The sequence below is a fragment of the Acidimicrobiales bacterium genome (genome assembly GCA_016794585.1).
Taxonomy (GTDB): domain Bacteria; phylum Actinomycetota; class Acidimicrobiia; order Acidimicrobiales; family DATDAH01; genus JAEUJM01.
On record JAEUJM010000031.1, the window covers coordinates 1 to 56,476 of the forward strand.

General features: G+C 72.3%; 55 protein-coding genes and 1 pseudogene (1 of these 56 cut by a window edge). 17 read left to right on the forward strand and 39 right to left on the reverse strand.

Annotated features, from left to right (window positions below):
- Positions 1–1,684, forward strand: a 1,684-nt coding sequence (locus tag JNK12_15370; GenBank protein MBL8777321.1) for an ATP-dependent helicase, incomplete at its 5' end; no start/stop codon positions are given.
- An 18-nt stretch (positions 1,685–1,702) separates the two neighbouring features.
- Here the strand turns inward: JNK12_15370 and JNK12_15375 are convergent.
- The 4 genes from JNK12_15375 to JNK12_15390 all read right to left on the reverse strand — a co-directional run bounded on the left by JNK12_15375 (position 1,703) and on the right by JNK12_15390 (position 4,033).
- Positions 1,703–2,140: a helix-turn-helix domain-containing protein gene (locus JNK12_15375; protein ID MBL8777322.1), complete on the reverse strand. Its 438-nt coding sequence runs from the start codon at positions 2,138–2,140 to the stop codon at positions 1,703–1,705.
- A 97-nt stretch (positions 2,141–2,237) separates the two neighbouring features.
- Positions 2,238–2,519, reverse strand: coding sequence for a type II toxin-antitoxin system RelE/ParE family toxin (locus JNK12_15380; protein MBL8777323.1), 282 nt, complete (start codon positions 2,517–2,519; stop codon positions 2,238–2,240).
- 58 nt (positions 2,520–2,577) lie between these two features.
- Positions 2,578–2,811, reverse strand: coding sequence for a type II toxin-antitoxin system ParD family antitoxin (locus tag JNK12_15385; protein MBL8777324.1), 234 nt, complete (start codon positions 2,809–2,811; stop codon positions 2,578–2,580).
- Between the two features lie 142 nt (positions 2,812–2,953).
- Positions 2,954–4,033 carry a hypothetical protein gene (locus tag JNK12_15390; GenBank protein ID MBL8777325.1) on the reverse strand — a complete coding sequence of 360 codons (1,080 nt, stop codon included), beginning with the start codon at positions 4,031–4,033 and terminating at the stop codon, positions 2,954–2,956.
- 420 nt (positions 4,034–4,453) lie between these two features.
- Between JNK12_15390 and JNK12_15395 the strand changes: the two genes are divergently transcribed.
- Positions 4,454–5,347, forward strand: coding sequence for a sulfite exporter TauE/SafE family protein (locus tag JNK12_15395; GenBank protein MBL8777326.1), 894 nt, complete (start codon positions 4,454–4,456; stop codon positions 5,345–5,347).
- 27 nt (positions 5,348–5,374) lie between these two features.
- Positions 5,375–6,556: a hypothetical protein gene (locus tag JNK12_15400; GenBank protein ID MBL8777327.1), complete on the forward strand. Its 1,182-nt coding sequence runs from the start codon at positions 5,375–5,377 to the stop codon at positions 6,554–6,556.
- A 30-nt stretch (positions 6,557–6,586) separates the two neighbouring features.
- Here the strand turns inward: JNK12_15400 and JNK12_15405 are convergent, their stop codons facing one another.
- Positions 6,587–7,519 (reverse strand): hypothetical protein, encoded by a 933-nt coding sequence (locus JNK12_15405; protein MBL8777328.1) that lies wholly within the window; start codon positions 7,517–7,519, stop codon positions 6,587–6,589.
- A 121-nt stretch (positions 7,520–7,640) separates the two neighbouring features.
- On the opposite strand from JNK12_15405, the gene JNK12_15410 reads away from it, so the two are divergent.
- The gene (locus JNK12_15410) at positions 7,641–8,819 is read left to right on the forward strand and encodes an acyl-CoA dehydrogenase family protein (protein ID MBL8777329.1); all 1,179 of its coding nucleotides are present in this window, start codon (positions 7,641–7,643) and stop codon (positions 8,817–8,819) included.
- Positions 8,820–8,873: 54 nt separating this feature from the next.
- Positions 8,874–9,944, forward strand: a complete 1,071-nt coding sequence (locus tag JNK12_15415) for an acyl-CoA dehydrogenase family protein (GenBank protein MBL8777330.1) — start codon at positions 8,874–8,876, stop codon at positions 9,942–9,944.
- A gap of 65 nt (positions 9,945–10,009) precedes the next feature.
- Here JNK12_15415 and JNK12_15420 read toward each other — a convergent pair whose 3' ends face one another.
- Complete coding sequence (locus JNK12_15420) at positions 10,010–10,360, reverse strand: type II toxin-antitoxin system PemK/MazF family toxin (protein ID MBL8777331.1); 351 nt, start codon at positions 10,358–10,360, stop codon at positions 10,010–10,012.
- The gene (locus tag JNK12_15425; GenBank protein ID MBL8777332.1) at positions 10,357–10,575 is read right to left on the reverse strand and encodes a ribbon-helix-helix protein, CopG family; all 219 of its coding nucleotides are present in this window, start codon (positions 10,573–10,575) and stop codon (positions 10,357–10,359) included. Before JNK12_15425 ends, JNK12_15420 begins: the two co-directional genes overlap by 4 nt.
- A 102-nt stretch (positions 10,576–10,677) precedes the next feature.
- On the opposite strand from JNK12_15425, the gene JNK12_15430 reads away from it, so the two are divergent.
- Together JNK12_15430 and JNK12_15435 are read left to right on the forward strand one after the other, a co-directional pair.
- Entirely contained in the window at positions 10,678–10,914 is a 237-nt protein-coding gene (locus JNK12_15430) for an antitoxin MazE5 (GenBank protein MBL8777333.1), read from the forward strand.
- The gene (locus JNK12_15435) at positions 10,911–11,237 is read left to right on the forward strand and encodes a type II toxin-antitoxin system PemK/MazF family toxin (GenBank protein ID MBL8777334.1); all 327 of its coding nucleotides are present in this window, start codon (positions 10,911–10,913) and stop codon (positions 11,235–11,237) included. Before JNK12_15430 ends, JNK12_15435 begins: the two co-directional genes overlap by 4 nt.
- 49 nt (positions 11,238–11,286) lie before the next feature.
- On the opposite strand, the gene JNK12_15440 is transcribed toward JNK12_15435, so the two are convergent.
- Positions 11,287–11,946 (reverse strand): MOSC domain-containing protein, encoded by a 660-nt coding sequence (locus JNK12_15440; GenBank protein ID MBL8777335.1) that lies wholly within the window; start codon positions 11,944–11,946, stop codon positions 11,287–11,289.
- A 185-nt stretch (positions 11,947–12,131) separates the two neighbouring features.
- Between JNK12_15440 and JNK12_15445 the strand changes: the two genes are divergently transcribed.
- Positions 12,132–12,770, forward strand: a complete 639-nt coding sequence (locus tag JNK12_15445; GenBank protein MBL8777336.1) for a TetR/AcrR family transcriptional regulator — start codon at positions 12,132–12,134, stop codon at positions 12,768–12,770.
- A 17-nt stretch (positions 12,771–12,787) separates the two neighbouring features.
- Positions 12,788–13,951: a hemerythrin domain-containing protein gene (locus JNK12_15450; protein MBL8777337.1), complete on the forward strand. Its 1,164-nt coding sequence runs from the start codon at positions 12,788–12,790 to the stop codon at positions 13,949–13,951.
- A gap of 105 nt (positions 13,952–14,056) precedes the next feature.
- Here the strand turns inward: JNK12_15450 and JNK12_15455 are convergent, their stop codons facing one another.
- A complete protein-coding gene (locus tag JNK12_15455) occupies positions 14,057–14,599 on the reverse strand; it encodes a hypothetical protein (GenBank protein ID MBL8777338.1) in 543 nt (180 codons plus the stop codon).
- Positions 14,600–14,788: 189 nt separating this feature from the next.
- Here JNK12_15455 and ppsA point away from each other — a divergent pair, with 189 nt between their 5' ends.
- Positions 14,789–17,371, forward strand: a complete 2,583-nt coding sequence (gene ppsA, locus JNK12_15460; GenBank protein MBL8777339.1) for a phosphoenolpyruvate synthase — start codon at positions 14,789–14,791, stop codon at positions 17,369–17,371.
- A 60-nt stretch (positions 17,372–17,431) separates the two neighbouring features.
- Here ppsA and JNK12_15465 read toward each other — a convergent pair whose 3' ends face one another.
- The 10 genes from JNK12_15465 to glsA form a co-directional block, all read right to left on the reverse strand.
- Positions 17,432–18,148: an MBL fold metallo-hydrolase gene (locus JNK12_15465; GenBank protein MBL8777340.1), complete on the reverse strand. Its 717-nt coding sequence runs from the start codon at positions 18,146–18,148 to the stop codon at positions 17,432–17,434.
- Between the two features lie 132 nt (positions 18,149–18,280).
- The gene (locus JNK12_15470) at positions 18,281–19,549 is read right to left on the reverse strand and encodes a hypothetical protein (protein MBL8777341.1); all 1,269 of its coding nucleotides are present in this window, start codon (positions 19,547–19,549) and stop codon (positions 18,281–18,283) included.
- Positions 19,512–19,862: a hypothetical protein gene (locus JNK12_15475; protein ID MBL8777342.1), complete on the reverse strand. Its 351-nt coding sequence runs from the start codon at positions 19,860–19,862 to the stop codon at positions 19,512–19,514. The genes JNK12_15470 and JNK12_15475 overlap by 38 nt, the downstream gene beginning before the upstream one ends.
- A 132-nt stretch (positions 19,863–19,994) precedes the next feature.
- The gene (locus tag JNK12_15480) at positions 19,995–21,188 is read right to left on the reverse strand and encodes an acyl-CoA dehydrogenase family protein (protein ID MBL8777343.1); all 1,194 of its coding nucleotides are present in this window, start codon (positions 21,186–21,188) and stop codon (positions 19,995–19,997) included.
- 130 nt (positions 21,189–21,318) lie between these two features.
- Complete coding sequence (locus JNK12_15485; protein ID MBL8777344.1) at positions 21,319–22,908, reverse strand: sulfatase-like hydrolase/transferase; 1,590 nt, start codon at positions 22,906–22,908, stop codon at positions 21,319–21,321.
- Positions 22,909–22,994: 86 nt separating this feature from the next.
- Entirely contained in the window at positions 22,995–23,690 is a 696-nt protein-coding gene (locus JNK12_15490) for a hypothetical protein (GenBank protein MBL8777345.1), read from the reverse strand.
- Between the two features lie 88 nt (positions 23,691–23,778).
- The gene (locus JNK12_15495) at positions 23,779–25,146 is read right to left on the reverse strand and encodes an MFS transporter (protein MBL8777346.1); all 1,368 of its coding nucleotides are present in this window, start codon (positions 25,144–25,146) and stop codon (positions 23,779–23,781) included.
- Between the two features lie 57 nt (positions 25,147–25,203).
- Positions 25,204–26,220: a TauD/TfdA family dioxygenase gene (locus tag JNK12_15500; GenBank protein ID MBL8777347.1), complete on the reverse strand. Its 1,017-nt coding sequence runs from the start codon at positions 26,218–26,220 to the stop codon at positions 25,204–25,206.
- A gap of 189 nt (positions 26,221–26,409) precedes the next feature.
- Positions 26,410–27,273, reverse strand: a complete 864-nt coding sequence (locus JNK12_15505) for an alpha/beta hydrolase (protein MBL8777348.1) — start codon at positions 27,271–27,273, stop codon at positions 26,410–26,412.
- A gap of 44 nt (positions 27,274–27,317) precedes the next feature.
- On the reverse strand, positions 27,318–28,343 hold the full coding sequence (gene glsA, locus JNK12_15510) for a glutaminase A (GenBank protein ID MBL8777349.1): 1,026 nt from the start codon (positions 28,341–28,343) through the stop codon (positions 27,318–27,320).
- 74 nt (positions 28,344–28,417) lie between these two features.
- On the opposite strand from glsA, the gene JNK12_15515 reads away from it, so the two are divergent.
- Entirely contained in the window at positions 28,418–29,161 is a 744-nt protein-coding gene (locus tag JNK12_15515) for a hypothetical protein (protein MBL8777350.1), read from the forward strand.
- An 81-nt stretch (positions 29,162–29,242) separates the two neighbouring features.
- Here the strand turns inward: JNK12_15515 and JNK12_15520 are convergent, their stop codons facing one another.
- From JNK12_15520 to JNK12_15555, 8 genes are all read right to left on the reverse strand, one after another.
- On the reverse strand, positions 29,243–30,466 hold the full coding sequence (locus JNK12_15520) for a cytochrome P450 (protein MBL8777351.1): 1,224 nt from the start codon (positions 30,464–30,466) through the stop codon (positions 29,243–29,245).
- A 10-nt stretch (positions 30,467–30,476) separates the two neighbouring features.
- On the reverse strand, positions 30,477–31,490 hold the full coding sequence (locus tag JNK12_15525) for an alcohol dehydrogenase catalytic domain-containing protein (protein MBL8777352.1): 1,014 nt from the start codon (positions 31,488–31,490) through the stop codon (positions 30,477–30,479).
- Between the two features lie 25 nt (positions 31,491–31,515).
- Positions 31,516–32,274, reverse strand: a complete 759-nt coding sequence (locus tag JNK12_15530; protein MBL8777353.1) for an SDR family oxidoreductase — start codon at positions 32,272–32,274, stop codon at positions 31,516–31,518.
- Complete coding sequence (locus JNK12_15535; protein MBL8777354.1) at positions 32,274–33,515, reverse strand: MBL fold metallo-hydrolase; 1,242 nt, start codon at positions 33,513–33,515, stop codon at positions 32,274–32,276. The genes JNK12_15530 and JNK12_15535 overlap by 1 nt, the downstream gene beginning before the upstream one ends.
- Positions 33,515–34,768 (reverse strand): sulfotransferase, encoded by a 1,254-nt coding sequence (locus tag JNK12_15540; GenBank protein MBL8777355.1) that lies wholly within the window; start codon positions 34,766–34,768, stop codon positions 33,515–33,517. The genes JNK12_15535 and JNK12_15540 overlap by 1 nt, the downstream gene beginning before the upstream one ends.
- A 112-nt stretch (positions 34,769–34,880) precedes the next feature.
- Complete coding sequence (locus tag JNK12_15545) at positions 34,881–35,993, reverse strand: nitronate monooxygenase (protein MBL8777356.1); 1,113 nt, start codon at positions 35,991–35,993, stop codon at positions 34,881–34,883.
- Positions 35,994–36,065: 72 nt separating this feature from the next.
- The gene (locus JNK12_15550; GenBank protein ID MBL8777357.1) at positions 36,066–37,202 is read right to left on the reverse strand and encodes an FAD-dependent oxidoreductase; all 1,137 of its coding nucleotides are present in this window, start codon (positions 37,200–37,202) and stop codon (positions 36,066–36,068) included.
- A 92-nt stretch (positions 37,203–37,294) separates the two neighbouring features.
- Positions 37,295–38,047, reverse strand: a complete 753-nt coding sequence (locus tag JNK12_15555) for an alpha/beta hydrolase (protein MBL8777358.1) — start codon at positions 38,045–38,047, stop codon at positions 37,295–37,297.
- A gap of 50 nt (positions 38,048–38,097) precedes the next feature.
- Between JNK12_15555 and JNK12_15560 the strand changes: the two genes are divergently transcribed.
- Entirely contained in the window at positions 38,098–38,868 is a 771-nt protein-coding gene (locus tag JNK12_15560; protein MBL8777359.1) for a glucose 1-dehydrogenase, read from the forward strand.
- Between the two features lie 40 nt (positions 38,869–38,908).
- Here the strand turns inward: JNK12_15560 and ppk2 are convergent, their stop codons facing one another.
- Together ppk2 and JNK12_15570 are read right to left on the reverse strand one after the other, a co-directional pair.
- Positions 38,909–39,718, reverse strand: coding sequence for a polyphosphate kinase 2 (gene ppk2 / locus JNK12_15565; GenBank protein ID MBL8777360.1), 810 nt, complete (start codon positions 39,716–39,718; stop codon positions 38,909–38,911).
- A 96-nt stretch (positions 39,719–39,814) separates the two neighbouring features.
- Positions 39,815–40,396: a TetR/AcrR family transcriptional regulator gene (locus JNK12_15570; protein ID MBL8777361.1), complete on the reverse strand. Its 582-nt coding sequence runs from the start codon at positions 40,394–40,396 to the stop codon at positions 39,815–39,817.
- A gap of 91 nt (positions 40,397–40,487) precedes the next feature.
- Here JNK12_15570 and JNK12_15575 point away from each other — a divergent pair, with 91 nt between their 5' ends.
- Positions 40,488–41,339, forward strand: a complete 852-nt coding sequence (locus JNK12_15575) for an alpha/beta hydrolase (protein MBL8777362.1) — start codon at positions 40,488–40,490, stop codon at positions 41,337–41,339.
- Between the two features lie 3 nt (positions 41,340–41,342).
- Here JNK12_15575 and JNK12_15580 read toward each other — a convergent pair whose 3' ends face one another.
- The 6 genes from JNK12_15580 to JNK12_15605 form a co-directional block, all read right to left on the reverse strand.
- Entirely contained in the window at positions 41,343–42,794 is a 1,452-nt protein-coding gene (locus tag JNK12_15580) for a serine/threonine protein kinase (GenBank protein ID MBL8777363.1), read from the reverse strand.
- 189 nt (positions 42,795–42,983) lie between these two features.
- Positions 42,984–43,949 carry an alpha/beta hydrolase gene (locus JNK12_15585; protein MBL8777364.1) on the reverse strand — a complete coding sequence of 322 codons (966 nt, stop codon included), beginning with the start codon at positions 43,947–43,949 and terminating at the stop codon, positions 42,984–42,986.
- A 72-nt stretch (positions 43,950–44,021) separates the two neighbouring features.
- Positions 44,022–44,477: a PIN domain-containing protein gene (locus JNK12_15590; GenBank protein MBL8777365.1), complete on the reverse strand. Its 456-nt coding sequence runs from the start codon at positions 44,475–44,477 to the stop codon at positions 44,022–44,024.
- Positions 44,474–44,668: a hypothetical protein gene (locus tag JNK12_15595; GenBank protein ID MBL8777366.1), complete on the reverse strand. Its 195-nt coding sequence runs from the start codon at positions 44,666–44,668 to the stop codon at positions 44,474–44,476. Before JNK12_15595 ends, JNK12_15590 begins: the two co-directional genes overlap by 4 nt.
- A 43-nt stretch (positions 44,669–44,711) precedes the next feature.
- A complete protein-coding gene (locus JNK12_15600) occupies positions 44,712–45,164 on the reverse strand; it encodes a nitroreductase family deazaflavin-dependent oxidoreductase (GenBank protein ID MBL8777367.1) in 453 nt (150 codons plus the stop codon).
- 71 nt (positions 45,165–45,235) lie between these two features.
- On the reverse strand, positions 45,236–46,513 hold the full coding sequence (locus JNK12_15605) for a hypothetical protein (protein MBL8777368.1): 1,278 nt from the start codon (positions 46,511–46,513) through the stop codon (positions 45,236–45,238).
- A 133-nt stretch (positions 46,514–46,646) separates the two neighbouring features.
- Between JNK12_15605 and JNK12_15610 the strand changes: the two genes are divergently transcribed.
- Positions 46,647–49,949 carry an AAA family ATPase gene (locus JNK12_15610; GenBank protein ID MBL8777369.1) on the forward strand — a complete coding sequence of 1,101 codons (3,303 nt, stop codon included), beginning with the start codon at positions 46,647–46,649 and terminating at the stop codon, positions 49,947–49,949.
- A gap of 129 nt (positions 49,950–50,078) precedes the next feature.
- Complete coding sequence (locus tag JNK12_15615) at positions 50,079–51,080, forward strand: NAD-dependent epimerase/dehydratase family protein (protein MBL8777370.1); 1,002 nt, start codon at positions 50,079–50,081, stop codon at positions 51,078–51,080.
- 43 nt (positions 51,081–51,123) lie between these two features.
- Here JNK12_15615 and JNK12_15620 read toward each other — a convergent pair whose 3' ends face one another.
- Positions 51,124–51,720, reverse strand: coding sequence for a TetR/AcrR family transcriptional regulator (locus tag JNK12_15620; GenBank protein ID MBL8777371.1), 597 nt, complete (start codon positions 51,718–51,720; stop codon positions 51,124–51,126).
- Between the two features lie 73 nt (positions 51,721–51,793).
- Here JNK12_15620 and JNK12_15625 point away from each other — a divergent pair, with 73 nt between their 5' ends.
- Together JNK12_15625 and JNK12_15630 are read left to right on the forward strand one after the other, a co-directional pair.
- A complete protein-coding gene (locus JNK12_15625; protein MBL8777372.1) occupies positions 51,794–52,648 on the forward strand; it encodes a metal-dependent hydrolase in 855 nt (284 codons plus the stop codon).
- Positions 52,649–52,651: 3 nt separating this feature from the next.
- Positions 52,652–54,130: pseudogene (locus tag JNK12_15630) on the forward strand (NAD(P)/FAD-dependent oxidoreductase).
- A gap of 1,074 nt (positions 54,131–55,204) precedes the next feature.
- On the opposite strand, the gene JNK12_15635 reads toward JNK12_15630, so the two are convergent.
- The 3 genes from JNK12_15635 to JNK12_15645 all read right to left on the reverse strand — a co-directional run.
- Positions 55,205–55,669 (reverse strand): VOC family protein, encoded by a 465-nt coding sequence (locus JNK12_15635; GenBank protein MBL8777373.1) that lies wholly within the window; start codon positions 55,667–55,669, stop codon positions 55,205–55,207.
- A gap of 33 nt (positions 55,670–55,702) precedes the next feature.
- Complete coding sequence (locus JNK12_15640; GenBank protein ID MBL8777374.1) at positions 55,703–56,224, reverse strand: LURP-one-related family protein; 522 nt, start codon at positions 56,222–56,224, stop codon at positions 55,703–55,705.
- A 74-nt stretch (positions 56,225–56,298) separates the two neighbouring features.
- Positions 56,299–56,476, reverse strand: the final stretch of a protein-coding gene (locus JNK12_15645; protein MBL8777375.1) for a cytochrome P450. Its footprint extends 1,076 nt past the window's final position; 178 of the gene's 1,254 nt are visible here — the last part of the coding sequence; its start codon lies beyond the right edge, outside the window — the gene reads right to left on this strand; the stop codon is at positions 56,299–56,301.

Genomic DNA, 56,476 nt, shown 5'->3' on the forward strand with positions numbered 1-56,476 from the left:
TCAAGCGGTGCGGTCACGGCTTCCGCTCGTTCGAGAACTACCGGCTCCGAGTCCTGCTCCACGCCGGCGGGATCACCTGGCCCACCCGCCCACGCCCACCCCGGATCCGAACCCGCTCTCCCCACTCAGTCGCGTAGAGCCGGTAAAGGATCTAAGTGGGTCACTGGGTGAGGGCACTGAGGTCCAGTCGTTCCATGGCCTAGCCAAGAAGCTGCTCCATCAAGGCCTTCCCGGCACACCACCCAACATTCACTACCGTCCGTTCACGTTCATCAGGCTTGCCGCGGAAGATCTTCTCCTGATCGAGGGCTTGACCATGGACGAGATGGAGATCGGTCAACGATTCCGGAGCCTCGAGCCCGATTCAACCGCAGTGGTGTCCACACTCCGCAGTGGTGACTACTACAGGGCTGTCGGGTACGACGACTCAGTCTTCCGGGTGTACCGGGCACTCAGGGATAACCCTGATTACGTCCCTGCCTACGCGCAGGTGGTGGTCGATGAGTTTCAAGACTTTTGTGCACTTGAGGTCGAACTGATCAAGGCTCTCGCTGGATCGAGCCCTACCCTCATCGTCGGCGACGACGATCAGGCCCTGTACGCCTTCCGGGACGCGTCGCCCGACGCAATCCGAGAGCTCGCTGCCGAAGGGCAGTACCAGCGATTCGAGTTGCCCTTCTGCTCACGGTGCACCGAGGTCCTCGTGGCCGCGACACACACGGTTGTTGACCGAGCGAAGGCCAATGGGCTGCTGACCGGCCGGCTCGACAAGCGTTACGAGTGCTACCTGCCCGGAAAGAGCGCTGAGAGCGCCCTCTACCCGAAGATCAAGCATTTCTCCTGTTCGACTCACAACAGGCAGTCGCCGTACATCGGCCGCCTGATCGCGGAGTGCATCCGACGCATTCCGGCTGGCGAAATTGCCGAGTCATACGCCGAGACCTTTCCGACCGCAATGATCATCGCACCAGAGCCGTTCCGCAGCTTCGTCGAGAAGTACCTCGGAGACGCAGGATTCCAACTCGTCGGTAGCCCAGAGACCAACGGAATCGACGACCTTGTCTTCGCCTACAGGCTCCTCGCGAAGGAACCTGACAGCAACTTTGCCTGGCGCATCATCGCTGGTACTGCCCAACCAGACGGCTGGGAGGAGGCCGTCAGAGAGGCCGTGACCTCTGGCACGCCACTCGTGACCTTGCTCCAGGAGGCGTTCCTCGACGGCCAACGCGATATTGCTGCGCTGGTTGCGAAGGCGTACGGAGACGAGGACATGAGTTCTGAGGACCGGAATTCCTTGGCCGATGCGCTCGCTGTCTCAGTCGACGAACTCGATGATCAGCTCGCGCCCCCCGAACCCGATACGCCGGACCCGTGGGACGAGACCAAGCCGTTGGTGATGGTCACTTCACTGATGGGCTCTAAGGGTCTTCAGGCCGGCCATGTGTTCATCGCTGGAATCAACGCCGGCCACTTCCCCCGCAACAATCAGGCCCCCAACAATGAGGAGGTATGTCAGCTTCTTGTTGCCCTTACCCGCGCAAGGAAGTCATGCACACTTGTGTCAACCAGGAGGCTCGGCGACGCGCAGCTCGGGAAGTCGGTCTTTGTCGACTGGTTGGAGCCACACATCGATCAGACGGTGTACGCGAACAAGACCTACATCGAGGCGTTCGAAGCATCCTGAACAGCCAGCCCCCGACCATCAACGAGGCCAACCGCGGCGAGGTCGAATCTCCACGCCGGCCTGGCGTAGTTCGTTAGCCACCGTCGTGTGGTGGACATCGAACTGCCGGCCGATGCTGGCCAGGGACTGCCCTCCTTCGTAGAGCTCGGCTGCCACCTGGACATCGTCGGCGGCGAGCACACGTCGACCTCCGCCGCGTCGCTGGATGCCGTTCCGCTCTAGATGGCTGGTCACGGTGGTGCGGTGGATCTGGAAGGCAGCGGCCAGCAGATCAGCGGTCTCGCCAGCCTGGTAGCGGCGGACCAGCTCGGCCACCTCGTCGGTCGTCAGCCGACGCTGCACCTGCTTGGCCCGTCTGGTGCGGGGTCCGTCGACCTCAGGATCGGCGTCCTGCGGCGGTTTCTCACCGAGAGGGTTGGGATCCACGGGGTTCGAGAACAGCGCGGTTAGGTCCACTCGATCGTGGTGGGCTCGTCCGACCGGGCGTGTCGGATTGCGTCGCACGTCTGCTGGGCCCTGGCGGCGACCTTCGAGCTTGCACTCCGTTCGGCCGTCAGGAATCGGGCCTGTCCGGGTCAGCCGTCAAGAACGCCGGGAGGTCGCGCCGAGCATGTAACACCCGCCAGATGTCGATGCGGTCGTCGTCGGGAACGTAGAAGAGCAGATAGGGAAACCGCTGGAGGGGCCAACTCCTCAGGTTCGGGATCTCGAGTTCGAAGGCGAACCGGAGGGAGCCGATGTACGGGTGGTCGCAGAGGCGCGTGATCGCGACCTCGAGCGCGTCGACGAAGTCGAGGGCGATCTCGGGGCCTGCTTCGTCGCGGTAGTGGACCATCGTCTCCTCGACGTCGCGCTCCGCGGCAGCGCGAAGTTGGGCTTGCACGAGGCCGATCTCAGCCCGCTGATCGCGCCTGGTCTCGCAGCGACGCGAAGTACGCGGCGTCGGCGTTGGCAGTCACCGGGCCCCGAGCGCCTTCGAGGAGTGCCGCACGAAGCTGTCGGCGGTCGTGGTCGCGCCTGATGAGCTCGCGGACGTACTCGCTGGTGGACCCGTAGTTCCCTTCGTTGACCTGGGCATCCACGAAGGAGCGGAGCTCGTCGGGAAGCGAGACGTTCATGGTGGTCACGGTTTGATCCTAGCCTCTTGGCAAGGTTTGCCAAGAGGCCCGCGACAGCATCGCCCAGCAGGGCCAGGACCTGCGGGTCCGCGCCGCCAACTGAACAGGAGTCTGGTTCGAACACCGCCCCATCAGCTCCACCACGCGCCAGTCAGCCGCCGTCGAGGTCGATGCGCTGGACCGAGCCGGCGTCGCCCAGGCTGTCCAGGCAGGTCACCCAGACGGAGAAGCCGACGACCGCCACTGCGTTCACGTCCTCCAGCGTGCAGATCTGCGCGCTCGCCACCTCGCCCGTCTCCCCGTCGACGCGGACCAGCGCTCCGGAGTGGGTCGCCCACGCCCGGCCGGGGCTGGTGGCGATGACGGAACGGGTCCCCGTCTCGAAGCCGCCCACCTCCACCGCGTACTCGTCGACCACCTCACCATCGGCGATCGCCGTGACCGTGTCGCCACCGCGGTCGACGATCCACACGCTGCCGTCGTCGGCCAGGGCCACGCCCGACGGGTCCGGGCCGACGGCCACCTCCTCCACGACCTGCTCGGTGCTCGGGTCCACCCGGAGGACCCGGCCGGCGTCGGCCTCGTCGGTCACCCACACGGCCTCGTCGGTGGCGGCGACGCCGACCAGCGTGGCCTGGATGGTCACGCCGCCGACGAACTGGTTGGTCGCCGGGTCGATGCGCTGCAGGTTGGGAGCCCCCAGCGTGGTGACCCACACGGCGTCGTCCGTGGCGGCGATGGCCTGGGGCTGAGCGTCGAGGAGGAGGGTGGTCACCACCTCGTTGGTCGACGCATCGATGCGTGTGACGGTGCCGTCGCAGGCGTTCAGGACCCAGACGGCGCCCGCCCCAAGCGCCAGGCGCTCGGGGCAGTCACCGACGTCGACCGTCGCGACGGTGCGGCCGGTCGCCGGGTCGAGCCGGGTCACGCTCCCACCCACGTTGTTGGTGACCCACACCGCCTGGCCGTCGGCGACGAGCCCGTAGGGGCGGGCGCCGGCGGGCACCGCGGTGATCGACGCGATGTCCCCCTCGAACCCGTCCAGGTCCGGGCCGAACGGCGGGATGGTGAAGGTGGTGTCCGCCGTCTCGTCCTCGGTGTCGGCCGTGGTCGGTGCCGTGTTCGCCGTGGTCGCCGTCGCCGCATCCGAGCGATCATCGACACGGGCTCGCAGTACCGCCACCACGACGACGACCCAGAGCGCCAACCCGACGAGGCACAGCAGCGTCACGACCGTCACGATCACCCCGACCGGTCGGCGCCCGGCGGGTGGCGCCGGTCGCATCGGCGGGGGCGGCAGGTTCGACATGCCGGGTGGAATGCCCGGGCCCGGCGGTCCTTCTCGGGGCGCCACGATCTACTCGGGCCGCCGCCGGCCCGCCGGCGTGGATCCCAGCGCCTCGTCGATCATCGGCCGTCGACCTGCGCAATGGCGTGCCCGGTCGTGCCCATCCGACCAGCATGCCCGCTGGGGCGGCTTCGAGGTCGCCGTCGACGGCGACGAGGTCGAACGCTGGCTGCGGCCGGAGCGAGCGACCTGGGTGGCCGAAGTCGCCCAGGGGGATGGGTGTGCGCTCCTCACGGCGGCGGCGCGCCCCACTCGACCATGATCAGTTTGTCTATCTGCTGGGTAGGTAATACGTTGGTGGTCATGGACGACCTCCTCCTCGTGGCGCTGGCCGGGTTCGCCGCCTCACTCGTCGACGGGGCGCTCGGGATGGGCTTCGGGCCCACCAGCTCGAGCATCCTCCTCGGCACCGGCATGTCGCCGGCGTCGGTCTCGACCACGGTCAACCTGGCCAAGGTCGCCACCGGCATCGCCGCGGCGATCTCGCACTGGCGGTTCCGCAACATCGACCACAAGCTCGTGCTGAAGCTGGCCATCCCCGGCGCCGTCGGGGCCCTCATCGGCGTGACCATCCTCTCGAACGTCGACGGCGACGTCATCAAGCCCGCCCTCGCCGTGCTGCTGATCATCATCGGGCTGCGCATCCTCTGGCGCTTCAGCCGACCGGTGACCGCCAAGCCGGAGGAGTTCGAGGACCTGGCCGGCGACCCCGACAAGATGCCGCCGTTCAACGACAAGGGCGTCGAGGTGGTGGCCACCGCCGGCGGCATCACCAACGGCATGATCGGCGCCTGGGGGCCGGTGGTCACCCCGTTCCTGATGGGCCGCCAGCTGGCGCCGCGGTTCGCGGTGGGCTCGGTGAACACCGCCGAGGTCGCCGTCGCCGCCGTCTCGGTGACCTCACTGATCGCCGCCGTCGGCAAGGGAGATCTCGACATCGGGATCATCGCGGCCATGCTTCTCGGCGGGATGCTCGCCGCCCCGGTGGCGGCGTGGTCGATCCGCCACATCCCGCCCCGGCCGATGGGCGTGGCGGTCGGCGCCCTCCTCCTGCTCACCAACGCGCGCGAGCTGAGCAACAGCGGAGACATCGGCGATGGACGCTGGCTCGCCTACGGACTGGTCGTCGTCCTCGTGGCGCTCGCCGCGCTGCGCCCCCGCCTTCAGGCCTCGAGGCAGCCCACCCCCGCGACCTGACCGCGCTCCGTCCGTTAGCGTCGCGCCATGGCCGTCGCCGACGTAGGAGTCGAGGTCGAGGTCCCGGTCGTCCTGGGGTTCACGCCGCCGGCGGTGGCGATCCCCGACGAGGCGCACCCCGGGCTGTTCCGGGCCGGGGTGCGGGGCGGGCCGTACTCCGACGAGACCATCGAGCAGCACCGGTGTCCGGCCACCGACCTTTCGGCTCCCGGTGCCGACGCGCCCGACCTGCTCGGCGCCGGTCTCGACACCGTCGACCTGTCCGGGTTCGACGACCTGCAGGCGACCCTCGGCCACGTCCTGGCGAGCGGGCGCATCGACGACGCAGACGCCGCGGTCATCCGCTCCGCCCTGGGGGGCGCCACCCTGCCGTTGCTGTCGGGGCCGACGGTCACCGTCATGCACGTGGCCGACGAGGGCCTGATCATGCGCAACGGCGGCCCCAACGGCCGCAAGGTGGTCGGGGCCCGCTCGGTGGGGATGAACGGCCACGGCATCGCCACCTCGGTCCACGCCGACCAGGACGTCTTCGGCACGCCGCTCGCCCAGGTGATGGGCGGGCGGGCGCCGGAGCTCTTCCGGTACCACTCGCCCGAGGACCACAACGACGAGGCCGGCCTCATGCTGGTCAACCTGTGGATCCCGCTGCGCCAGCCGGTCCAACCCCTGGTGCTCGGCGACGGCACCAGCCTCGACCGGCCCCGCCACCAGCTCCGCTACGGGCTGCCCACCTCGACGTTCCTCGAGCGCGACGAGGAGATGGTCGTCAACGACATCTGGCTGTTCCTGCACGACCCCGGCCAACGGTGGTGCTTCCGGTCGGACATGGACCACCGCCACGCCTGGCTCTTCGACACCCTGAGCACACCGCACGGCGCCGGCATCCTGCCCGGCGAGGACGTCGCCGAGCAGTGGTTCGTGGCCCTCGAAGACGTCGAGGCCGCGGCCTCGGCCGGCGACGCCGCAGGGATCACCGAAGCACTGGCCTCGACCCCCTCCGCCGCCGAGCCCCTTCCCGCCGGCACGCCCCCCGGGCTGCGCGACGCGATCTCGACCATGGCCACCGTGGCCGACGAGGCCCGCCGCGATCCGGCGGGCGTGTGTGGCCATGGAGCGGCAACCTGGACCGAGGCGGCGCACGCCGCCCGCGAAGGTGTCGTCCGCCGCTCGATCGAGATGCGCATGGTCGTCGCCCTCGACGCACCCTGATCAAAGGGCGGCGCCGGTGGCGCCGGCGGGTCAGCCGGTGAATCGGGGCGCCACGTCGATCGGCTCAGCGGGGACGACCGGCGGGGCGCAGGCGCCGCCGGCCTCGTAGGTGAAAGTGACGACGCCGTCACCGGCGATCACACCGGTGGCGAAGACCGCACCCGCCGGACCCAGGCTGGAGCCGCCGCCACCACCGCCGGCGCTGGACTCACCGCCGCCACCGCCGCCGCCACCACCCAGGACGCCGGCACCGCCGCCGCCGCCGCTACCGAGGCTGCCGCCGCCGTCACCACCCTGGCCGGGCGACCCGTCGGTGGCCTCACCGAAGGGACCGGTTCCCGCGGTCCCACCGTTGCCGCCGGATGCGCCGCCCAGGCCGGGGGTGCCCTGACTGACGCCGTCCTGGCCGTCGGTGCCGCCCTCACCGCCGTCGCCACCGACGCCGCCGCCGTCGATGCCGTCACCACCGCCACCACCGCCGCCGGCCACGACGAGCACCTCGGCGCCGCGGAGGACCTCGGACATGCCGCCGCCCCCACCACCGCCGAACGCGAAGTTGAGCTCACCGCCCGTCCCGCCGCCGTTGAACCCGCCGGCGCCACCGGAGCTGGCGGGCGCGCTGTCGCCGCCGGCGCCACCGACGACCACGGTGAGCTCCTCGCCCGGCGTCACGGCGAGCTCGGCGGTGACCTGGCCGCCGAGGCCACCCGGCCGCTCGCCGCCGGGGAGCCCACTCGTCTCACCGGACGACGCCCCGCCGCCAGCACCGCCGACCTCGACGGTCACGGCACACACCCCTTCGGGGACGACGAAGGCGTCCTCGCCCGGGGAGTCGAAGACGGCGGACGCCTCGGTCGGCGGGGTCGGCGCCCCTTGAGCGCCGACGGGCGCGCCGACGAGCACCATCCCGCCCGCCACCGTTGCGAGCACGAACGAGGCAGCCGCCCCCGAGAACCGCTTCATCCCCGCACCGTAACCTCCGACCACGGGCGACGCCGGTCCAGGGAGGCACGGCGCCACTGCGCAGCGCCGCCGCCGCGCCCTTCGTGCCGCCCCCGCGCCGGCGGTCGGGCATGATCTCCCGATGCGCTTCCGCTTCACGCCGGAGCAGGCGGCCCTCCAAGAGGAGATCCGTGCCTACTTCACCGAGCTGATGACCCCCGAGCTCCGGGAGGAGCTGCGCGGTACCGAAGGCGTCGGCCCCGTGCCCCGCAAGGTGGCCCTCAAGATGGGGGCGGACGGGTGGCTCGGCGTCGGCTGGCCCAAGGAGTACGGCGGCCGCGGCCTCACGCCGGTCGAGCAGTTCATCTTCTTCGACGAGTCGATGGCCTTCGGCGCCCCGGTGCCCGTCCTCAGCGTCAACTCGGTGGCGCCCACGATCATGCAGTTCGGCAGCGAGGAGCAGAAGCAGTTCTTCCTGCCCAAGATCCTCGCCGGCGAGATCCACTTCGCCATCGGCTACACCGAGCCCGACCACGGCACCGACCTGGCCGCGCTCGAGACCCGGGCCGTGCGCGACGGCGACGAGTACGTCATCAACGGCACCAAGATCTTCACCTCACTGGCCAGCGACGCCGACTACATCTGGCTCGCCTGCCGCACGAACCCCGAGGCCCCCCGCCACAAGGGGATCTCGATGATCATCGTCCCCACCGACACCCCGGGCTTCAGCTACACGCCGATCGATTCCATCGGGTCGTTCAACACCAACTACACGTTCTTCGAGGACGTGCGGGTGCCCGTGTCCAACCTGGTCGGGCCCGAGGACGGCGGCTGGGGGCTCATCACCAACCAGCTCAACCACGAGCGGGTCACCATCTGCTCGTCGGGGATCATCGAGCGCCGCTACCGCGACCTGCTGGCGTGGACCAAGGAGACGACCACCGCCGACGGTGAGCGCATCATCGACCTCCCCTGGGTGCAGCGGAACCTGGCCCACATCCGGGCCCACCACGAGTTCCTGCGCCTGGCCAACTACGAGATCGCCTTCAAGGCCGAGCGGGGCGACCCGCTCAACCCGGCCGACGCCTCGGTGGTGAAGGTCTACGGCTCCGAGCTTTACATGGAGGCCTACGACCTCATGCTCGAGATCGTGGGCGCGGCCGCCGGCGTGGAGGACGGCTCGCCCGGCGCCGTGCTCCGGGGCCAGCTCCAGGCCGACATCCGCAGCCAGCACGTCCTCACCTTCGGCGGCGGCACGAACGAGATGCAGCGGGGCCTCATCGCGGTGTTCGCCCTCGGCATGCCGGGGAGCCCCCGGTGAGCCGGCCCGCCCTCGCCCGCCTCATCCCCTCCCACCCGCTCGAGGAGCGCTGACATGGACCTGGACCTGACCGAGGAGCAGGAGGCCGTCGTCGCGCTGGCCGAGCAGATCTTCACCGGAGAGGTGACCGGCGAGCGCTGCCGCGCCGTGGAGGACGGTGACACCGGCGTCGACACCGCGCTGTGGTCGACCCTCGCCGAGGCCGGGCTGCTCGCCCTCTGCGTCCCCGAGTCCGCCGGCGGCACCGGCTACGGCGCGGTCGAGGCGACCCTGCTGCTGCAGGAGCTCGGCCGGGCGTGTGCACTCGTCCCGCTGCAACCGACGTTGATGGGCACGATCTTCGTCGCCGAGCACGCCTCCAACCAGCAGGCCGCGGCGATGCTCGCCGGCGTCGCCGAGGGCGAGCGAACGTTCGCGGTGGCCCTCGCCGACGACCCCCGGGCCCCGCTGCGGGCGCCGGCGCTCACCCACGACGGGAGCGGTCTCCACGGCATCAAGACCGCGGTCGGGTTCGCCCCCACCGCCGATGTCCTGCTCGTCACCGCGGCCGACGGCGTCTACGCCGTCGAGGCCGGCGCCGACGGCGTCACCATCGAGCCCCAGCTGCTCCAGCACAAGCTCCGGGCCGGGCAGATCACCTTCGCCGGCGCCCCCGCCGAGCGCGTCGCCGGCCCCGAGGGCGTCGCCCGCCTCGTCGACCTGGCCACCCTCGGCGTGTGCGCGCTCGTGTTCGGCGCCTGCGACAAGGCGCTGCGCGTGACCGCCGAGTACTCGGGCCAGCGCCACCAGTTCGGCCGGCCCATCGGCAGCTTCCAGGCCGTGGAGACCCGACTGGCCGACGCGTTCATCGCCCTCAACGGGGTGCGCCTGACGACGCTGTCGGCCGCGACGATGCTCGACGAACACGCCCCCGAGGCCACCGAGTCCGTGGCCATCGCCAAGTACTGGGCGGCCCGGGCGGCGGACATCGTCGGCCACGCCAGCCTCCACGTCCACGGCGGCATCAGCATCGACCGGGATTACCCGGTCCACCGCTACTTCCTCTGGGCCAAGACCCTCGAGCACGAGCTCGGCGGCAAGTCCGACCAGCTCACCACCATCGGCGCCGGCATCGCCGCCGGCTGAGACAGTTCACGGCGGCCGATCACCGTCGTTCCGAGATCTGGTCGAAGTCCGCGTCGTCGGGTGGATCAGTGGGCCAGGTGGAGGCGCAGCGCCTCGTCGAGCGCGGCCACGTCCGGGCCCGACAGCATGCCGAGGGCATCCCCGATGCGCTCGACCGCAACCGACCGCACCTGCTCGGCCTGGGCCTTCGAGTCGTGCGGGAGGCCCGTCGCCTCCGCGCTGAGGAGCACCTGGAACGGGTACACCCGAGTGGTGTTCCTGGTCACCGGCACGACCGTCACCACCCCTCGGCCCAGTCGGTTCGCCGTCGTGTTCGCACCGTCGTTGCTGACGATCACGGCCGGCCGGCGCTTGTCGGACTCCGAGCCGAGCACCGGATCGAGGTCGACCCAGCGGATCTCCCCCCGACGCATCAGCCGAGCCCGTCCGACGTCGCGGTGTCCCAGTGCTCGGCGTCGTCGCCGCCCGCCCACTCCGCCCATGCCTCCTCGTAGGCAGCACCGAGCTCGGAGGCCCGGAGGAGCCGGACCGCTCGACGCAACGCTGCGGAACGGGAGTCGAGACCACGATCCTGCGCGTAGGTGTCGAGGTAGGCCACGTCCTCCTCGGGCAGACTGACGCTGAGCTTCATACTTTGATGCTACTACTGGTGCTACCCACCGGCTACCAACCCGATGCGGGCGGCGCCGACGGCGCCGTTGTCGCCAACGTGGGACAGTGGCATAGTCATGCCATGGCTCGCACACGTGTCAGCACGACCGTCGACGGGACCTTGCTCGCGAAGGCAAGAGAGGCGACCGGCGCACCGACCGACGCGGCGCTGTTCGACCAGGCCCTCGACGCTCTGCTCGCGCAACGGCGAAGCACGGAGATCGACGCCTCCTACTCGGCCTACGACGAGCGGCCGCTCGACGAGCCCGATGAGTGGGGAGACCTCGCGTCGTTCCGCTCGGCCGCCGCCGCGTCATGAGCGACCAGCCACGCCGGGGCGAGCTCTGGTGGTGCGAGCTGCCCGAGATCAGCCGTCGCCCCGTCGTCGTGCTCAGCCGGGACGCCGCCATCCCTCGCCTGCGCCGCGCCCTCGTCGCTCCCTGCACGACGACCGTTCGCGGCCTGGCCAGTGAGGTGCTGCTCGAACCGGGGGCGGATCCCGTGCCACGACCGAGCGCGGTCAACCTCGACTTGGTCGAGAGCGTGTCCCTCGGTGTCCTGGTCGACCGCCTGGGCCGCCTGAGCGACGAGCGCATGCGAGAGGTCTGCGCCGCCCTGTCGGTCGCCGTCGACTGCCGCTGATCCTCCGCGCGCTCACCTCGCCGGCCGGCGGCGAGGGACGGGACGCTGATCAGCCGCCGCGGCGGGCGAGCCGATCCTGGAGGGGGACGCGCCACTCGGCGGCGAGGGCCGGGTGCTCGGCGAGGGCGGCGACCAGGTCCCGGCGCTCGAGGTGGCGGTCGCCCATCGCTTCGTGGGCATCGAGCACGGACACCGAGCGCGGGTCGGTCTCGACCACTTCGAGCGTCGACCCGACGGTGACCTCACCGGGCTCCAGCACCCGGAGGTACCAGCCGGTCCGGCCGTTCGAGCGCATGCGGGCCTGGATGTCGGCCCGCTGGCGGTGCAGAGCCAGCTTGAAGCAGGGCCAGCGAGGCTGGCACACCTCGAGCAGGGCGCCGTCCCAGCGCCACCGGTCACCGATGTGGACGTCGGCCTCGAGCGCGCCGGCGGTCGACAGGTTCTCCCCGAACGGTGCGTCCCCGAGCGTCTCCCCCAGCTCGTCCTCCCACGCCGGCAGGTGCTCGGACGGGTAGGCGTAGACCGCCTTGTCAGGGCCTCCGTGCACCGCCAGGTCGGCCTGGCCGTCACCGCTGAGGTTGACCAGGGACAGCCACAGGATCGTCCCGGTCGCGACCGGCCGCTTCGCGATCCCGCTGTACACGCGCTCGCCGCCGGCGTCCGCCAGCACCGCCGGTGTCCCCACGTTGACGGCGGCCACGTCGATCACGGACCGCAACCTACCGGCGGGAGGCTGGTCGAGGGCCGAACCGCCACCACCGGACTCGAGGGACCTGCGCCGCATCGACCGTGGCCGTCGAGGGCCGCTTCCTTCGAGCGCACGTCGAGCACTCCGGGTCGCATATTGACCAGTACGCTCTTGTACTGAATACAGGATCGTCCTATCCTGGAACCGTGACCACGAAGGCGAGCGCCGCCGAGACGACCCGTCGCTACGAATCGCCGCGGCGCGCCAAGCAGGCGCAGGAGACCCGGGCCGCGGTGATGGCGGCCGCCGGCTCGCTGTTCACCACCCGGGGGTGGGCCGGAACCGGCATGCGTGACGTGGCCAAGGCCGCCGGCGTCGCCACCGAGACCGTCTACTCCCACTTCTCGTCGAAGCGGGTGCTGCTGCAGGCGGTGATCGACGTGGCCGTGGTCGGCGACGAACAGCAGGTGGCGGTGGCAGAGCGGGAGGAGTTCGCCGCACTCGGCCGCGGCCCGCGGTCCGAGCGGATCGCCGGCGCCGCCGCGCTCATCCGGGCCATCAACGAGCGCACGGCCCCGTACGCCGGGGTCATCCGCGAGGCGGCGCCGGCCGACGAGCAGATCGCCGAGGTGCTCGCCGCCACCCGGGCCCGTCAGCGCTCGGACGTCGAAGCCGGCCTGGTCCTCATCCTCGGCCGGGCCCCGACGACGGTCGAGGCCGACGAGGTGTGGGCCCTGTTGAGCCCCGAGCTCTACCTGCTGCTCGTCGACACCGCCGGCTGGACGCCGAACGCGTACGAGGCGTGGATGGCCACGCTCCTCGAGCGCACCCTTCCGCACACCTGACCCCAGGGAGGCTTGCCATGGACGTCGCCGCCACCGCACCGGCCGACACCCGCATGATGACCGTCGTGCACGACGCCCTGCGCCGGGACATCGAGCGCGCCACCACCGCCCTCGCGGCGAGCCCGCCGCCGGGCGACCGGCAGCGCCGGGCCATCGCCCGCCACCTCGCCTGGATGATGACGTTCCTGCACGCCCACCACGAGTCCGAGGACAACGGTCTGTACCCCGTGGTGCGGGACCGACGACCGGACGCCGCCGCCCTCCTCGACGCGATGGACGCGGACCACCGAGCGGTGGCCGAGCGGGTCGACGAGGTGGAGGCTGCCGCCTCGGCCTACGCGGCGAGCGACGCCGAGACCGACTGCTCCCGCCTCCTCGACGCGATCGTCGCGCTGGAAGCCGACCTGCTCCCCCACCTGCGCCGGGAGGAGGACGAGGCCATGCCCCTGGTCGCCGCGGCCGTCACCGACGACGAATGGAAAGCGATCGAGCAGGAGCACAACCTCGACGGCAAGTCGCCCGCCCAGCTCGGCAAGGAAGGCCACTGGCTGATCGACGACGCCACCCCCGAGTCCCGGGAGCTGGTCCTCGGCCTCGTGCCACCCGTCCAGCGATTCGTCCTGGTCCACGGGTTCGGCCGGGCCTACCGGCGCGAGCGTGACGCATGCTGGCACCCGGCCCGCGCCACTCGACGGGTCCAGAAGACCGGTCGGACGGAGGTGGTCGTGGATGCCGATCCCGACGCGGTCTGGGACGTCGTGCGCGATCCGACCCGGGTCGGCGAGTGGAGCCACGAGTGCGTCGCCGCCACCTGGCTCGGCGGGGCGGCGCACGCCGAGCCCGGCGCCCGGTTCCGCGGACGCAACCACCAGGGGCTGCTCCGCTGGGGACGAGTCTGCGAGGTGCTGAGCGCGGACGACCACGAGCTCGTGTGGCGGACCGTGCCGACGAGGCTCTACCCCGACAGCTCGATCTGGAGGATCCGGGTCGAGCCCGCCGACGGCGGCGCCCGGGTGATCCAGACCTTCGAGGTGGTGCGCGGCCCCAAGGTCCTCGACCCGATCTACGCGACCCTCGCCCCGAACCACCGCGACCGCGACGCAGCCCTCCGCGAAGATCTGCAGCGCCTCGGCGCCGTGGCCGGCACCCAACGCCCAGGACGTCGACCGGTCCCGGGGTGATCCCGGGCTCATCGCTGAGCCGCCTCGGAATCACCACGCGTCCCACACTGTCGATGGTTGCCTCGATGCCGGAAGGCCCCCATGCGGACGCCGTCCGTCTGGAGCTCAACGACCGAGGAGGAGGTCCTCGGCCCGCCGGTGTCCGGCGTCGAAGTCGACACTGAGGTCGACGTAGGGCACGCCGGCCTCGCGACACTCGTCACGCAGGACGCGGCTCCAGTCGGCGATCCACGCCGGAAGGAGGGCGAGGGTCTCGGGGGGCAGGTGGCGGTGCCAGCGGTTGCGACCCTCGTGGGCGAGGATGGCGTCGAGGCGGGGCTCCACCATGCCCACGAACACGACCCGCCGCTCGACCCACGATGCCAACTTGGCGACGTGGCGGGGCAGGAAGCCCACCCCCTCGATCACGTAGTCGTCGGCGAGGTAGGCGCAGCTCTCGGCCATCCGTTCGAAGTAGGGGAAGAAGAGGTCGGCCTCGGCACCCGGCGGAACGCCGACGTCGCCGGCGGGGCCGAAGTCGGGCCGGAGCATGCCCACGACGTCGCGCACGGTGTCGGTCGAGCACCAGCCGGCGCCGAGCGCCGATGCCACGCGTTGGGCCAGCAGCGTCTTGCCGCACCGCGGCGCACCGCCAATCAGGGAGAGCACCCGACGATCATGACCGCCGGATCGAGGCGCCGCCGCGCCGGTCGTCCTCCCCCGCCGTGAAAACCGTACCGCAGGGTGGGGGGCTTGTGGCAAGGACCGGATCCGTGCTGAGAATGCGCCCTCCGGATCGGCGGGCCACGCCGGCGCCGGCCACGACGACACGACACGACACGACACGAGGGGACGCGGATGACCGATGCCGACGCAGTGGACCGGGCGGAGCAGGGCGAGGTGGTCGACCTCGCAGCGATCGACCGGACACTGATCGGCGTCGCCGGCGGCAAGGGGGCGAACCTCGGCGAGCTGCTCCGGGTGGACGGGGTGCGGGTGCCGCCGGGCTTCTGCGTCACCACGCGGGCGTTCACCCGGGTCGTGGCGGCAGCCCCCGAGATCGACGCCCTGCTGGCCGAGCTCGCCGGTGTCGGCGCCGACGACCGGGAGGGGCTGGCGGCCCTCGCCGGGGGCCTGCGCACGGCGGTCGAGGCCCTCCCCGTCCCCGACGACCTCGCCGCGGCGATCGGCGAGGCGCTCACCGCGCTCGGCCCGGACACGCCGGTCGCGGTTCGCTCCAGCGCCACCGCCGAGGACCTGCCCACCGCCTCGTTCGCCGGCCAGCAGGACAGCTACCTCGGTGTCGTCGGCGCAGAGGGTGTGATCGACCACGTCCGCCGCTGCTGGGCGTCGCTCTTCACGGATCGGGCCGTGGCCTATCGCTCACGCCAGGGCATGGACCAGCGGGCGGCGCGGATGGCCGTGGTCGTCCAGACGATGGTCGAGGCCCGAGCGGCCGGCGTGCTCTTCACCGCGGACCCGGTGACCGGCAACCGCCTGGTGACCGCGGTCGAGGCGGTCCCGGGACTCGGCGACGTGCTGGTGGCCGGGCAGGTGACCCCCGACACCTACCGGGTGTGCGACGGCGCCATCGTCACCGCTGAGCGTTCTGCGGAACGCCGCGAACCGGCAGTCTCGGACGCCCAGGTGCTCGAGCTCGACGCACTCGGCCGCCACCTCGAAACCCACTTCGGCGCACCGCAGGACATCGAGTGGTGCCTCGATGACGCTGGCATCGCGGTCGTGCAGAGCCGGCCCATCACCACCCTCTTCCCGGTCCCCGAGGTCCACGACGACGCCACCCACGTCTTCGTCTCGGTCGGGCACCAGCAGATGATGACCGAGCCCATGACACCGCTCGGGCTGTCGGTCTGGCAGCTCACCGCCATGCGCCCGATGTACGTCGCCGGCGGGCGCCTGTTCGTCGACGTGGCCGAGAACCTGGCGTCGCCGGCGATCCGGCCGGCGATCATCGGCGGGCTGGGCAAGTCCGACCCGCTCATCGGTGACGCACTGCAGACGCTCGTCGACCGCGAGGGCTTCCTCCCACCTCCGCCCGCCGACGACGGCGACCCGCTGCCCATCCCGGGCGCCCCCGGCGCACCGTCGATGATCGACGCCGACCCCGAGCTGGTCGCCCGGCTCGTCGAGCGCACGGAGGACTCGCTGGCGGCGACCGCCGCCGCGATCGCCGACAAGACCGGCCCCGAGGTGTTCGCCTTCATCCTCGAGGACCTGCCCGAGATGCGCAGCCGCCTGGCCAACCCCGAGAGCCTGCCGGTGCTCCTCACGTCGATGGAGGCGGCGTTCTGGCTGAACGACCACCTCGAGGAGTGGCTCGGCGAGACCAACGTGGTCGACCTGCTGTCCCAGTCGCTGACGGGCAACGTGACCGCGGAGATGGGGCTCGCCCTGCTCGACGTCGCCGACGTGGTCCGCGCCCACCCCGAGGTGGTCGCGTTCCTGCATGGGGCGGGCGACGACGACACCTTCCTCGACCGGCTCCCCGAGGTGGCGGGCGGCGCCGAGACCGCCGACGCGCTTCGCGACTACCTCGAGCGCTACGGCATGCGCTGCGTCGGGGAGATCGACATCACCCGGCCGCGCTGGAGCGAGCGCCCGAGCACGCTCGTCCCCCTGATCCTGGCCAACGTCGAGAACTTCACCGACGGCGAGCGGGAACGCCGGGTGGCCGAGGGCCTGCGGGTCGCCACCGAGAAGGAGCGGGAGGTGCTCGAGCGGCTGCGTGCCCTGTCGGACGGAGAGACGAAGGCCGCCGAGACCAAGGCCATGATCGACCGGGTCCGGGTGTTCGCCGGCTACCGGGAGTACCCCAAGTACCGGATGATCAGCCGCTACTGGATCTACAAGCGGTCGCTGCTCGCGGAGGCCGACCGGCTCGTGACCGCCGGGGTGGTGGACGCCCCCGACGACGTCTCCTTCCTGTCCTTCGACGAGTTCGCCGAGGCCGCCCGCACGCACGAGGTCGACCGCGACCTGATCCGCCGGCGGCGGGAGGAGTTCCACTCCTACGCGACGCTGACCCCACCCCGGGTGATGACCTCCGAAGGCGAGGTCGTCGGTGGCTCGTACCACCGCGACGACGTGCCCGCCGGCGCCCTCGCCGGTCTCGCGGTCTCGGCGGGTGTGGTCGAGGGCCGGGCCCGCGTGATCCTCGACGTGGGCGACGCCCACGACCTCGAGCCCGGCGACATCCTCGTCACCAAGGGCACGGACCCGAGCTGGTCACCGGTCTTCGTCGCGGTCGATGCGCTGGTCACCGAGGTCGGCGGCCTCATGACCCACGGCGCGGTCATCGCCCGCGAGTACGGCCTGCCCGCGGTCGTCGGCGTCGAGGGGGCCACCCGTCTGATCGAGGACGGCCAGCGCCTGCGCGTCGACGGCACGAACGGCTGGGTCGAGGTGCTCGACACGGCCTGAGCCACCACGACGGCTCGGGAGCCCGCCGGTGGCCCGTCGCCCGTCGCCCGTCGTCAGGCGTCAGGCGTCGGCGAGACGTCGGGCGTAGTCGTCGGCGAGGGCGGTCAGGGCGCCGGCGCAGTCGCCGGTGAACGCCGGGCCGTGCATCAGCGCCAGGGTCTCGGCGCCCAGCTCGGCCAGCTTCGCGATGGTGGGCGCGGTGGCCGGGGTGAGGCAGGTCGCGCCGAAGAGGTCCTCGGCTGCGATCGCGGGGCCGACGATGTCGGCGTCGGTCGCCGCAGGCGACTCGCCGGTCGCCGTGAAGAGGTCGCCGCACAGCAGCGTCTGCGTGGCCTCCTCGTAGAGCAGGTGCGCGTCCCAGCCGTGAGGGACGTGGGGCGTCTCGAGCATGCGCACCTGCTTGCCGCCGAGGTCGAGTACCTCACCGTCGCCCATCGAGTGCGGAGGCCGGTCGCAGAGGTCGAACAGCGACACGATGTTGGCGAGGTGGGTGCCGACCACCTCCGCCTGTGGCGCGGCGGCCAGGAACTCGTTCATCGCGCCGCACTCGTCGGACTCGAGGTGCCCGAACGCGATCCAGCGCAGCCGCTCGATGGGCATGACCGACGCGACCGCCGCCGACACGTCGGCGAACAGCGCCCGCTGCCCGGTGTGGAAGAGCAGCGGCTCGTCGGCGTCGAGCAGGTACTGGTTGAAGACCAGGCCCGCCGGTTCCAGCCAGGTCGACAGCCGGTACACGCCGTCGCCGACCTCGTCGACCTTCGTGTCGTAGCTCACCGGCACCCCCTCGGCGACGGTGACGCCAGGTCTGGTGGCCACCGCTCGCGGGCCGATCGTACTCCTGGCCCGCCCGGCATCGCCGAGCGGTCGACGGGTGATCGCGGCCGACCCTGCGACCAGGCCGTCAGGTCAACTCGACGGGTCAGACCCCTGCTCGACCAGGATCAGCTGGCGTTCGAGGTGGGCGCGCTCGACGTCGTTGCCACACCGGGCGAGCGCGACTCGATACGAGGCGGCTGCGAGCTCGAGGTCGCCGGCCCTGCGGGCGAGCTCGCCGCGGACGGCAGCAAGCCGGTGGCTGTCCTCGAGCAGGGCGTCGAGCCCGTCCAGCAAGGCGAGGCCCTCTCGGGGACCGGTCGCCTCGGCCACCGCGACGGCACGGTTGAGGCGCACGACCGCGGACCCCGTTTGCGCTTCCAGGACCGCGTAGTGCGCGGTGATCGCTCCCCAATCGGTGGCGCTCGCGGTCTCGGCGCAGGCGTGCTCTGCGGCGATCAGGGCCTGGAGGCGGAGCTCCTCGGCGTACCCCGAGCTCGGCTCGAGGCCGGCGACCAGCGCCAGCGCCACGTCGATCTCGTCGCGGTGCCAACGGGACCGGTCCTGCTCCGCCAGGGTCACCAGCCGGCCGGCCTCCTCCCTCGCGTCTCGGCGCGAGTGCTGGAGCAGGAGCAGCCCATGGAGTGCCCGAACCTGCGGCTCGTCGGGCACCAGCTCCGTGAGCACCGCTGCCAGGCGGACGGCGTCGCCGGCGAGGTCGGCCCGGAGCAGCTCGGGACCGGTCCCGGGGGTGTAGCCGGCGGTAAAGGCCAGGTAGATCGTCCGGCAGACCTCGTCCAGGCGTGCGCCGAGCTCGTCGGCGGCCGGAGCGCCGAGCGGGATGCCCGCGCCGACGATCTTCTTCTTCGCACGCGTCAGACGGGCCGCCATGGTCGGGGTCGACACCAGGAACAGCCGGGCGATCTCCTCGGTCGGCGTCCCGATGACGAGGCGCAGCGCGAGCGCGGACCGCGAGTCCCGAGGGAGGGCCGGGTGGCAGCACAACAGGACGAGGTGCAGTCGCTCGTCGACCAGCTCGCCGCCGGGCGGGTCCGGGGCCACCCAGTCGGGTCGGACCGCGAGCAGCGGCGCCTTGCGCCCGGCCACCGCCTCCGCCCGCAACCGGCCCAGCACCTGGCGGTGCGCGGTCGTGTAGAGCCAGCCGCCGGGGTTCCTCGGGACCCCGGCGGCCGGCCAGGTCTCCGCGGCCCGGGCGAACGCCTCGCCCAGCGCGTCCTCGACCAGGTCGAGGCGTCGGGTCCGCGCCACCAGCAGCGCCGACAACCGGCCCCACTCGGACCGGTAGGCCGCGGCGAGCGCGGCGTCAGCCGAGCTCGAGGACCGGTCGGATGTCGATGTCATAGGCGGGCAGGACCCGGCAGAGCTCGATGACCGTGTCGAGGTCGGGCGCCTCCAGCACGTAGAACCCGCCGATCCCCTCGGCCGCCTCGGCGAAGGGCCCGTCGGTGATGGTCATCTCGCCGCCGCGGGTGCGCAGCGTCGTGGCCATCGTGGCGTCGAGTGCCTCGCCACCGACGATCTCGACCCCCTCCCGGGCGGCGCAGGCCTCGTCGAAGGCCAGGTGCTTGGCCAACCCGGCTTCCTGCTCCTCTGGGCTCAGCTCGTCCCAGCCGGGCATCTCACCGTCGCCGGCCAACAGCACGAAGTACTTCATGTCCACTCCTCTCGTCGTCGCCGGCGATCATCGCCGACAGGAGGGTGACGCGCCGGGCGACCCGAATTCGACACGGGTGGAGGAATCTTCTTCTTCGGTGGGGCCGGGCGAGGGACCGCGGCCCCTCCCCTCTCAGCGGGGGATCTCGCTCCAGGGGAGGTCCTTGTCCACGCGGACGTCGCCGGGGAGGCCCAGGACGCGCTCACCCAGGATGTTGCGCATGATCTCCGAGGTGCCGCCCTCGATGGTGTTGGCCCGAGACCGCAGGAAGCGGCCCGTCGGCGTCGCCATCGAGTCCGAGGAGCGGGACATCGGGTAACCCGGCAGGTGGAGCATGCCCTCCGGGCCGAGCAGGTCGACGATGGCCTCGTTGACGGCGATGCTCAGCTCGGCCGAGGCCAGCTTGGCCACCGAGCCCTCCGGGCCCGGGTTGCCACCGATGGCGTTCTCCTTGGCCCGGGCGTTGGTCAGGCGCCCGACCTCCGCCTCGACCCAGAGCCCGGCGACCCGGTCCCGCCACCGGGCGCGCTCGTCCTCGTCGAACTGGTCGCGCCGCTTCTCCCACAGGCTCACGAGCCCGGCGATGACGCCCGAGCCCTTCGGCGCCGGTCCGCCGGCGAGGGCGACCCGCTCGTTCATCAGCGTCGTGGTGGCGACCCGCCAGCCGTCGCCGGTGGCGCCGAGTCGCTGCGAGTCGTGGATGCGCACGTCGGTGAGGAAGACCTCGTTGAACTCGGCCTCGCCGGTCATCTGGTAGAGCGGCCGGACGTCGACGCCGGGGGCGTGCATGTCGAGCACGAAGTAGCTGAGGCCCTTGTGCTTGGGGACGTCGGGGTCGGTGCGGGTGAGCAGCATGCCGAAGTTGGAGAGGTGGGCGAGCGTGGTCCAGACCTTCTGACCGTTGACCACCCACTCGTCGCCGTCGCGCACGGCCCGGCTCGGGATGCCCGCCACGTCCGAGCCGTGGGTGGGCTCGGAGAACAGCTGGCACCAGATGTCCTCGCCGGTGAAGATCCGGCGCAGGTGCTTCTCCTTGAGCTCGTCGCTGCCGTAGGCCAGCACCGTCGGCAGCCCCATGCCGATGCCGATGGGGTTGATGCGCAGGTCCTCGTAGGTCACGCCGTTGGCCCGGAGGATGGCGTCGATCACCGCCTGCTGGCCCCGGTTGCCGCCGAGCCCGCCGGCGCCCTCGGGCAGGTGGACCAGGGCCAGGCCGGCGTCGAACTGGGCGCCCCGGAAACGCACCTGGTCGTCGAGGAAGTCACGGCAGGCCTCGACCAGCGCGTTCGTGCGCTCGGTGAGCTCGGCGTCGGTAGGTGCACTCATGGTGGGACCTCCAGGTCTGCGTCCCCGATCCTGCGGCGGCGGTGGTCGGTGGGGTGGCGGGTGGGGACGTCGGCGCCCGAAGCGTATTGCGTGGGGCGGGTCGGGCTTTCCCGTGTGGGCGGGGCCGTCGTCAGGCGGCGTCGCCGCGCCAGGTGGGCCAGCCGAGGAGCTGGGGGCGCTCGCTGACCCAGTCGTGGCGGTCCTCGCCGATCTCGGTGGTGATGAGCGCCTCGAGCTTGGCCCGGTAGGTCTCGACGAGGTCCCGGTGCGCCGGGTCGGCGGCGAGGTTCACCGTCTCGCCCGGGTCGGTCTGGCGGTCGTACAGCACCACGTCGTTCTCGGCGAAGAGGGCATCGACGTCGGCGGGCCGATTCGGGTCGAGGGGTGAGAAGTACCGGCCGAACGTGTAGCGCTCGTCGGTGAAGCCCCGCAGGAAGCCCCGCTTGCGCCAGTCCGGGCGCAGCTCTCCGGCCAGCACCTTGTCGGCCACGTCGGGGTCGCCGAAGTGGTGCCAGAAGCCGGCGTCGAGGTAGGTGACCGCCTCCACCGCGGTGAGGACGCCGTCGCGGACGGGCGCGCCACCGTCGATGCTCGCGACCAGCGAGTGGCCGTGCAGCGCCGGGTAGCGCTCCGCCACCGTGGCCGCGTCGACGCCGGCGAACTCGAGCAGGGTCGGCGCCAGGTCGACGGCCGAGGCGAGCGCGTCGGTGGTCGTGCCGCCGGCGAGGTCGGGGTGGTCGACGATCAGCGGCACGTGGAAGTTCTCGTCGTAGACGAGGTTGCCCTTCTGGCGCAGGCCGTGGGACCCGACCAGGTCGCCGTGGTCGGCGGTGAAGAGCACGACCGTGTGGTCGGCCTGTCCGGTCGCGACCAGCGCATCGAGGACGAGGTCGATGCTGCGGTCCACGTCGCGGATGCAGTTCAGGTAGAAGCTCAGCGCCTGGTGCCAGTTGTCCTCGCCGGCGACCTCGCCGAACACGAGATCCATCATGTCGGCGTACTCGCGCACCGCCGGCGCCGCCCCCGAGAGATCGTCGCCGAGGTTGGCGGGTAGGTCGACGTCCCACTGGCGCTGGTAGATCGGCACCTCGGCCGGGGGCTTGGCCACCACCGCGTGGGCGAGGTTGGGCGGGAGCTGGACCGGCGAGCTGCCGCCGAAATCGAAGCTCATGATGTCGTGGGGGTTCACGAAGTTGACCGCCAGGAACCAGGGCTGGTCCTCGGCCACCACAGGGGCCCGCTCGCGCAACCACTTCACCGCCTGACCGGCGATGACGGGGTCGACCCGCAGGCCCGCCCAGGCGCCGCCGTCGATGTCGCCCCAGTCGTTCCACTCCGAGAAGCCGTAGGGCTCGAGGGCGTCGACCGTGGACGGATCGCCCGGCTCTTTGTAGAGCTTCGAGAGGTGCCACTTGCCCTGGTAGCTCGTGAAGTAGCCGGCGTCGCGCAGCATCGTGCCGATGGTGCCGAGCGCCGGGTCGAGCGGGTCGACGTAGGGCATGTTGTCGTTGTCGTGGATCTGGGTCAGGGGCATGTGCTGGCCCGTGTAGATCACCGAGCGCGACGAGCTGCACATGGCCGCGGCGGCGTAGTAGTTCGTGAAGCTGGTCCCGCCCGCGGCAAGGCGCTCGTGGGCCGGGAGGGCGAACCCCTCGGGCTGCGGGATGTGGAAGCGCTCCTCGTCGGTGACGACGAGCAGGATGTTGGGACGGCGCGACACCGTCACCTCCTCAAAGGCGGGTCGGGGTGGGCGCCATTGTGTCCGATGGGTCACACCCGTGGCGGGCACGTCCGCCGGGCCGGGTCTCAGCCCTCAGGTAGGCCCCAGAAGGCTCCCCGCAGGCCGACCTCCTGGAAGTAGGCGCTGGCTTCGGCGGGCTCGCGCCGGCGGTGCCCGGGTTCGAGGCGGCCGTCGTACCAGTGGGCCGCGAAGCGCCACAGGGTCCCGAGGTCCATTCGGTAGCCCTCGGCGTTGCCGGTGCGGTCGAGCCAGGCATCGATGCAGGCGTCGTCGCAGAACAGGAGCTGGTGGCTGCACGTGTGCACGACGTCGTCCCACATGTGGGCGGTCGGCACCAGGAAGTGCGCCCGCTCCGGTCCTTCCGGCGGCGCCGAGGCGTCGAAGCGCCAGGCGAGGGCGCGGTCGCAGGCCGGGCAGGTCGACGCCACGACGACCGTCCCGCAGTCGGGCACCAGGTGAGGGATGGCGAACGAGTCCCACGCACAGCCGCCCCACCAGAGGGTGTCGGCGCTCATCACGCTGTAGCCGAACGAGCGGGTGGCGAAGGGGTGGGCGAGGACGATGTGGCCCTGCTCGTCGAGGGCCAGGTGCCGGTCGGCGGCGAGCTGCTCGATGGCCCGGCCGAGGCGGACGTTGCTCCCGGCCAGCTCCGCGAGGGCGCCGCCACGCGGCAGCCGCCCGGTGCGCGCCAGCGCCCGGTAAACCGCGACTCGGACGACCTCGACCGTGTCGGCGTCAGGGGGACCGGTTTCGGCGACCACGACCTACCTCCTCGGGCGGCGGGGCGACCGGACCGTCGCCGCCGCCCGCAGTCTGCTCCCCCGCACCGCCGCGTGCCCGAGGGCGCGCTCAGCCGGCGTCGGCGGCGGGGTCCCGTTCAGCTCGGTGGGCCGCGGCGTCGGGGTCGCGGGGCGGCTGGATGAGGGGCAGGGGGCCGGACGTGGCCGCGTCGAGGATCTCGGCGGCGCCGTGGGGCACGTGCTCCGGCACCGCGAGCTCGTCGAACTGGTCGAGCGAGCGGACGAAGACCGCCCCGATCGCGATGGCCAGGATCAGGACGGCCACGGCGGTGAACGTCGTCTGCACCCCGAAGCGGGTGGTGGCCACGCCGACGATCAGGTAGCCGAGCGGGCCGGCGGCGTACTCGGTCGAGGTGATGATGCCGACGATCCGCCCGCGCATGTGCTCGGGGCTGCGGGCCTGCATGGCCAGGTTCACCAACGGGCCGATCGGGCCGTAGGCGAGGCCGATCAGGAACGAGGCCCCGATCATCACCGGGAACGGTGGCAGCACGGCAAGCACCAGGATGAAGGTGGCCGTGAGCACCAGCGCCCCGCGGAACACGGTGGCCCGACGGAGGCGGTCACCCCGCCAGCTGTAGAGGACCGCGCCGAGGATGCCCCCGAGGCTCATCGCCATCACGATGGCCCCGAGACGGCCGGGCTCGTCGAGCGCCTCGAAGTGCACGGGCAACAGCACGCCTTCGATGGGCATGTACACCGACACCAGCAGGGCGGAGATGACGGTGATGGCGAGGAGCAGCCCGTCCCGGCGCACGAAGCCGAGGCCCCTCCGTGTCCCGGCCCAGACCCCCTCGGGGGCGTCGTCGGTGACGACCGGGGCGTCGGCGTGGGGCACGCGCAGCACCGACACGCACGCCGCCGAGAGCAGGAACCCGACCGTGGTCACCCACATCGCGTCGATGGCGCCCACCCACGCGATCAGAACGCCGCCGACGCCCGGCCCCACGATGAAGGCCACGCCCCAGATGGCCTCGTGGAGGCCGTTGACCCGCTCGAGGGGCCAACCCGCCCGACCCGCAGCCGCCGGGAGCATCGTCTCGCGGGCGGTGACGCCGGCCGGATCGAAGATCGCCCCGATGACCGCGAGCGCCACGAGCCAGCCCAGGTCGAGTCCGATGGTGAGGTCGACGATCGGGATGGCCGCGAGCGACGCGGCCGAGAGCAGATCGGCCCCGACGGCTGTGCGCTTGCGCCCCAGCCGGTCGACGATCGTCCCCGACAACAGACTCGACACCAGCAGCGGGAGCGCGGTGGCCGCGGCGAGCAGGCCGGCGGCACTGGCCTCGCCGGTGCGCTCGAGCGCGATCCACGGCAACAGGACGAGGGCGGCGCCGTTGCCTGCGCCGGACAGCAAGGTGGCCGCCTCCAACAGCACCAGCGGACGCCGGGTCGTCTTCACCCGCGCGTCGGCCATCACCCCAGTCAACCGCGCCCGGCACTGCGGGACGCGGTCGATTCGCCCCTCGGGTGCTCAGCCCTCGACGGTGGGGCGGAGGCGGCTGGCCGAGCGGTTGGCCTCCCAGTGGCTGCGGCGGGCGAAGTGTGGCGGTCGACTGGTGAGCTCGTCGGTCTCCAGCCACAGTCGCTTCAGGTGGCGGACCCGGCCGGTCGGCCGGTCGTCCACGTACGCGGTGCGTCCGTGGAGGACGTGGAAGTTGTTGATGAACTGGATGTCGCCGGGGCGCAGCTCCATGAGCACGTGGTTGTCCGGATCCTCGGCCATCGTCTCGACCGCCAGCAGGGCCTCTCGCTGGAGGTCGCTCAGGCGAGGCGCCTCGGGATGGCGCTGGGACGCCCAGATGTAGGGCGGGATGCACCGCACGAACAGGCGCCCGTCCCACTCGGTGAAGACGGGCAGCTCGTAGAACGAGGGTCCGCCCGCCGGCTGCTCACCCCGGAAGTCGTAGGGGTACGGCTCGTAGAGGGCGGCGGCGAGGTCGGGGCGCTCCCGGACCAGCCGGTTGTGGATGCGCACCGAGCTCGAAACCGCCGAGAGCCCGCCACCCATGCCGTTCTCCAGGCAGAGGAGGCCGACGAGGTCGGCCCCGTCGCAGTGGAAGGGCAGGGCGATGCCGCCGAGCTCGTTGCCCCGGGCCGTGGGGTCGTCGGGCCGCTTGGCCTGGTCGGTCACGTCGCCGAGCACGTGCCCGTGCCGGTTCTGGGCGAGGGGCACCCCCAGGTGCAGACCGAGGCCCCAGTAGAGGAGCTCCATCTCGTCCTGGGTGTAGGCCGAGCGATCGATCCCGCGGAGGCGGACGAAGCCCCGGCCGTCGATCAGCTCGAGCTCGACCGCGGCGAGGCGGTACACGAACCCACCGAGGGGGAAGTCGTCGGCGGACAGCTCGAGGGGATCGGTCGACCGCCGCATCGCGTGGCGCAGGGCGGCGTCCAGCTCGCCGAGCTCGTCGGGTGTGAGGTGCACGGTCCAGGTGTCCTCGTCGGCCACGTCGGCCGCCGTCCACTCGCACTGCGGCTCGAGGACCCTCACGACGCGCCGCCGCCATCCACGACGGTGCTCGCCCCGACGACGCGACCATGCTCCATGGATCCCCCTGTCCTCGCAGGCTAGATCGCCGACGCGCACGGACGGTCGACCGCTCGTCGGCCGCCCCGGGGACTCGGCCTGTGGCTCTGGCTCGGGTTCGGGGGCGGGGTGGACGACCGGCGGGGCCGGCGATCAGCCGGGCGCGAGCTCGTGGCGGTCGAGGAAGGCGAGGACGGCGTCGGTGAAGGCGTCGTTGCGGTCGCCCGCGACCATGTGGCCGGCGCCCGAGACGTCCACGAACTCGACCGCGGGGAAGCGAGCGAGGAAGTCCTCGGCCTTCTCTTCGCTGACGAGGTCGCTCATCCGGCCCCGCACCAACAGCACCGGGATGTCGGCGGCCATGCGCTCGACCGCGGCGTGCAGGCGGTCGACGTCCATGATCTCCGAGGGCGCCTTGTCGGACGCCGGGTCCATGAAGCGGGGGTCCCAGTGCCAGTACCAGCGGCCGTCGCGCTCGCGCAGGTTCTTGGCGAGTCCGCTCGGGTCGGCGGGCCGCTCGCGATGGGTGTTGTAGCCGGCCACCAGGTCGGCGGCCTCCTCGAGCGAGGCGAAGCCCTCGTTGGCCCGCTCAGCCATGAAGGCCCGGATGCGCTCGGCGCCGGCCGGCTCCATGTCCGGGACGATGTCGACGAGCACGACGGCCCGGGCGGCACCCGGAACCAGCTCACCGGTGAGGAGCATCGCCGTGAGCCCGCCGAGGGACGCCCCCACGAGCACCGGGCGCTGGTCGACCGACGCAAGGACGGCCTCCAGGTCCATGGCGAAGGTGGCCAGGCGGTAGTCACCGTCGGGTGACCAGTTCGAGTCGCCGTGACCGCGGGCGTCGAGGGTGAGGGTGGTCACCCCCCGATCGGCGACGCGGGCGGCGGTCCCACCCCACGAGTGGCGGGTCTGGCCACCGCCGTGGAGGAACACGACCCCGGGGTCGCCGTCGCCCCCGAAGCGCTCACCGGCGAGGCGCAGCCCCTGATGCCCCTCGAGATCGACCGTGGTCACGGCGCCATCATGGCTCCCCGCACCGTGCGCCCGTCCACGACCCGTCACGATTCCCGCGCCGTGTCGAGGGGGCGGTAGGTGGAGGCGAAGAGGTTGAGCCCGAGGGTGTCCGAGAGGTGGGCCGTGGCGAGACGACCGCGGACGGAGTTTCCGGCGGGATCGAGCAGCGGCGAGAACGCGGCGAGTCCACCCTTGCCCGGGGAGATCGTCACCATCCCGCCACTGACCCCGCTCTTGCCGGGCAGGCCGATGTCGTAGAGCCAGTCGCCGGTCCGCTCGTAGAGCCCGGCGGTCGCGAGCACGGCGAGCACCCGCCGGCAGATCGCCGGGTCGATCACCGCCTCCCCCGTCATCGGGTTCACGCCGCCGTCGGCCAGCGTGGCGGCCATGACCGCGAGGTCCGTGGCGGTCACCAGGATCGAGCACTGCCTCGTGTAGCGGTCCGTCGCCTCGTCAGGGTCGCAGTAGATGCGGTCGTAGCCCGCCAGGAGGTGCGCCGTCCCGCGGTTGCGCTGGTTCGTGGCCTGCTCGGACGCGAACACCTCCTCGTCCACCGCCAGCTCCCGGCCGGCGAAGGCCGAGAGCCCCCGGCGGACGAACTCCCAGCATTCGTCAGGGCCCTCGCCGGGCACCAGGCTCGCGGTCGCGAGTGCTCCGGCGTTCACCATCGGGTTCGTGATGCCGTCCGCACCCAGCTCGACCGCGACGACCGAGTCGAAGGGGAGGCCTGTGGCGTTCACGCCCAACCGCTGCCTGGCCGCGTCGTGGCCGATCGCGTCGCAGACCAACGCGAACACGAACGGCTTCGAGACGCTTTGGATCGAGAACTCCCTTTGGGCGTCACCGACGGCCGAGACCCCACCAGCGACGCCTGCGATCGCCAGCCCGAACCACTCCGGCGAGGCGGACGCGAGGGCCGGGATGTAGGTGGCGATGGTTCCCTCGTCGACCCCGCGGAACCGCTCGTACGCCTCGCGCATCCGTCGGTCGACGAGCTCGCGCGGAGGCAGCTCGCCGGTCGACACCACGATCGGCAGGGCTCCGTCATCGGCATCGGCATCGGCGCTCATGGTTCGTCCTCTGGAGTGGTCCCGGTCGGGGAACAGCCTCCTACAGTTTCCGCACCCGCCCCTGGAGGACCACCGTGACCTACTGCCTGTCGATGCGCATGGACGACGGTCTCGTCTTCCTGTCCGATTCGCGCACGAACGCCGGCGTGGACAACGTCAGCATCTACCGCAAGCTCTTCGTCTTCCACCCTGCGCCGGACCGAACCATCGTGATCCAGTCGGCGGGCAACCTGGCCACCACCCAGGAGGTCATGGATCGAATCGAGCGGGATCTCGCCACGCCGGACGCCACCGCGTCCCTGTCGACCGGTGGCAGCCTCGCCGACGCCGCGCTCTACGTCGGCCGCCTCAGCGTGGAGGTGGCCGACTCCCATCGGGCGGCGCTCGCCGAGTCCGGCGCTGACGGCACGTCGACGTTCCTCGTCGGCGGACAGATCGAGGACCAACCGCCGGACATCCTGCTCGTGTACCCCGAGGGGAACTACATCCGGGCGTCGGACGACCGGCCGTTCCTGCAGATCGGCGAGACGAAGTACGGCAAGTTCCTGCTCGAGCTCGCCACCCGTGCCCACCTCCCGATCCTCGGCGCCGCGAAGGTCGCGCTCAGCTCGATGGTCAGCACTGCGGACGCCAACCTGTCCGTGGGTCCGCCCTACGACCTCGGCATCTACCGGCCCGCCACCCACCAGATCGAACACGTGCGCATCGCTGCGGACTCGCCCTACCTGGCCCGCCTCCAGGGGGTTTGGAACCGGCACCTGACCGCCGCCCTCGATGAGTTGCCCATGGTCGAGCCCGGCGACCTCCAGTTCCTCTGACGCGTCAGAACCTGCTGCCCTGCTCGACCGCCGCGCCCAGGCCGTCTCTCGCCCCCAGCGTGGCGGCACCCGGACGACCGTTCAGGCGGGGGTGAGGACCAGGGGGAGGCCCGCGAAGCGGCGGAGGAAGATGCTCGGGCGGCGGGTCGCGGGATCGTCGGGGACGGGCGCGATCGACGCGGTGCGGGCCAGGAGCTGCTCGATGGCGAGGCGGGCTTCGAGGCGGGCGATGGGCGCACCGATGCAGAAGTGCATCCCCTTGCCGAAGGCGTAGTGCGGTGGCTGTGGCCCTTCAGGCGACGTCGGCGCGCCAGGCGCCGGCCGGTTGGCCGCCGCCCACATCAACAGGACCCGGCTGCCGGCCGCGATGGCCACACCTCCGAGCTCGGTGTCCGCCGGCGCGTGGCGGTAGTGGAACTGGAACGGGCCGTCGTCGCGCAGCGTGTCCTCGAGGAACTCGGCGATCATCTGCGGGTCGGCGCGGAGCTGAGCCTGGAGACCCTCGTCGCGGGCGAGGCGCTCGCACGCCGTCGCGATGAGGGTGGCGGTCGTCTCGGAGCCCGCCGACACGAGGATGAGCAGGATGTTCTTGACCTCGTCCCCGGTGATCTCGCCGGCGGCGATGTCGGCGCCGAAGACCCCGAGCAGCCCCGGACGTTCGTCGGGCGGGAGGGCGAGGGCCCGGTCGAGCTCCTCGTGCACGATGATGCCGAGCTCGAAGGCCGCCACCGACGCGGCGTCGGTGCCGTCGCTCGTGGTCACCCCGTCGAGCAATTCACCCGTGCGCACGACGAGGTCGGACAGCCGTGGCCAGAGGTGGTCCGGCAGGCCGATGAGCCGGCACACCACCCGGGTCGCCACGGCGTCGCCGAAGCCGGCCACGGCGTCGACCGGCCCGGTCCCCAGCATCGGAGTGAGCTGCTCGTCGACGATGCGCTCGATGTCGGGGGTCAGCGCCGCCACCGCGGCCGGGCTCAGGTGCTGCTGGAGGAGCCGCCGGTGCCGGGTGTGGATCGGCGGGTCGGCGGTGGCCAGCACGTGCATCGGGTCACCGAACGGGAGCAGCCCGTAGGGCTCGGTACCGCCGGTCCCGTCGCTGCGCAAGAGCGTGACCAGGTTCGAGGAGAGGTCGTCGGGCCGGCCCACCGCCTCGCGGATGAGTCCCGGGTCGGACACGAGGAAGGTGTCCTGGCCGGGCACCTGCCACACCGGCGCCTCCCGCCGCAGCTGGTCGTACAGCGGGCGGGGGTCGGCCAGCACCGCCGGCGAGAGCAGCAGCCCCGGGTCCGTGAGGTCGAACGCCATGCCGCTCGACTCAGAACTGGGAGGGGTCGACGGTGACGAGGACCTTGCCGCAGTCCTTCGATCCCTCGAGCGTGCCGAGGGCGGCGTCGACGTCGTCCAACGCGAAGCGGTGGGTGAGCAGCGGCGCGAGGTCGCGGCGGGCGAGCAGGTCGATCGAGTCGGCGAACCGCGGCGGGTACTCCATCGACCCCCGCAAGGTCAGCTCCTTCATCAGCACCAGCAGGAAGCTCGTCGGCACCGGGGCGTAGTGGAGCGCGACGACCGAGAGGCGGGCGCCGACGGCGGCGTGGTCGATCACGTCCGTGATGACCCGGTCCACGCCCGATGCCTCGATGAAGGCGGCGGTGGCGGGCGTCGGGCCGAACAGGAACGGGGAGGTGCCGTGCAGCTCGGCGAGCTCGCCCCACACATCGGTCGCCATCGGGTCGAGGGCGGCCTGGGCACCGAGGCCGAGGGCCAGCTCGCGCCGGGTGGCGCTGGGCTCGACCGCCACCACCTTCTCGTGGCCGCGGTCGACGAGGGTGGCGATGGCGGCGAGCCCGATGGGGCCGCAGCCGAACACCGCGACTCCGTCGCCCGGGCGCACGTCGGCCTGGTCGGCGGCGTGCATCCCCACGGCCAACGGCTCGGCGAAGGCGGCCACGTCGAGCGCGAGGTCGTCGGGCACGGGGTGCAGGAAGCGGTCGGCCTGCGGCACGAGCAGCAACGGGGTGAGCCCGCCCATCGGCGCGCCGCCGCCGATGCGGCCGGCGTCCTCGCTGCCGGGCTGCACGACGACCCGGTCGCCCACACGAGCGCCCGTGACCTCGGGGCCGACCCACTCGACGGTCCCCGCCATCTCGTGGCCGAGGCACAGCGGCTCGGGGCCGGGGCCGGCCATGCCGCCGAGGCGGATGTAGCTGAGGTCGCTGCCGCAGATCCCGCAGGCCGCCACCTTCACGAGCGCGTCCCGGGGCCCGGGTTCGGGCTCGGGCACGTCGTCGAGACGGACGTCGCCGGGACCGTGGACTCGCACCTGTCGCATGTGTTCGCTCCTCGTCCTTGGGCTCTCAGCTCGCCAGGTACCCGCCGTCGACGGCGAGGGTCGTGCCGGTGGTGTACGCCGACGCCGCGCTGGACAGGAAGAGGACGGCGGCGGCGATCTCCTCGGGAGTGCCGGTGCGCCCCATCGGGATGCGGGCCAGCTCGGCGTCCATGATCTCGGGGAACGCCGCCATCGGGGCGGTCATCGGGGTGTCGATGAGTCCGGGGGCCACGGCGTTGACCCGCACCCCCCGCGTCGCCCAGCGGCGGGCGAGGTTGGCGGTCAGGGTGACGATGGCGGCCTTGGCCGAGCCGTAGCCCGGGACGATGTCGGTCGAGCGGAACGCGGTCATCGACGCGAGGTTCACGACGCTGGCGCCACCGGGGTGCTCGCTCGCGAACAGCAGCTTGCGTAGCCCGGTGGTGAGACGTTGGGGGCCGACGAGGTTGAGCTCGATCGCGGCGGCGAATCCCTCGGCGGTCCACTCGTCCAGCCCGCCCGGCAGGTTGGCGCCGGCGTTGTTGACGAGCACGTCGATCGGGCCGCTCCCGGTGAGATCCTCGACGAGTGCGTCCACGGACGCGGGGTCGGCGACGTCGAGCTGGTGGTACCCGAAGCCGGACAGGTCGGTGTCGTACTCCCCCGGCCCCGAGCGGGTGCCCGTGACGGTCACGTCGGCGCCCACCGCGGCGAACGCGGTCGCCACCGCGTGGCCGATGCCGCTCGTCCCGCCGGTGACGAGCACCCGGGCGCCGGTGAAGTCGAAGGTGACGGTGGCGGCCATCAGCGGGCCAGCTTCTCGATCGAGCGGCGCAGCCAGGCGCTCTCCCAGAAGTTCGCCGTGTCGGCGAGCAGCGCCTCGTGGGCGGCGAGGGCCACGGCCTTGGCGCCGGCGTGGCCGCGTTCGACGGCCAGCACCACGTCGGTGAGCTGGATCGCCTCCACCGGGCGGCCGGCGTCGAGGTGGGCCTGCGCCGCCGCGATCAGCGGGTCGGCGCCTGCCGCGGTCACGAGGTCCGGGGCGACCGCCAGCGGAGCCACGCCGTAGAGCTCGGTGGTCGAGCGGTGGTGGAACCAGCCGGCGTAGTTCTCCCAGATGGCCCGCACGTTCCAGGGCGTCTTGCCGTACCCCTCGCCCACGTCGAGGTGGTCGGGCACCCGGACGGTGCGCATCAGCTCCCACACATCGGCGCCGGCGTTCATGCCGTCGACGGTGCGGTCGTGAACCCAGCGCATCGCCTCCTGCATCGCCTCGATCTCCTCGACGATGCGGTCGCCGCCCTCGATGAGGTCGAAGTGGCCGGTGAGGAGACGCTCGGGGCGCAGCTCCTTCACGATGTCGAGCGAGTCGATGTAGGTGAGGGCGTCGCGGTAGCGGTCGCCGCGGATGGTGACGAGGTTGGGCACGTGGCCGAACAGCGGCCCGGTGAGGTTGCCCGACAGCAGGGTGGCGGTCTGGGGCAGCCAGATCACCAGCGAGTCGAAGGTCTCCCCGCCGGGGGTGGCGATGAGCACCAGCTCGCGGTCGCCGACGGTCAGCTCGAGGCGCTCGTCGACGAGGACGGTCGGCTCGGGGAGCTCCGACGAGGCCGCCTCCACCCCGAGGGCCCGGGTGTGCTCCATCGCGGCGAGGATGGCGTCGATCCAGGCGAAGGCCGAGTTGCGGGAGCGGAAGGCCTCGAGGCGTTGGTTGTCGTTGCGCCACACGCCGTGGTTGGCCTGGGCGATGAGGTCGGTGCCCTCATCGACGAGGACGGGCAGGCCGCCGACGTGGTCGTAGTGGCCCTGGGTGAGGATCACCGATCGGATGGGCGAGCCGTCGACGGCGTCGTACTTGGCCCGGTGCAGCGGGCCCTCGAAGCCCATGCCGCTGTTGACCACGACCCGACCGTCCGCGGTGGTGATCAAGTAGCTGTTGCTGAGCCCAGGTGACAGCCACACGCCGTCGCCCACGTCGACCGCCGGCGCGTCGGTGGCCGGGGTGATGGCGTCGGCGCCGGGCCGTTCGCGGTGGATGCCGGGCATCAGCGCACCTCCGGGGTGATCTGGGGGAAGGCCTCGAAGTAGAAGGCGTAGCGGTCGTAGAGGTCGGCGGGCTCGAGGTGGAAGTCGGCCCGGAGGTCGTAGACGACACGGCCGTCCTTGCCCCGCGGGTTGCCGCCGACGTAGGCCGCCAGCCGCGCCCGGGCCTCGTCGGTCACCCCCACGCCGGCCACGTCGAGGATGCGAGTCGCCATGGCGAGGTCGTCGGCCATGAACTCGCGGAACTCGACGTCCACCCGCTGCGCGTCGGGGATGAGGTGGGCGTCGCGCACGCCGGCCCGCAACAACGACTCGATGCGGTCCACCCAGTAGGCGGCCAGCTCGTCGGGCTCGACGGACACGCGCCGGCTGCGGTCGCCGTAGGCGAGCATGGTGATGGCCGACTGGAGCACCGCGACCGGGTCGCGCAGGGTGAAGGCGACGGTGGCGTCGGGGAAGGTGCGCAGCAGCGGGCCGAGGCGCTCGAGGTGCTGCGGGCACTTCAGGACCCAGCGGTTCGGGCCGCGCAGGTAGCTGAGCACCTGGAGCTCTCGGCGCAGGAAGGCGTAGTGGGCGTCGTGGTCGAGCGTGTCCTGGTGGTCCCGCCACGCAGGCACCCGCGCGTGCCACTCGAGCACGTAGGTGCACAGGTCGAGATCCATGAGCTCGCACTCCTCCTCGATGGACCACGGCGGGCGGTCGTGCATCAGAGCGGTGAGCGGGGCGACCTGGTTGGCGGCCTCGTGGTCGGCGAGGCAGCGCAGGTAGCGGGGGTCGACGCCGTCGCGCCCCGGGCCGTCGCCGAGGACAGGGATGGGCTCGGCCACCTCCCACCAGGGCATCGACCGGAGGCGGGTGTCCGAGGCGAGGACGTTGACCAGGTGGGTCGTGCCCGAGCGGGGCAGCCCCACCACGATGACCGGCGGTTCGAGATCGACCTCGAGGGCCTCGGGGTGGCGCCGCACGAAGTCCTCGAAGCGGAGACGGGCGGCGAGCAAGCCGACGAGGCGCCGACGCACGATCAGCCGGCCGATGCCGGACAGCCCCTCGTCGGCCTCGACCGCCGCCACCTGGGCGGCGAGGCGGTCGAGCAGCGTGGGGTCGCCGAAGTCGTCGAGGTGGGTCTGGCGCTCGGCCGAGGCCACCAGGCCCGCAGGATCGAGGTCGATCTCCATCGACCGCGCCAGGTCGTAGAGCGCCTGGGCGTCGGCGTCGCGCTGGGGCTCGCGCAGGTCCGCGATCCGGATCTCCTCCACGCCCTCCCCCTCTTGCCGTCTCTGCATCGGCGCCCTGTCCGTGCGGACCGCGGGCGGCGGCGACCCTAGCCCGACCCGGGGCGCTGTCCGGCGGGACCCGTCCCCGTGTGGCTCAGCTGTCGGCCAGGCGGGCGGCCTGGGCCTCGGTGACCGCGATCCACTCCTCGACGATGTCGAACACGACGTCGCGGGTGGAGCGGACCGAGTTCATGTTCCCCACGATCTGGCCCACCGGCGAGCCCGACAGCTCCTTGTTCTGCGCCCGGGTGAAGCGGTGGGCGGACTCGGCGTAGATGATCCCCTGGAGCGGCATGGGCAGCGGCCCCGGGCCCTCGGACGACTCCCACGCCTCGGTCCAGGCGGTGCGGAGCTGGCGGGCGGGCTTCCCGGTCATGGCCCGGGAGCGCACCGTGTCGTTCCACGACGCCGCCAGCAGGTTCTCGACCACCCACGGGCGGGTGTCCGACTCGGCCACCGTCAGCCAGATCGACCCGGTCCACGCGCCCTGGGCGCCGAGCGCCATGGCCGCCGCCATCTGGCGACCCCGACCGATGCCGCCTGCGGCCAGCACGGGCACGTCCTCGGGCACGGCGTCGACCACCTCGGGCACGAGCACCATGGTCGAGATCTCGCCGCAGTGGCCGCCGGCCTCGGTGCCCTGGGCGATGAGCACGTCCACGCCGCGCTCGACGTTGCGCTCGGCGTGGCGGGGCGAGCCGCACAGCGCACCGACGAGCACGCCGGCGGAGTGGGCGGCGTCGACCGCGTAATCCGGCGGCGGGCCGAGGGCGTTGACCAGCATCGACACGGGGTGCTGGAGCGCCTGGTGGACCTGCGCCGGGCCCATCTGGTCGACCCCGAGGCCGGGGGCGATGGTCGGACCTTCGAGGCCCTCGGGCATGGGCGGCACGTCGTGCTCGGCGAGGATGTGCTCGGCGTACTCGCGGTGCTCCTCTGGGATGAGCGCCTCGAGGTCGGGCAGCTCGAAGTCCTCGCCCTTGCCAACGAACTTCTCGGGCATGGCGAAGTCGACCCCGTAGGGCTTGCCGCCGACGTGCTCGTCGATCCAGGTCAGCTCCTGCTCGAGCTGCTCGGGGCTGAAGGCCAGCGCGCCGAGCACGCCGTAGCCGCCGGCCTTCGAGACCGCGGCGACGACGTCGCGGCAGTGCGAGAAGGCGAAGAGCGGGAACTCGATCCCGAGCCGGTCACAGATCTCCGTGCGCATGGACGCAGACCCTACGGCGCGGAGCAGGTGACCCGTTCCGCCGCCGTCGGCGCTCCCTGAAGGGCCGCGGAGTCAGGCGTCGCGGCGCAGGCCGCGGTAGAGCAGGCGCTCGGTGAAGAAGCGGAACAGCAGGGGCTCGACGGCCCAGCGGGGCACGGTGAAGGCCTTGCCGTTGGGCTGGAAGACCGTGAGGCCGTCGTCCTGGATGCCGGTGATCGAGCCCCAGCGGTAGCGGGGCGGGGTGAAGGTCTTCGCCGTGCCGGTGCCCTTCAGCGCGACGGCGACGTTGTGGGTGACGACCCGGTAGCCCCAGTTGCGGGCCGAGCTGCGGTTGGGGTCGCTGGCGGCGACGTCGCCCACCGCAAACACCTCGGGGTGACCCACCACCTGGAGGTGCTCGTCCACCCGCACGAAACCGTGCTCGTCGAGGATCTCGGCGGGCAGGAAGCCGGTGTTGGGGCGCACCTTGCCGACCGCCCACAGCACGACGTCGGCGGCGAAGGGGTCCTGCCCCGTCGACCACTCGACGGGGTCGTGGGTCAGCTCCTCGCCAGCGAACCCGTCGGGGAGCACGGCTCGGTGCCCAGGGTGCAGGTGCACGCCCACCTTCTCGAGGTGGCGGGCCAGACGCCGGCGGGCGTCGGGGTGGTAGTCCGGCAGGGGCTCGTCCTGGGCGAAGAAGAGGTGGACGTCCTTGTCGGGGTGGCGGCGGGCGAGGTTGTAGGCGGCGCTGACGCCGGTGGCGCCGCCGCCCACCACCGCGACCGTGGTGGCGGCGCCGACTTTCTCGGCCACTGCCGCGAGACCCGCCTCGACGCCGGCGAGATCCTCGACGCGGTCGCTGCGCCAGAAGCCGTTGGTGACCCCGGTGGCGACCACGAGCACGTCATAGGGCGCGGTCGTGGTGGCGCCGTCGGCGAGCTCGACCGCCACCTCCTGCGCCGGCAGGTCGACGGCGGTGATGCGCCCGTGCAGGACCCGCACCCGGTCGAGGCGGCGGAAGCGGCGCAGCGGCAGCAGGTAGTTCCTCCGCCAGCCGGCGGGGTCGGCCACCCGGTTGCCGAGCTCCTGACCGCTCACCAGCGCCGGCCGGGTACCGACGGCGGTGACGTCGAGGCCCTTGGGAAGATTGGCGGCGACCAGCACGCCCGTGTCGCCGAGACCGGCGACCACCACCCGCTTGCCCGTCGCTTTGCCCCCGTTGCCCACGGCGCCAACCTACGGCCCGACGCCACGGGAACGGGCACCCGGGCCGTGCTCCGTGTTCCTGCAGTCGGGGGAGTCAGGGTGGCGGTGGACCCTCACCGCGGGAGGTCGTGCACCCAGTCGCGCAGACGGGCAGCGAAGCCGTCGGGATCGACGAGGTGCAGGAAGTGCCCCGCTCCGGCCACCACCTCCACCGTGGTCGTGGCCATCTGATCGAGGATGGCGGCGTCCTCCGGTGTCGGGGTGGCGGCCCAGAGCACGAGGGTGGGGACGGCGATGCCGGCGAGCGCCGCGGTCATCTGTGGCTGCCCGGCGACCGCGACCTCCGGGTTCAGCACCACCTGCCAGTAGGAGCGCACCGTCTCCGCTCGCGGGTGCAGGCCCGACAGGATCGCGGTGCGCTGTGCGGCATCGACCGGGCCGAGGTCGAGGGTCTGCTCCCACTCGGCGAACGCGTCGTCGAAGTCGTCCCCCAGCAGGCGCTCACGGAAGGGCGCCACGCGTTCGCAGAGGTGGGGTGTGTACAGGTGCACCGGGTCGACCGCGACCACGGATCGGGGCGTGAACAGCGCAGCGCTGAGCAGGGCGACCACGCTGCCCAGCGAGTGCCCGACGACGACCGGAGCCTCGACCCCGAGTGCGCTCCACACCTCGTGCACCGCCACCGTGGCCGACAGGGCGTCGCTGCCGTCGTCACCCGACCCGCCATGGCCCGGAAGGTCGACCGTGATGCACCGGAAGTCGCCGGCGAGACGTTCGATGACGGGCGCCCAGCGGGTGCGGTCGCTGCCCAGCCCGTGGACGAGCACCAGGGTGGGGCCGGTTCCCACGTCGTCGTACGCGAGCACGGGGGGACGGTACCCGGCCGGTCCGATGGGCGCGGTGCCACCATGGGGGGATGGAGACGCCGGCAGCGCTGTTCGACCTGACGGGCAAGGTGGCCGTCGTCACCGGGGGGAGCCGGGGCATCGGCCGGGCGGTGGCCGAAGGGTTCGCCACCGCCGGCGCCGACGTGGTCATCGCCAGCCGCAAGTACGACAACTGCGTGATCGCGGCCGACGAGATCGCCGCGGCCACTGGTCGGCGCACGCTGCCGGTCGCCTGCCACGTCGGCCGGTGGGAGGACGCCGACGCGCTGGTCGACGCGGCCTACGCCGAGTTCGGGCGCTGCGACGTGCTGGTCAACAACGCCGGCATGTCACCGCTCTACGACGGACTGCCGTCGGTCACCGAGCAGCTCTACGACAAGGTCCACGCCGTGAACGCCCGGGGACCGTTCCGGTTGAGCGCACTGGTCGGCGAGCGCATGGCCGCCGGCGACGGAGGCTCGATCATCAACGTGTCCACCGCCGGCTCGTTGCGGCCGATGGCCTCCGACCTCCCCTACGCCATGGCCAAGGCCGCCCTGAACGCCCTCACCCTCGGCCTCGCCGGCGCGTGGGCACCCAAGGTGCGGGCCAACCTCGTGCTGCCGGGTGCCTTCGACACCGACATCACCGACGCCTGGTCACCCGAGATGAAGGCCCAAGCCGGCGCCATGAACCCCATGAAGCGCATCGGCGTGCCCCAAGACATGGTGGGCGTCTGCACCTTCCTCGCCAGCGACGCCGCGGCCTACGTCAACGGCGCGCAGCTGCTCGTCGACGGCGGCGCCTTCCGCTCGCTCTGACCTGATCTGATCTCATCCGAGCAGCCCGCCGGCGCCCTCGTCAGTAGCGCTGCTCGACGAAGGTCTGCTCGCTGATGGGCGGGCGCACGTAATCGTCGGGCCCCCGGGGCGGCAGCACCGCCGGCGCCGACGTGACGTCCTTGTACGGGATCTGGCTCAACAGGTGCGAGATGCAGTTCAGCCGGGCCCTGCGCTTGTCGTCCGACGGCACCACCCACCAGGGCGACCACTTCGTGTCGGTGAACCGGAACATCTCGTCCTTGGCCCGCGAGTAGTCCGCCCACCGGGCCCGGGACTCGAGGTCCATGGGGCTCAGCTTCCACCGCTTGTCGGGCCGGTCGATGCGGGCCTGGAAGCGCCGCTCCTGCTCCTCGTCGCTCACCGAGAACCAGTACTTCACCAGGACGATCCCGGAGTGGATCAGCATCCGCTCGAACTCGGGGACCGACCGCAGGAACTCCGTGTGCTCTTCGTCGGTGCAGAACCCCATCACCCGCTCGACGCCCGCCCGGTTGTACCAGGACCGGTCGAACAGCACGATCTCACCCGCCGACGGCAGCTCCGCGACGTAGCGCTGGAAGTACCACTGCGTGCGTTCCTTCTCCGTCGGCGTCCCGAGGGCCACCACCCGCACGATGCGCGGGTTCGTGCGCTCGACGATGCGCTTGATGGTGCCTCCCTTGCCGGCGGCGTCCCGCCCCTCGAACAGGACGCAGACCTTGAGGCCCTCGTCGCGCACCCAGCCCTGGAGCTTCACCAGCTCCCGCTGAAGGTGCTGGAGCTCCTTCTCGTACTCGGCGGTCGGCATCTTGGCCGATCCGGTCGCGCCGTCACCGTGCTTCTTGGTCATGGTCCCACTCCGTCGCGATGCACCACCCGGCGAGCGCCGGCGTGGTGAACCGACGGTAACCGAGTGGCGACGACCCGCTGACCGGCCGGCGCACCGTCAGACGCGGGCGGCCTCGATGGTGGCGACCGCCGCCTTGCGGACGGCCACGAGCTGAGCGTCGGTGGCGCCGGCCGCCTGGAGGAGGATGCCCCCGTCGAGCTGGGCCAGCGCCGCAGCCACCGTCCCCGGCGCCCGGCGGGCGGGCACGCCCATGGACACCAGCGCCGGAACGGCCAGCTCCAGCCAGCGGTCGATCACCCGGGTGGCGGCGGACCGGTACGGCTCGCCCCGCCGGCGGGTGAGCACGAACAGTTCGAGGAAGAGGTCGACGATCCCCTGGGCCGCTGGGTCGGTGAGCAGGCCCCAGAGCCCCTCGACGAAGGCCTTGGGTGACCGACTGAGCTCGGGAAGGACGAGCTCGAGGGCTCCCGCGAGGCCGTCGGCGGCCCGGTCCACCACGGCGGCCACGAGGTCGTCCTTCGTGCCGAAGTAGTAGAGGAGCATGCGGTCGCTCGTGCCGACCGACCGGGCCAGGGGGCGGAGGGAGAGATCGGCGAGCCCGTGCTCGATCGTCCACGCCACCGCTCCGTCGAGGAGCTCGTCTCGGCGCGCGGACGACTCGTCGGGGGGCGGGTTCACATCGCCATGGTACGCACGAGGCTTCATGTTGTAGCAGTCGCTACAACATGCCTATGCTGGTTGTAGCGACCGCTACAACCAGGAGAACCACATGCGCACCGTCGAGCCCCAGATCGTCGACACCAACCTCGGGCCCGTCGAGGTACGGGTCGAGGGCGAGGGACCGGCCGTGGTCTTCTCCCACGCCGCCATCACCAACCACGACCTCTGGGACGGCCTCTCGGGCACCCTCCTGTCCGACCACCGCGTGATCCGGGCCACCCTGCCCATGGGCGCGCACCACCTCCCCGCAGCGCACCGGGACCGGATCGAGTTGGTCAACCTCGCCGACGCCCTCGTCGAGGTGCTCGACGCCCTCGACATCCGCCAGGCCGCCTTCGTCGGCTGCGACTCGGGCGGCGCGGTCGCCCAGACCATCGTCGCCCGCCACCCCGAGCGGGTGACGGGGCTATTCCTCTTCTCCTGCGACGCCTTCGACAACTTCCCGCCGAAGGCCTTCCGGCCGGTGTGCGCGGCCATGCGCCGCTCGTGGGGCGCCTCGATCTTCGAGCTCTACCGGTTCGACGTCTTCCGCAAGTGGGGGGCCTGGCGCTTCCTGGCCAAGCGGGGCTGGACCGACGAACTGAACCGCTCGTGCTTCGAACCGCTGCGTGACCGCGAGATCCGTGACGACGCCGCCGCCCTGTTCGCGTCGGCCCGGCCCACGGAGCTGCCCGCCCTCACCGACGACCTCGCCGCGTACGAGGGCCCCGTGCACATCGCCTGGTCCCGCAGGGACATCCTCTTCCCCAAGAAGTACGGCGAGCGCCTCGCCGCCACCTTCCCCACCGCGGAGCTCACCTGGTTCGAGGACGCGATGACCTTCGCCTTCCTCGACGAGCCCGACGAGGCCGCCGCCCGCCTGCGGCGCTTCCTCACCGAACGGGTGGCGGCCGTCGCTTGAGGCTCAGCCCTGGCCGGCCTCGGTGAGCGCGTCCGAGCACTCGACGTAGCGCTGCTGCTCGTCGGCGCTGAGGCCCGAGGTGGCGAGCGCGACCGCGGTGTCCGGCAGCTCGCCGCCGAGCTCGGAGAAGGCCGCACGGTCTCCGTCGGTTGCGGTCCCCCCGACGATCGCGTCTGCCGCGGCAACGTACTCGTCGACCGCATCGCAGAAAGCCTCGAGCTCGGCGTTCTCCGAGGCCCCCGCAGTGGATCCTGCGTCCGTGGTCGCCGAGGTGGCGGACGGGTCGCTCTCGTCGTCCGTGCTGTCGGCCGAGGCCGTCGTGACCGTCGTGCTCGCAGCGGTGCCAGGGGAATCGTCGCCGCCCGAGAGCAGGAGCGCGGCCACCGCCCCGACGACGAGCGTCGCAACGACCCCCACCGCCACCAGGACCGCCGTCCGCCGGCGTGGGACCGCTGGCCGGTCGCCCCCGGTCGGTCCCGACGCTGGCGGGGCGGGAGGAGCAGTCGGACCGGGCGGAGCGGGTGGCGGCGGGGGCGGCGACGCGACGGACGCGGTGAGTGCGGTCGTCACGGTGGCGTCCGCTCCGGCACCGCCGCCGGTGGCCTTGGGGTCGAGGCGGAGCTCGGTCACGGGCACCCCTGCCTCACGCTGCACTCGTTGCAGCAGACGGCCCAGGGCGGCGGCATCGGCCGGCCGATCGGCGGGGTCCTTCGCCATGGCATGGCCGAGCGCCGCGGCGAGCGCCGGCGGGACCTCCGACCGTTCGAGGTCCGGCGGCGGCTCGTTGATGGTGCGCATCAGGGCCGGGACCATCGACTCCTCGCCCGCACGCAGGAACGGGGCTCGACCCGCCACCAGCTCGTACAACGTCGAGGCCAAGGAGTAGACGTCGGAGCGGACCGTGGCCCGCTCGCCCTGCAGCACCTCGGGCGCGGCGTGACCGAGGGTGAAGCTGACCATGCCGGTCGCGGTGTGGCCGGCGTCCTCCGTGCCGACGATGCCGAAGTCGGTGAGCTTGGCCTCCCCGTACGGGCCCCGCATGATGTTCGCGGGCTTGAGGTCGCGGTGCAGCAGGCCGGCGTCATGGGCCACCTGGAGGGCACCGGCCACCTCGATGACGCGGGCCACCGCCTCGTCCCAGGCAAGTGCCCCGCGGGCAGAGAGATCGTCGGCCAGCGAACCTCCTTCGAGGTACTCCATGGCGAGGTAGGGCTCGCCCTCGACGGTGCGGCCCGAGTCGTGGACGACGACGATGTGGGGGTGCCAGGAGAGCGCTCCCATGGCCCTGCGCTCCCGGTCGAAGCGCTGGAGGGCCACCTCGTCGAGATCGACCCGCGACAGGACCTTCACGGCGACGACCCGGCCCAACTCCACGTCTTGCGCCCGGTAGACCACCCCGAAACCGCCACGGGCGATCTCGTCGAACTCGCCGTACCCGGGGATCGAGACCGCCACGTCCCGACGTTACCGATCTCCGCCGATCGGCGACGGCTGGGCGAGGGTGTCGGGTCGGCGGCGCCGTGCGGCCTGCGTGTGGTCTACCCGACCCACTCGATCCGTTCTGCCAGCACGAGCCTGTCGTGCAGAACTCGCTGGTGCTGGCAGAACCGAGGGTCGAAAGGCGCCGGCCGGCGGCGCCACCGATCAGTCGAGGCCGAGGCGGCGCTGCAGCACGTCGCGCTGCTCGGCCATCTGGCGCTTCGAGATCCAGGCGTTCATGGCCACCACCGAGCCGTGGTACGTCCCGGGGAAGTGGTGCAGCTCGACCGAGACGCCGGCCTCGAGCAGGCGCAGGGCGTAGACGATGGCCTCGTCGCGGAGCGGGTCGAACTCCTGCGCGGAGATGTACGTCGGCGGGAGGCCGGCGAGGTCGGTGGCGCGGGCGGGCGCGGCGTAGGGCGACACGTCCTCGCGGATGCCGTCGTCGGGCGGGCCGTCGTCGCCCAGGTAGTAGCGCCAGCTCAGCTCGGCGCTCGGGCGGTTCCAGAGCGGCGTGTCCACGAACTCGCGCATGCTCGTGGTCTCGAGGCGGTCGTCCAGCTCGGGGAAGCCGAGGAACTGGAAGCACAGCGCCGGCCCGCCCCGGTCGCGCGCCATCAGCGCCACCGCCGCGGAGAGGCCACCCCCGGCGGACGAGCCCATCACGGCGACTCGGGTCGGGTCGACGCCCAGGTCGCCGGCCTGCTCGTGGAGCCAGCACAGGGCGTGGTAGCAGTCCTCGGGCGGCGCCGGGAAGGGGTGCTCGGGAGCCAGGCGGTACTCCACCGAGACGACCACCACGCCGAGCTGGGTGGCGAGCTGCGCCGCCGACAGGTGCTCGGCGTCGATGTTGCCCATGACGAAGCCGCCCCCGTGGAGATAGAGGAGGGCGGCGTGCCCTCGCTCGGGGGCCTCCCCCTTCGGGCGGTAGACCCGCACGGGGACGTCGGGCTGCTCGCCGGCACCGGGGGCGACCCGGTCGTCGACATCGAGCGCCGAGGTGTCGGCGGCGCCGCCGAACTGTGCGATGAGGCCGTCGAGCACCTTGCGGGCGGCGGGCAGGTCGTTCAGGTCGCTCACCGGCAGCAGCGGCACCCACTCGGCCACCTCGGGATCCAGGTTCCAGCTCACGTCACGTCCCCCTGACGATCGGTCGATGCGGCGGCGAGCGCCGCGCCCGCCGCAGTGTGCCAGGCGGCGGCGCTACAAGGTGACGGTGCGGACCCGCGCCGCGGGAACCGCGGCGGCGAGCTCGTCGATGTCGTCGGGGTCGGCGGTGACCACCAGACCGCCGCCCGCGGGGACACACACCGCGACGACGTGAGCGTCGACCACCATCTCGGTCGACCAACCCGCGGCGTCGAGAATGGTGCCGACCTGGCGGGCGAGCGCGAAGTCGGTGTCGATCAGGCGGACCGCCGGGCGCTCGCGACGGTCGGCGTCGTGACGCGCCAGCGCCGCCTCCAGCGCCCGGGTACGAGCCCGACCGCGGGCCACCTCGGAGCACACCACCGTGGGCGCAATGACTTCCCGATGCCGGCGGTGCGCCTCGGTGAGCAACGCCCGGAGCTGCGCCGGCGGCTGCTTCGCACTCAGTCCGTCAAGGCCCGCCGCGTCGAGGACGAGCGGGACGTCGCCGGCCAGCGACCACGTGCTCACGCGGCGCCCGACTGCACGGGCGGGTCGGTGACCGTCGGCTCAGACTCACCCGCGACGCCGTCGACCCGATCGAACTGCGCCGCCGCCCAGGCCAGCGTGTCGTCGTCCACCGGACCGTGGGCGTCATCCCACTCCGCCAACAGGCGGCCGAGCGCGGCGTGACGGGCCCGTCGATCGACCTCCCGCTCCAAGGCGCGGTTCTACCCGTAGGCCGCCGTTCGCCGGCCTACGGCATCACGCGTCGGGGTTGAGGACGACCATCGGGATGTCGTGGTCGAGGGACTCGCGGTAGTCGGCGAAGCGCTTGTTGAGCGACTCCGTGACGGCCCAGAGCTCGAGGCTCTCCGCGGCGTCGGCCAGGTGGGCGGTCGACGTGAAGCGCCGGGCACCGACCTGCACCTCCACCCGGGGGTCGGCCTCGAGGTTGCGGTACCACATCGGCAGCCACATGCCTGCGGCGGACGCCGACACGACGTAGGCGCCGTCGCGCTCCCAGTAGACGAGGGGGACGGTCCGTCGTTTCCCCGAGCGTCGCCCGGTCACCGTGAGCAGGAGGACCGGCACGCCGGCGGTCTTGCCCATGATCCGTCCGTTCGAGACGCGGTAGAGCGTCCGTTGCAGGGCGCCGAAGCCACGGTTCATCGTGGCCATGGCCTTGCCCTTGGTCGACCGCCGATCGACTGCCATCTCGCCCCCCTTCGAGGGCTGGTCGAGCGACCACGCCCCGGACACAGGCTAACGAGCCGACCGTCGTCGGGTCAGCGGGTGAGCGCCACCGGGGTCTCGCGGGGTGGTTCGAAGGTGAAGGCCGCGCCGGTGGAGATGCGGGTGACGCCGACCTCGGGCTGCTCGGGGACGGGAACCTCGCCGACCGTCATGTCCCAGCTGCGCACGGCGCCGCCGGCGGCGGGCTCGACCGGCTCGACCACGATCCGGGGGTCGACGGCGTGGACGATGGCCTCGAGGGCCCGGGTCCGGCCGTCGCGCAGCAGGGTCACCCAGGTCACGGTCCCCTCGTCCTCGTGCAGCGCCGGCGAGTCGAAGAGGTCGAGGCGCACGCTCGACCCGTCGTCGGCGAGCGACACTCGGGCGTCGACGTAGGCAGCGGGGCGCAGCGCCGGGTGCACACCGAACAAGGTGGCGAGGTCGCCGAGGGAGCCGCCCAGGCCGAGGGCGGCGACCAGGCGTTCGGCGGCGAGGCCGGCGATCCCGGTGAACTGGTGGTCGAGGATCTCGGCGACCTTCTCGACATCACGGTCGGACACCGCGAACGCGAAGGCGGTCGAGAGCAGGTGGTACTGGAGGCAGACCTCGTCAACGAGGGCCAGGAGCGCGCCCTTGCTGAAGGCCTCGGTGGGCAGGTGGTCGACGAACTCGCCGGTGTAGTCGTCCCAGCCCTCTCCGTCGTCGCCGGGGAACGACTCGACGGTGGCAAGGGGGACGCCGGCGGCCTTCGTGCCCCGCATGCGCACGGTGGTCGCCGCCTCGGCAAGGGCCTCGGCGTCGTCCTCGATGGTGACGGTCCACGCGCAGTGCGGGTGGCGGTCGGCCGGCGAGCGCGGCGGCCGGTGGATGGGCCGCATCCGAGCGCGCGGGTTGGTGGCGCAGGCGGTGGCGTCGAAGGTCGGGTCCTCGATGGTGTGGCACATACCCACCACGAAGTCCTCGCCCATGGGCTCGACGTCCATCAGCGCGCCGCAGTGGTCGAGGCGGAACTCCCCGTGGGCGGCGTCCTGGATCGTGTAGCGGAAGTCCATGAACTCGTGGGGGGCGCCGACGTCGAACTGCAGCCCCTTGAAGATGGTGGGGATGTCGTCGCCCTCGAACCCGAGCAGGCGTTGGATGCGCTGGGTGTAGACGGGGCTGGCGCCGGCCCACTCGTCGATGGCGATGTCGACCATGCCCTCGCGGCCGAACGGGCCGATGAGGTAGCCCATCCCGGCGCGGTCGATGAGGTGCCCGCACAGCAGGTACTCGCGCAGCAGCACCGCCAACTCGGCGCGGGTCTGGTCCCGCAGTGTGGGCACGGACGTCATGGCGGCTCCCCCTCGGCGGCGTCGGCGCCCAGGCTCGCAGAGACCTGGACAGGTGTCCAGTATCCACGGGCGCCGCCCGCGCCCTGGCCCGCGGCGTCGTACTTCTACACTGCCGCAGCGGAAGGGGGGCGGCATGGCCGGGACCGTGGTGATCTGCTTCACCGACATCGTCGGCTCGACCGCGCTGCTCTCCCGAGTGGGCGACGACGCCTTCGACTCGCTCCGGCGGGACCACTTCGCCCTGCTCGCCCACAGCGTCGACGCCCACGGCGGCGAAGTGGTGAAGAACCTCGGCGACGGGATCATGGCCACCTTCGGGTCGGCGTCGGCCGCGGTGGCCGGTGCGGTCGCGATGCAACAGGACGTCGACGCGGCCGCCCGGCGGGCGGGCCCGGACAGCATCGCCATCCGGATCGGCATCTCGGCCGGTGATGCCAGCCAGGAGGACGGCGACTGGTTCGGCGCCCCCGTCGTGGAGAGCGCCCGGCTGTGCAGTGTCGCCGAGGCCGGCCAGATCCTGGTCAGCGAGGTGGTGCGCCTGCTCGCCGGCAGTCGGGGCGGGCACGAACTGGTCCCTCTCGGCGAGCGCGAGCTCAAGGGCCTCCCGGCGCCGCTCGCGGTCTCCGAAGTGACCTGGCGACCGTCGGCACCGGCCGCCGCCGGCGACCTGCCCGGGCCGCTCGCTCCCACCGAGGGTGAGCTGCCATTCTCGGGCCGCAGCGACGTGTACGAGCAGGTCCGAGCGACCTGGAAGCGGTCGGCCGCGGGCGAGACGAGGATCGTCCTGATCGGCGGCGAGCCCGGCGTCGGGAAGACCCGTCTCGTGTCCGAGGCGGCCCGGGAGGTCCACGCCGACGGCGCCGTGGTGCTGCTCGGACGGGCCGACGAGCACATCGACGCCCCGTTCGGACCGTGGCGGGAGGCGCTGCGACGACTGGTGCCGACGTTGCCCGACGAGGTGGTGGCCGCCCACGTGGGCACCTACGGCGGCGAGCTCGTCCGCCTCGTTCCCGAACTGCGGACCAGGGTCGACGGGCTCACCGCACCGACCGACACCGATGCCGAGACCGAGCGCCTGCTCCTCTTCGAGGCCGTCGTGGGTCTGCTCTCCCGCGTCTCGGCCGCCGCGCCGGTCCTGCTCGTGCTCGACGACATCCACTGGGCCGACCGATCGAGCCTGCTGCTGCTCCTCCACGTCCTGCGATCGGACCGAGCCGCCGCGCTGCTCGTGGTCGCCACCTACCGTGACACCGAGGTCGACCGTGCCCATCCGCTGTCGGAGGTGCTGGCCGATCTTCGCCGGGTGCCGGCCGCCACCCGCGTGGCCCTCGGTGGCCTCGACGACCAGGGCCTTCGCGAGCTGCTCGCCGGCGCCGGCGGCCACGAGCTCGATGACCGCGCCCGGGACTTCGCCACCGCACTGTGGCGCGAGACCGAGGGAAACCCCTTCTTCGTCGGCGAGGTGCTTCGCCACCTGATCGAGAGCGGCGGCCTCGTACAGGACGAGGGCCGCTGGCGCGCGACCGCATCGCTCGCGGAGACCGGCCTGCCCGAGGGCGTGCGCGAGGTCATCGGTCGCCGGCTCTCGGCCCTGCCCGAGCGCACCGAGGCCATGCTGGGGGTGGGCGCCCTTCTCGGACGCGAGTTCGACGTCGCGCTGTTGGGGGCGGCCGCCGACGAAACCGTCGCGGACGTGTTCGACGCGCTGGCCCCGGCAGAGGACGCCCGCCTCATCGCCGAGGTCGATGGGGCACCGGGCCGCTACGCGTTCTCGCACGCCCTCGTGCAGGCCACCTTGGCCGAGGAGCTGGGCACCAACCGCCGCATCCGCCTGCACCGAGCCGCCGGGCTCGCCCTGGAGGCGACGGCCGACCCGTCCGTGGGCGCCCTCGCCTACCACTTCGGCGAGTGCGCCGTGATGGGCGAGACCGAGCGGGCCGTCCGCTACGCCCGCTCCGCGGCCGAGGAGGCGCTCGCACTGGCCGCGCCGGCGGACGCTGCGACCTTCGTGAGTCGAGCGCTCCAGGCCGTCGAGCTGGCCGGGGGCGGCGACCGCGAGCGGGCGCCCCTGCTCCTGCTGCTCGCCACGGCCCAGGACGCCATCGCGGACCCAGCCGCGATGGACACGTGCGCCGCGGCCTTCGACGCCGCGGTGACGGGCGGCGACCATGAGCTCGCCGTCGAGGCCGCCGTCGCCTACGCCGGGCCGTCGGCCTTCCTCTTCGACGAGCGGGGCGAACGCCAGCTGCGACGTGCGCTCGATCTGCTCGACCCCGGCGACTCCGAGCTTCGTGCCCACGTCCTCGCTCGACTCGGCAAGGTGCTGGCGCTGGATCCCGGCGACGAGGCAGTCCGACTGGCCCGCGAGAGCTTCGCCATGGCCGGGCGGGTGGGCTCGGCACACGCGCAACGCCACGCGGCCAGGTCCATCGCCCTGACGATGCGCCATCGGGATCGCCACGCACAGCTGGAGTTCGCCGAGTTGGCCCTGACCCGACGCGAAGGACCCTTCGCGCTCGAGGACTTCGAGCAGTACAGCCTGGCGGTCGAGGCCCTCCTCAGCCTGGGCGATCCGGGAGGGGTCCCCCCGGTGGTCGAACGGCTCCGGCGCGATTTCGAGCGGTCGAGCATCGCCGCCCTGGTCGGGGCCCGGGCCCTCTCCAGAAGCATCCTCGCCCAGATCGAGATCACCCTGGCCTTCATCGCCGGGCGCTTCGACCTCGCCGACGAGGTCGTGGCCGGGCTGCACGACGAGCCACTCGGTCCGGAGTACCTCCTCGGTCCCATCACCGAGAACTTCGGCCGGTGTCAGGTGGCGTGGCTGCGGGGAGACTGGCCCGCGTCGTCCCACTGGTGGCAGGCCACGAAGGATGTCATCCCCGGCGCCTTCGACGTCTACTTCGGCTACCTCGGCTCCGGACGTCCGCTCCCCGAGGTCCGCGGGTACTGGGACGAGTGGCGCACCGTCGACCACACCCGGCCGGCCATCACCCGGGCCTCGAACGTCTCCATGGTGGCCGAGGCCCTGCGCCGACTCGGCGAGGGCGAGGCCTCGGCGGCGTACGCGGACGAGTTCGCTTCGCACAGCGGCTGCTTCATCACCAACACCGTGGCCTACTTCCACGGCCCCTACGACACTGCCTTCGGGATCCTCTCCACCACCGCCGGAAGACTCGACCGGGCCGTCGCCTTTCTCGAGCGGGGCGTGGCGCAGTGTGACGCCATCGGGTCGCCCTCGTTCGGGTCCGTGGCCCGCCTCGAGCTGGCCACGACCCTGCGCCTCCGTGGCCACGGCGACGACGACGACCGGGCCGAGGCGCTATGCGACGAGGTCCACCGCACCACCGAGGCGCTGGGCATGACCGGCTGGACGCAGCGCGTCGAGCGCCTCGCCGCTGGGGACCTCGCGCCCTGGCGGCTCGCTGGCGACACCTGAACCGCTCCGGACCCGAACCGGCGGAACCGGCACGGAGCCCCTGCCCGGTGGGTCCAAGCCGGCGCCAGAACAGCCGTAGGGTTGCCCGTCGGGGCCGAGCGCCCGAGGGACCGGGAGGAGGAGCCGAAGATGCGGGTGCTGGTCACGGGAGCGACGGGGTTCGTGGGGTCGCACGCCGCCGTTGCGCTGCGCGAGGCCGGGCACGACGTGCGGGTCCTGGCCCGACGGCCCGAGCGGGTGGCGCCGGCGCTGGCCATACACGGCGACGGGACCGCGGTCGAGGTGGAGGTGGCCGTCGGCGACATGACCGACGCGGCAGCGGTCGCCGCCGCGGTCGACGGTTGCGACGCGGTGGTGCACGCCGCCGGCGAGATCGGCGTGGCCGACGGAACCGGGCCGGCCTCGGATGCCAACGTCGAAGGGGTGCGCACCGTGGTGGGTGGCGCCCTCGCCGCCGGCTGCGACCCGGTGATCTACACGTCGACCATCACCGTGCACCTGCCCACCGGCGACGACGTCGTCACCCTCGACACCTCGCTGGCCGAGCCCCACTCCGCGTACGGCGCCTCCAAGCTCCAGGCCGAGCTGCTGGTACGGGAGTGGCAGGCGGAGGGCGCGCCGGTCACGTCGCTCGTCCTCGGTGGCGTCTACGGGCCCCGGTCGCCGCACCTCGACGGCAGCTTCGCCGCCATCCTCGGCGCGATGGGCGCGTTCATGCTCGTCCCGCCAGGAGGGCTCGGCGTGGTCGACGTGCGCGACCTCGCCGCCCTGATCGTCGCCGCGGTCGAGCCGGGCCGCGGCCCGCGCCGCTACCTCGCCGGCGGCACCTACGTCACCTGGGCCGACTGGGTCAGCGCCCTCAGCGAGGGCGCCGGCGTCGACGTGGCCGGCAACCCGGTGACCGCCGAGGAGCTGCTCGAGCTGGGACGCCAGTGCGACGAGCTGCGGGCCCAGGGCCAGGACTCGCTGCCCCTGTCGGCCGAGGCCGCGGTGATCATGTCCGCCGGCCGGCCCACCGACGACCAGCCCACGCTCGACGACCTGGGCGTGCGGTGGCGCCCCCTGGTCGACACCTTCCGCGACACCGTCGACTACCTGCGTTCGATCGGCGAGCTCCCGCCGGCGCCCTGACCACCGGGCCCGGTTCGCGGACCAGCGTCGCCGGGACCTCCCGTCAGGCGGGAGGCTCGAGGGCGGCGTCGAACACCGCCAGGACGTCGTCGACGTGCGGGGCGGCGCCGTCGACGCCGAACTGGAGCGATGACATCAGGAGGGAGATGAAGATCAACACGAGGCCGCTGCCGATCGAGTCGGGATCGAGGTCGGCACGGACCACGCCGGCGGCCTGGCCGTCGCGCAGCCGCTGCGCCGCGGTGGCTCGCAGGTTGGCCAGCGCCGGCAGTTCGAGCATCCGACTGGTGGCCTCGGGCTCGAGCCCGGAGAGCACCCGGCGGGCCAAGGGATGGTCGTCGACCGCGACCACCAGGGTCGGCATGAGTGCCCCGCGCCAGTGGCGCTCGTCATCCAGGTCGGCGAGGAGCCTGTGGGCGACGGCGATGAGGCCAGCGGCGTCCTCATCGAGTGCGGCCCGGAACAACGCCGGCTTGTTGGGGAAGTACGCGAACGGGACGGTCGGGCCCACACCGGCGGCGCGGGCGACGGTGGCGACCGAGGTCGACCGGTAGCCGTCGGCGCCGAATCGCTCGATCGCCGCGTCGAGGATGGCCCGCCGCGTGCGCTCGCCCTTGGTGGCCGCTCCGTCATTCGGCACGGCACCACCGTAGCAGGCCGATCCTCCGAAATGAGCACTTGACTGAAATACTCAAATCCGTCACCCTTGTCCCATGAGCGATTCGGTCCCGACCCGCCGCATCTCCTTCGACGACGCCATGCCCGCCGTGCCCAAGTACTTCGCCAACGGCGGCGACCCCGTCTCGAGCCACTTCCTCGCCCTGCTCTCGGCCACCTTCCCGGCCGGCGAGGACGGCTTCGTCCGCTCGGTCCGCACCTACCGCGACCAGATCACCGATCCCACGCTGCGCCGCGACGTGGCCGGGTTCATCGGCCAGGAGGCCACCCACGGCCGTGAGCACCGGGTGCTGAACGAGCGCCTCGCCGAGCTGGGGTACCCCACCGAGCGGTTCGGGCACATGATGGAGCGCATGGTCCGCCTCCGCGAGCGCGTCGCCTCACCGATGATGGCGCTGGCCAACACCGCAGCCATGGAGCACGTCACCGCCACCCTCGCCGAACTGGCCCTCACCGACGAGGCGGAGCGCTCCTTCGGCGGCGACACGATCGTGGGGGACCTCCTCCTCTGGCACGCGTTGGAGGAGTCCGAGCACAAGGCGGTCGCCTTCGACGTGTTCCGTGCCGTCGGCGGCACCGAGCGCCAGCGTCGACGCGCCATGAACCTGGTCTGCCTGAACCTGATGCTCGGCGCCACGGTGCTGCTGGCGTCGTCGGTGCTGCACGACCCCGAGGCCCGGCGGCCCCGCACCCTGTGGGCCAGCCTGCGCCGGTTCCGGTCCGCGCCGATCCTCCGCCGGGACACGTGGCGCAGCATCCGGGCCTACAACCGCCCCGGCTTCCACCCGAACGACCGCGACACGCGGGCGCTCGTGGCGCACTGGCGGGTCGAGCTGTTCGGGCCCGAGGGCACCCTGACGGACCGCCTCGCCGGCAGCCGGGCGGCCTGATCCATGGCCACCGCATCGGCGGCCGCGCCGAACGACGACGTCGAACACCTGGACGTCCTGGTGGTCGGTGCCGGCATCTCGGGCATCTGTGCCGCCCACCATCTGAACACCACCTGCCCATGGGCCAGCTGGGCGGTCCTCGAGGGCCGCGACACCCTCGGCGGCACGTGGGACCTGTTCCGCTACCCCGGCATCCGGTCGGACTCGGACATGCACACGCTCGGCTTCCCCTTCCGGCCGTGGACGGGCGAGCGGTCGATCGCCGATGGCGCCTCGATCCTCCAGTACCTGCACGACACCGCCGCCGCCGAGGGCATCGACGAGCGCATCCGCTACCGCCACCGGGTGGTGCGTGCCGAGTGGTCCTCGCCCGACGCCCGGTGGACGGTCACGGTCGAGACCGAGCGCGACGGGGTCGCCGAAGAGATCCGGCTGACCTGTTCGTACCTGATCAGCTGCACCGGCTACTACCGCTACGACAAGGGCCACGAGCCCGAGATCGACGGCGGCGAGGACTTCGCCGGCACCATCGTGCACCCGCAGTTCTGGCCCGAGGACCTCGCCGTCACCGGGAAGCGGGTCGTGGTGATCGGCAGTGGCGCCACCGCGGTCACGCTCGTGCCGGCGCTGGCCGAGCAGGCCGCCCACGTCACGATGCTCCAGCGCTCGCCGAGCTGGGTGGCCGCGGTGCCGACCACCAGGCCCGGCGACGCCGCCCTGCGCCGGGTCCTCCCGGCTCGAGCCGCGGCCTGGGTGCTGCGTTGGGGCAACGCGCTGCGCGCCACCGCCCTGTTCCAGGCCAGCAAGCGGCGCCCGGCCATGGTGCGGCGGGGGCTGCACCAGCGGCTCGAGAAGGAGCTGCCCGCCGACATCGACATCGCCACCCACTTCACCCCGGACTACGACCCGTGGGACCAGCGCCTCTGCCTGGTGGCCGACGGCGACCTCTTTGCGGCGCTGCGGTCGGGTCGCGCCAGCGTGGTGACGGGCCACATCGAGCGCTTCACCGCCGACGGGCTCGCCCTGAAGCCCGGTGCCCGTGGTCCCTCCGGCGACGAGGTCCGCGACCTTCCCGCCGACGTGGTCGTCACCGCCACCGGGCTGGAGCTGCTGTTCCTGGGCGGCATCGAGCTGTCGGTGGACGGCGAGGTGGTCGACGTCACCGAGCGGCTGACGTACCGCAACATGGCGCTCGAAGGCGTGCCCAACCTGGCGCTGGTGGTCGGCTACGCGAACGCCTCCTGGACGCTGCGGGCCGACCTCACGTGCTCGTGGGTGGCCCGACTGCTCGACCACATGCACGCCGAGGGCCTGACCACCTGCGTCCCGGTCAACCACGGGGCGGCCACGACGCCCGAGCCCCTGCTGGGGCTCCGTTCGGGCTACATGCTGCGGGCGGTCGACCGCTTCCCGAAGCAGGGCAGCGAACTGCCGTGGCGCAGCCCGCAGAACTACCTGCTCGACCGGCGGGACCTCGGCCGAGATCCGCTGCACCTCGACGCCCTCGAGCTCACCACGGCTCCCGGTGCCGGGTGGGCCGCAACGGGTGCTCCGGCCGACGGGCGCCCGTCACCCGCGCCGTCCGCCACGAGCGACGACCACCGGCGCGGGCCCTTCGACGGGAAGACCGCGGCCGTCACCGGGGCCGGCTCGGGCATCGGCCAGGCCTTGGCCGAGGCACTGGCCCGCCAGGGCGCGAACCTGGCCCTCGTCGACGTGGACGAGGACGGTCTGGCCGCCACCGCGGCGCGCTGCGAGGGCCACGGCGGAAAGGTCCGCACCCGGGTCGTGGACGTGGCCGACGCCGGCCAGGTGCAGGCCTGGGCCGACGCGGTCATCGACGAGTTCGGCGCCGTCGACCTGGTGGTGAACAACGCCGGCGTGGCCCTGGGGGCCACCGTCGATGCCATGTCGCTCGAGGACGCCCACTGGCTGATGGACATCAACTTCTGGGGGGTCGTCCACGGCACCAAGGCCTTCCTGCCCCACCTGCTCGCCGCGGGCGAGGGCCACATCGTGAACGTGTCGAGCGTGTTCGGCCTGGTGAGCATCCCCACGCAGTCCGCCTACAACGCGTCGAAGTTCGCCGTGCGGGGCTTCACCGACGCGCTCCGGCTCGAGCTCGACCTGGCCGACACCGCGGTGACGTGCTCGACGGTCCACCCCGGCGGCGTCCGCACGGGCATCGTGCGCAACGCCCGCTTCGACGAGGACAGCGCCGCCCTCACCGGCGGCGCCGACGAACGAGCCGCCCGCTTCCACCGGGCCGCCCGCACCTCACCCGAGCAGGCCGCCGAGGTCATCCTCGACGGCGTGGTGCGCAAGCGCCGCCGAATCCTGATCGGCCCCGACGCCGGCGTCTTCGCGCTGCTGGCCCGGCTCCCCACCGGCCTCACCGAACGGCTGATCGTGGCCGGCGCCCGCCGTCAGGCCCGTCGCTGACGCCCTCGCGACGAGGGGACCCGGCGAGATGCCAGCGGGATGGAGAGCCCGCTGCGACACCGCCGTCGGCCGGGTCGCCCGTCACCGGTGCACCGTCGGCGGCCGGCGGCGCCGTCAGCCGGCGGGGCGGAAGAGGCCGGCGAGGGCGTCGCGCATGCCGGCGTCGACCACCTCGAGGCGCACGCCCAGCCCGCCCCGCTGGTAGGTGAAGGTCACGGGAGCCTCGGCGCCGGCCCGGCCGGCGAGCTCGAGTGGGCAGCCCGATGCGGCCAGCCGCTCGGAGTCGCCCGGCAGGTCGTCGCTCCAGAAGCCCAGGTGGTGCAGGTTGGAGTGCTCGTTGCAGACCCACACCGAGCCGGGCAGCTCCTCGATCAGCTCGAGGTGGGGCGCCTCGACCGAGTAGCACATGGCCGTCGGCAGGGCGATGTCCTCACCGTCGGCGGTGCGGTACTCCACCTCGTCGAGGCGCAGGGTCGGCCCCCACGTGACGCCGAGCTGCTCGGAGAGCTCGGCCTGCGCCGCGGCGAGATCCTTCACGACGATGCCGACGTGGTAGTGCGGGACGAGCGGGGCGGGCATGGTCGTGCCTCTCGATCGACGGGGGCCGGGGCCTCAGGCCCCGTCGCGGGTCATGCCGTCGATGGCGACCGTGATGGCGAGGATCAGGGCGGGGTCGGCGCCCGGCTCCACCTCGACGCCGTAGCAGTCACGCACCCGGAACCAGCTCTTGGACACCTTGGCCACGGTGTCGCGACCCTTCTCGATCTCGTACTCGTGATCGACGAAGTTGCCCTGCACGTGCAGGTCGTCGCCCCCGTCGACCTCGACGTGGAAGCGCTGGCGCGGCCCCACCAGGGCCTTCTTGACCGTGGCCTCACGCCCGCCGAGGTGGATCTTCATGGCGTCCCGCACGCTGAGCTTGTGCTCTTTGATCTCGGCCACCTCGTTGCCCGAGAGGTCCTCGAGAATCCAGGTGTCGCGGATGCGCATGGCCTTGCCGTTGACCTTGAAGACCTTGTTGCCGGCCTCGTCCTCGACCCACGAGTCGTCGCCGATGGACAGCAGCTTCTCCTGCATCTTGAAGCGGGTGGCGCCGCCGCCCCGTCGGTCCTCGATGCGATCGCGCAGTCCCATGCCGCCCACTCCTCGTGTCGTCGGTGCTCAGCGCTGAGCTTGGCACACGAGCCCGGCCGCCGGCCCCGTCCAGATCAGGCGGGGACGGGCTCGGGGTGGAGGCGCTTTCCGGGGGTGAACTCCACGGGGATGTGCTTGATGCCCCCGATGAAGTTGGAGCGCAGGCGCTCGACGTCGCCGGCGATGCGCATGTCGGGCGTTCGGGCCGCGATCTGCTCGAACAGGAGGCGCAGCTCGAGGCGGGCCAGGTTG

Bases quoted from the DNA above. Each gene is read 5' to 3' on its own strand.
- JNK12_15380 (MBL8777323.1), bottom strand. From the start codon at position 2,519: ATGGTCCACTACCGCGACGAAGCAGGCCCCGAGATCGCCCTCGACTTC.
- JNK12_15395 (MBL8777326.1), top strand. From the start codon at position 4,454: ATGGACGACCTCCTCCTCGTGGCGCTGGCCGGGTTCGCCGCCTCACTC.
- JNK12_15400 (MBL8777327.1), top strand. From the start codon at position 5,375: ATGGCCGTCGCCGACGTAGGAGTCGAGGTCGAGGTCCCGGTCGTCCTG.
- JNK12_15405 (MBL8777328.1), bottom strand. From the start codon at position 7,519: ATGAAGCGGTTCTCGGGGGCGGCTGCCTCGTTCGTGCTCGCAACGGTG.
- JNK12_15410 (MBL8777329.1), top strand. From the start codon at position 7,641: ATGCGCTTCCGCTTCACGCCGGAGCAGGCGGCCCTCCAAGAGGAGATC.
- JNK12_15415 (MBL8777330.1), top strand. From the start codon at position 8,874: ATGGACCTGGACCTGACCGAGGAGCAGGAGGCCGTCGTCGCGCTGGCC.
- JNK12_15425 (MBL8777332.1), bottom strand. From the start codon at position 10,575: ATGAAGCTCAGCGTCAGTCTGCCCGAGGAGGACGTGGCCTACCTCGAC.
- JNK12_15430 (MBL8777333.1), top strand. From the start codon at position 10,678: ATGGCTCGCACACGTGTCAGCACGACCGTCGACGGGACCTTGCTCGCG.
- JNK12_15435 (MBL8777334.1), top strand. From the start codon at position 10,911: ATGAGCGACCAGCCACGCCGGGGCGAGCTCTGGTGGTGCGAGCTGCCC.
- JNK12_15450 (MBL8777337.1), top strand. From the start codon at position 12,788: ATGGACGTCGCCGCCACCGCACCGGCCGACACCCGCATGATGACCGTC.
- ppsA (MBL8777339.1), top strand. From the start codon at position 14,789: ATGACCGATGCCGACGCAGTGGACCGGGCGGAGCAGGGCGAGGTGGTC.
- JNK12_15470 (MBL8777341.1), bottom strand. From the start codon at position 19,549: ATGACATCGACATCCGACCGGTCCTCGAGCTCGGCTGACGCCGCGCTC.
- JNK12_15475 (MBL8777342.1), bottom strand. From the start codon at position 19,862: ATGAAGTACTTCGTGCTGTTGGCCGGCGACGGTGAGATGCCCGGCTGG.
- JNK12_15480 (MBL8777343.1), bottom strand. From the start codon at position 21,188: ATGAGTGCACCTACCGACGCCGAGCTCACCGAGCGCACGAACGCGCTG.
- JNK12_15495 (MBL8777346.1), bottom strand. From the start codon at position 25,146: ATGGCCGACGCGCGGGTGAAGACGACCCGGCGTCCGCTGGTGCTGTTG.
- glsA (MBL8777349.1), bottom strand. From the start codon at position 28,343: ATGAGCGCCGATGCCGATGCCGATGACGGAGCCCTGCCGATCGTGGTG.
- JNK12_15520 (MBL8777351.1), bottom strand. From the start codon at position 30,466: ATGGCGTTCGACCTCACGGACCCGGGGCTGCTGCTCTCGCCGGCGGTG.
- JNK12_15525 (MBL8777352.1), bottom strand. From the start codon at position 31,490: ATGCGACAGGTGCGAGTCCACGGTCCCGGCGACGTCCGTCTCGACGAC.
- JNK12_15530 (MBL8777353.1), bottom strand. From the start codon at position 32,274: ATGGCCGCCACCGTCACCTTCGACTTCACCGGCGCCCGGGTGCTCGTC.
- JNK12_15535 (MBL8777354.1), bottom strand. From the start codon at position 33,515: ATGCCCGGCATCCACCGCGAACGGCCCGGCGCCGACGCCATCACCCCG.
- JNK12_15545 (MBL8777356.1), bottom strand. From the start codon at position 35,993: ATGCGCACGGAGATCTGTGACCGGCTCGGGATCGAGTTCCCGCTCTTC.
- JNK12_15560 (MBL8777359.1), top strand. From the start codon at position 38,098: ATGGAGACGCCGGCAGCGCTGTTCGACCTGACGGGCAAGGTGGCCGTC.
- ppk2 (MBL8777360.1), bottom strand. From the start codon at position 39,718: ATGACCAAGAAGCACGGTGACGGCGCGACCGGATCGGCCAAGATGCCG.
- JNK12_15575 (MBL8777362.1), top strand. From the start codon at position 40,488: ATGCGCACCGTCGAGCCCCAGATCGTCGACACCAACCTCGGGCCCGTC.
- JNK12_15600 (MBL8777367.1), bottom strand. From the start codon at position 45,164: ATGGCAGTCGATCGGCGGTCGACCAAGGGCAAGGCCATGGCCACGATG.
- JNK12_15605 (MBL8777368.1), bottom strand. From the start codon at position 46,513: ATGACGTCCGTGCCCACACTGCGGGACCAGACCCGCGCCGAGTTGGCG.
- JNK12_15610 (MBL8777369.1), top strand. From the start codon at position 46,647: ATGGCCGGGACCGTGGTGATCTGCTTCACCGACATCGTCGGCTCGACC.
- JNK12_15615 (MBL8777370.1), top strand. From the start codon at position 50,079: ATGCGGGTGCTGGTCACGGGAGCGACGGGGTTCGTGGGGTCGCACGCC.
- JNK12_15625 (MBL8777372.1), top strand. From the start codon at position 51,794: ATGAGCGATTCGGTCCCGACCCGCCGCATCTCCTTCGACGACGCCATG.
- JNK12_15635 (MBL8777373.1), bottom strand. From the start codon at position 55,669: ATGCCCGCCCCGCTCGTCCCGCACTACCACGTCGGCATCGTCGTGAAG.
- JNK12_15640 (MBL8777374.1), bottom strand. From the start codon at position 56,224: ATGGGACTGCGCGATCGCATCGAGGACCGACGGGGCGGCGGCGCCACC.